58 protein-coding genes, 2 tRNA genes and 1 other RNA gene (1 of these 61 cut by a window edge) are annotated in these 55,089 nt (G+C 65.6%); 34 read left to right on the top strand and 27 right to left on the bottom strand.

The annotated features are described in order from the left end of the window. A protein-coding gene (gene rpoH / locus C8J47_RS08410) for an RNA polymerase sigma factor RpoH (RefSeq protein WP_056048373.1) crosses the window boundary here: on the bottom strand, positions 1-42 show its start. Its footprint begins 861 nt before the window's first position; 42 of the gene's 903 nt are visible here — the first part of the coding sequence; the start codon lies at positions 40-42; its stop codon lies beyond the left edge, outside the window. A gap of 57 nt (positions 43-99) precedes the next feature. Beyond that, positions 100-1,047, bottom strand: coding sequence for an RluA family pseudouridine synthase (locus C8J47_RS08405; protein WP_121885239.1), 948 nt, complete (start codon positions 1,045-1,047; stop codon positions 100-102). 17 nt (positions 1,048-1,064) lie between these two features. Here C8J47_RS08405 and C8J47_RS08400 point away from each other — a divergent pair, with 17 nt between their 5' ends. The 10 genes from C8J47_RS08400 (at position 1,065) to C8J47_RS08355 (ending at position 11,106) form a co-directional block, all read left to right on the top strand. Continuing rightward, positions 1,065-1,460, top strand: coding sequence for a M67 family metallopeptidase (locus C8J47_RS08400; RefSeq protein WP_121885238.1), 396 nt, complete (start codon positions 1,065-1,067; stop codon positions 1,458-1,460). Between the two features lie 137 nt (positions 1,461-1,597). Then, positions 1,598-2,242: a histidine phosphotransferase family protein gene (locus C8J47_RS08395; protein ID WP_121885237.1), complete on the top strand. Its 645-nt coding sequence runs from the start codon at positions 1,598-1,600 to the stop codon at positions 2,240-2,242. A 118-nt stretch (positions 2,243-2,360) separates the two neighbouring features. Further along, the gene (locus tag C8J47_RS08390) at positions 2,361-4,670 is read left to right on the top strand and encodes a chemotaxis protein CheA (RefSeq protein ID WP_121885236.1); all 2,310 of its coding nucleotides are present in this window, start codon (positions 2,361-2,363) and stop codon (positions 4,668-4,670) included. Beyond that, positions 4,667-5,095, top strand: a complete 429-nt coding sequence (locus C8J47_RS08385; RefSeq protein ID WP_121885235.1) for a chemotaxis protein CheW — start codon at positions 4,667-4,669, stop codon at positions 5,093-5,095. Before C8J47_RS08390 ends, C8J47_RS08385 begins: the two co-directional genes overlap by 4 nt. Positions 5,096-5,197: 102 nt before the next feature. Next, entirely contained in the window at positions 5,198-5,563 is a 366-nt protein-coding gene (locus tag C8J47_RS08380; protein WP_056048393.1) for a response regulator, read from the top strand. Positions 5,564-5,576: 13 nt separating this feature from the next. Continuing rightward, positions 5,577-6,737, top strand: coding sequence for a chemotaxis-specific protein-glutamate methyltransferase CheB (cheB, locus tag C8J47_RS08375; RefSeq protein WP_121885234.1), 1,161 nt, complete (start codon positions 5,577-5,579; stop codon positions 6,735-6,737). Then, on the top strand, positions 6,734-7,591 hold the full coding sequence (locus C8J47_RS08370) for a protein-glutamate O-methyltransferase CheR (protein WP_121885233.1): 858 nt from the start codon (positions 6,734-6,736) through the stop codon (positions 7,589-7,591). Before cheB ends, C8J47_RS08370 begins: the two co-directional genes overlap by 4 nt. 162 nt (positions 7,592-7,753) lie before the next feature. Next, entirely contained in the window at positions 7,754-8,443 is a 690-nt protein-coding gene (locus tag C8J47_RS08365) for an N-acetylmuramoyl-L-alanine amidase (protein WP_121885232.1), read from the top strand. 196 nt (positions 8,444-8,639) lie between these two features. Then, an RNA gene (rnpB, locus tag C8J47_RS08360) (RNase P RNA component class A) lies at positions 8,640-9,024 on the top strand. A 60-nt stretch (positions 9,025-9,084) separates the two neighbouring features. Beyond that, complete coding sequence (locus C8J47_RS08355) at positions 9,085-11,106, top strand: hypothetical protein (protein ID WP_121885231.1); 2,022 nt, start codon at positions 9,085-9,087, stop codon at positions 11,104-11,106. Positions 11,107-11,151: 45 nt separating this feature from the next. On the opposite strand, the gene C8J47_RS08350 is transcribed toward C8J47_RS08355, so the two are convergent. Together C8J47_RS08350 and C8J47_RS08345 are read right to left on the bottom strand one after the other, a co-directional pair. Further along, positions 11,152-11,790, bottom strand: coding sequence for a carbonic anhydrase (locus C8J47_RS08350; protein WP_056048405.1), 639 nt, complete (start codon positions 11,788-11,790; stop codon positions 11,152-11,154). Then, complete coding sequence (locus C8J47_RS08345) at positions 11,787-13,367, bottom strand: SulP family inorganic anion transporter (protein ID WP_121885230.1); 1,581 nt, start codon at positions 13,365-13,367, stop codon at positions 11,787-11,789. Before C8J47_RS08345 ends, C8J47_RS08350 begins: the two co-directional genes overlap by 4 nt. A gap of 216 nt (positions 13,368-13,583) precedes the next feature. Between C8J47_RS08345 and C8J47_RS08340 the strand changes: the two genes are divergently transcribed. Next, complete coding sequence (locus C8J47_RS08340) at positions 13,584-14,123, top strand: J domain-containing protein (protein WP_121885229.1); 540 nt, start codon at positions 13,584-13,586, stop codon at positions 14,121-14,123. Continuing rightward, positions 14,120-14,467 (top strand): (2Fe-2S) ferredoxin domain-containing protein, encoded by a 348-nt coding sequence (locus C8J47_RS08335; protein ID WP_121885419.1) that lies wholly within the window; start codon positions 14,120-14,122, stop codon positions 14,465-14,467. Before C8J47_RS08340 ends, C8J47_RS08335 begins: the two co-directional genes overlap by 4 nt. A gap of 54 nt (positions 14,468-14,521) precedes the next feature. On the opposite strand, the gene C8J47_RS08330 is transcribed toward C8J47_RS08335, so the two are convergent. The 9 genes from C8J47_RS08330 to C8J47_RS19165 form a co-directional block, all read right to left on the bottom strand. Then, positions 14,522-14,929 carry a SufE family protein gene (locus C8J47_RS08330; RefSeq protein WP_121885228.1) on the bottom strand — a complete coding sequence of 136 codons (408 nt, stop codon included), beginning with the start codon at positions 14,927-14,929 and terminating at the stop codon, positions 14,522-14,524. A gap of 114 nt (positions 14,930-15,043) precedes the next feature. Then, positions 15,044-15,283: a hypothetical protein gene (locus tag C8J47_RS08325; protein ID WP_121885227.1), complete on the bottom strand. Its 240-nt coding sequence runs from the start codon at positions 15,281-15,283 to the stop codon at positions 15,044-15,046. A gap of 9 nt (positions 15,284-15,292) precedes the next feature. Beyond that, on the bottom strand, positions 15,293-15,541 hold the full coding sequence (locus C8J47_RS08320) for a hypothetical protein (protein WP_121885226.1): 249 nt from the start codon (positions 15,539-15,541) through the stop codon (positions 15,293-15,295). Positions 15,542-15,581: 40 nt separating this feature from the next. After that, positions 15,582-15,872, bottom strand: coding sequence for a hypothetical protein (locus C8J47_RS08315; RefSeq protein ID WP_121885225.1), 291 nt, complete (start codon positions 15,870-15,872; stop codon positions 15,582-15,584). 11 nt (positions 15,873-15,883) lie between these two features. Beyond that, positions 15,884-16,195: a hypothetical protein gene (locus C8J47_RS08310; protein WP_121885224.1), complete on the bottom strand. Its 312-nt coding sequence runs from the start codon at positions 16,193-16,195 to the stop codon at positions 15,884-15,886. Between the two features lie 27 nt (positions 16,196-16,222). Further along, entirely contained in the window at positions 16,223-16,606 is a 384-nt protein-coding gene (gene pspC / locus C8J47_RS08305) for an envelope stress response membrane protein PspC (protein WP_056048424.1), read from the bottom strand. Between the two features lies 1 nt (position 16,607). Beyond that, positions 16,608-16,907, bottom strand: a complete 300-nt coding sequence (gene pspB / locus C8J47_RS08300) for an envelope stress response membrane protein PspB (protein WP_056048427.1) — start codon at positions 16,905-16,907, stop codon at positions 16,608-16,610. A 1-nt stretch (position 16,908) separates the two neighbouring features. Further along, positions 16,909-17,574 carry a phage shock protein PspA gene (gene pspA / locus C8J47_RS08295; protein WP_055878009.1) on the bottom strand — a complete coding sequence of 222 codons (666 nt, stop codon included), beginning with the start codon at positions 17,572-17,574 and terminating at the stop codon, positions 16,909-16,911. A 48-nt stretch (positions 17,575-17,622) separates the two neighbouring features. Continuing rightward, the gene (locus C8J47_RS19165; RefSeq protein ID WP_183129052.1) at positions 17,623-17,766 is read right to left on the bottom strand and encodes a hypothetical protein; all 144 of its coding nucleotides are present in this window, start codon (positions 17,764-17,766) and stop codon (positions 17,623-17,625) included. A gap of 172 nt (positions 17,767-17,938) precedes the next feature. Between C8J47_RS19165 and pspF the strand changes: the two genes are divergently transcribed. Then, a complete protein-coding gene (gene pspF, locus C8J47_RS08290; protein WP_121885223.1) occupies positions 17,939-18,976 on the top strand; it encodes a phage shock protein operon transcriptional activator in 1,038 nt (345 codons plus the stop codon). A 103-nt stretch (positions 18,977-19,079) separates the two neighbouring features. On the opposite strand, the gene C8J47_RS08285 is transcribed toward pspF, so the two are convergent. Beyond that, positions 19,080-20,288: a cation:proton antiporter gene (locus C8J47_RS08285; RefSeq protein ID WP_121885222.1), complete on the bottom strand. Its 1,209-nt coding sequence runs from the start codon at positions 20,286-20,288 to the stop codon at positions 19,080-19,082. A gap of 226 nt (positions 20,289-20,514) precedes the next feature. Here C8J47_RS08285 and C8J47_RS08280 point away from each other — a divergent pair, with 226 nt between their 5' ends. After that, positions 20,515-21,447, top strand: a complete 933-nt coding sequence (locus tag C8J47_RS08280; RefSeq protein ID WP_121885221.1) for a right-handed parallel beta-helix repeat-containing protein — start codon at positions 20,515-20,517, stop codon at positions 21,445-21,447. A 131-nt stretch (positions 21,448-21,578) separates the two neighbouring features. On the opposite strand, the gene C8J47_RS08275 is transcribed toward C8J47_RS08280, so the two are convergent. Next, positions 21,579-23,207 (bottom strand): alkaline phosphatase family protein, encoded by a 1,629-nt coding sequence (locus tag C8J47_RS08275; protein WP_121885220.1) that lies wholly within the window; start codon positions 23,205-23,207, stop codon positions 21,579-21,581. A 108-nt stretch (positions 23,208-23,315) separates the two neighbouring features. On the opposite strand from C8J47_RS08275, the gene C8J47_RS08270 reads away from it, so the two are divergent. The 4 genes from C8J47_RS08270 to C8J47_RS08255 all read left to right on the top strand — a co-directional run bounded on the left by C8J47_RS08270 (position 23,316) and on the right by C8J47_RS08255 (position 28,834). After that, positions 23,316-25,364 (top strand): protein-disulfide reductase DsbD, encoded by a 2,049-nt coding sequence (locus tag C8J47_RS08270; RefSeq protein ID WP_183129051.1) that lies wholly within the window; start codon positions 23,316-23,318, stop codon positions 25,362-25,364. Positions 25,365-25,569: 205 nt separating this feature from the next. Continuing rightward, on the top strand, positions 25,570-27,090 hold the full coding sequence (locus C8J47_RS08265) for a circularly permuted type 2 ATP-grasp protein (RefSeq protein ID WP_121885218.1): 1,521 nt from the start codon (positions 25,570-25,572) through the stop codon (positions 27,088-27,090). After that, entirely contained in the window at positions 27,090-28,025 is a 936-nt protein-coding gene (locus C8J47_RS08260; protein WP_121885217.1) for an alpha-E domain-containing protein, read from the top strand. The genes C8J47_RS08265 and C8J47_RS08260 overlap by 1 nt, the downstream gene beginning before the upstream one ends. After that, entirely contained in the window at positions 28,025-28,834 is an 810-nt protein-coding gene (locus C8J47_RS08255) for a transglutaminase family protein (RefSeq protein WP_121885216.1), read from the top strand. The genes C8J47_RS08260 and C8J47_RS08255 overlap by 1 nt, the downstream gene beginning before the upstream one ends. A gap of 234 nt (positions 28,835-29,068) precedes the next feature. On the opposite strand, the gene C8J47_RS08250 is transcribed toward C8J47_RS08255, so the two are convergent. Next, positions 29,069-29,845, bottom strand: a complete 777-nt coding sequence (locus tag C8J47_RS08250; RefSeq protein WP_121885215.1) for an arginyltransferase — start codon at positions 29,843-29,845, stop codon at positions 29,069-29,071. 127 nt (positions 29,846-29,972) lie between these two features. Next, the gene (locus C8J47_RS08245) at positions 29,973-31,232 is read right to left on the bottom strand and encodes a threonine ammonia-lyase (protein WP_121885214.1); all 1,260 of its coding nucleotides are present in this window, start codon (positions 31,230-31,232) and stop codon (positions 29,973-29,975) included. 57 nt (positions 31,233-31,289) lie between these two features. On the opposite strand from C8J47_RS08245, the gene C8J47_RS08240 reads away from it, so the two are divergent. Both C8J47_RS08240 and C8J47_RS08235 read left to right on the top strand, forming a co-directional pair. Then, positions 31,290-32,144, top strand: a complete 855-nt coding sequence (locus C8J47_RS08240; protein WP_121885213.1) for an NAD(P)-dependent oxidoreductase — start codon at positions 31,290-31,292, stop codon at positions 32,142-32,144. An 8-nt stretch (positions 32,145-32,152) separates the two neighbouring features. Next, entirely contained in the window at positions 32,153-33,826 is a 1,674-nt protein-coding gene (locus tag C8J47_RS08235) for an amidohydrolase (protein WP_121885418.1), read from the top strand. A gap of 9 nt (positions 33,827-33,835) precedes the next feature. Here C8J47_RS08235 and C8J47_RS08230 read toward each other — a convergent pair whose 3' ends face one another. The 6 genes from C8J47_RS08230 to C8J47_RS08205 all read right to left on the bottom strand — a co-directional run bounded on the left by C8J47_RS08230 (position 33,836) and on the right by C8J47_RS08205 (position 41,950). After that, positions 33,836-34,723: an acyl-CoA thioesterase II gene (locus tag C8J47_RS08230; protein WP_121885212.1), complete on the bottom strand. Its 888-nt coding sequence runs from the start codon at positions 34,721-34,723 to the stop codon at positions 33,836-33,838. Between the two features lie 73 nt (positions 34,724-34,796). Then, the gene (locus C8J47_RS08225) at positions 34,797-35,924 is read right to left on the bottom strand and encodes an acyl-CoA dehydrogenase family protein (protein ID WP_121885211.1); all 1,128 of its coding nucleotides are present in this window, start codon (positions 35,922-35,924) and stop codon (positions 34,797-34,799) included. A 130-nt stretch (positions 35,925-36,054) separates the two neighbouring features. Then, the gene (locus C8J47_RS08220; RefSeq protein ID WP_121885210.1) at positions 36,055-37,236 is read right to left on the bottom strand and encodes an acyl-CoA dehydrogenase family protein; all 1,182 of its coding nucleotides are present in this window, start codon (positions 37,234-37,236) and stop codon (positions 36,055-36,057) included. A 4-nt stretch (positions 37,237-37,240) separates the two neighbouring features. After that, positions 37,241-38,545, bottom strand: coding sequence for an amidase family protein (locus C8J47_RS08215; protein ID WP_121885209.1), 1,305 nt, complete (start codon positions 38,543-38,545; stop codon positions 37,241-37,243). A gap of 37 nt (positions 38,546-38,582) precedes the next feature. Next, positions 38,583-40,613, bottom strand: a complete 2,031-nt coding sequence (locus C8J47_RS08210) for a 3-hydroxyacyl-CoA dehydrogenase NAD-binding domain-containing protein (protein WP_121885208.1) — start codon at positions 40,611-40,613, stop codon at positions 38,583-38,585. 116 nt (positions 40,614-40,729) lie between these two features. Next, a complete protein-coding gene (locus C8J47_RS08205) occupies positions 40,730-41,950 on the bottom strand; it encodes a serine hydrolase (RefSeq protein ID WP_121885207.1) in 1,221 nt (406 codons plus the stop codon). Positions 41,951-42,143: 193 nt separating this feature from the next. Between C8J47_RS08205 and C8J47_RS08200 the strand changes: the two genes are divergently transcribed. The 4 genes from C8J47_RS08200 to C8J47_RS08185 all read left to right on the top strand — a co-directional run bounded on the left by C8J47_RS08200 (position 42,144) and on the right by C8J47_RS08185 (position 45,595). Continuing rightward, complete coding sequence (locus C8J47_RS08200; RefSeq protein ID WP_121885417.1) at positions 42,144-43,850, top strand: class I adenylate-forming enzyme family protein; 1,707 nt, start codon at positions 42,144-42,146, stop codon at positions 43,848-43,850. 290 nt (positions 43,851-44,140) lie between these two features. After that, on the top strand, positions 44,141-45,289 hold the full coding sequence (locus C8J47_RS08195; RefSeq protein ID WP_107962265.1) for an AI-2E family transporter: 1,149 nt from the start codon (positions 44,141-44,143) through the stop codon (positions 45,287-45,289). A 54-nt stretch (positions 45,290-45,343) separates the two neighbouring features. Continuing rightward, positions 45,344-45,420: transfer RNA gene (locus C8J47_RS08190), tRNA-Asp, on the top strand. Between the two features lie 98 nt (positions 45,421-45,518). Then, positions 45,519-45,595 (top strand) — tRNA-Asp (locus tag C8J47_RS08185). A gap of 306 nt (positions 45,596-45,901) precedes the next feature. Here C8J47_RS08185 and C8J47_RS08180 read toward each other — a convergent pair. The 4 genes from C8J47_RS08180 to C8J47_RS08165 all read right to left on the bottom strand — a co-directional run bounded on the left by C8J47_RS08180 (position 45,902) and on the right by C8J47_RS08165 (position 47,327). Beyond that, positions 45,902-46,102, bottom strand: a complete 201-nt coding sequence (locus tag C8J47_RS08180; protein WP_056048481.1) for a DUF2842 domain-containing protein — start codon at positions 46,100-46,102, stop codon at positions 45,902-45,904. Continuing rightward, positions 46,099-46,632 carry a 5-formyltetrahydrofolate cyclo-ligase gene (locus C8J47_RS08175; RefSeq protein WP_121885206.1) on the bottom strand — a complete coding sequence of 178 codons (534 nt, stop codon included), beginning with the start codon at positions 46,630-46,632 and terminating at the stop codon, positions 46,099-46,101. The genes C8J47_RS08180 and C8J47_RS08175 overlap by 4 nt, the downstream gene beginning before the upstream one ends. Positions 46,633-46,824: 192 nt before the next feature. Then, positions 46,825-47,133, bottom strand: a complete 309-nt coding sequence (locus tag C8J47_RS08170) for a cell division protein ZapA (protein WP_056048487.1) — start codon at positions 47,131-47,133, stop codon at positions 46,825-46,827. Next, positions 47,133-47,327: a hypothetical protein gene (locus tag C8J47_RS08165; RefSeq protein ID WP_181321090.1), complete on the bottom strand. Its 195-nt coding sequence runs from the start codon at positions 47,325-47,327 to the stop codon at positions 47,133-47,135. Before C8J47_RS08165 ends, C8J47_RS08170 begins: the two co-directional genes overlap by 1 nt. A 144-nt stretch (positions 47,328-47,471) precedes the next feature. Between C8J47_RS08165 and gap the strand changes: the two genes are divergently transcribed. The 10 genes from gap to efp all read left to right on the top strand — a co-directional run bounded on the left by gap (position 47,472) and on the right by efp (position 54,955). Beyond that, on the top strand, positions 47,472-48,482 hold the full coding sequence (gene gap / locus C8J47_RS08160; RefSeq protein ID WP_056048489.1) for a type I glyceraldehyde-3-phosphate dehydrogenase: 1,011 nt from the start codon (positions 47,472-47,474) through the stop codon (positions 48,480-48,482). 133 nt (positions 48,483-48,615) lie between these two features. Continuing rightward, positions 48,616-49,077: an MOSC domain-containing protein gene (locus C8J47_RS08155; RefSeq protein WP_121885416.1), complete on the top strand. Its 462-nt coding sequence runs from the start codon at positions 48,616-48,618 to the stop codon at positions 49,075-49,077. Then, entirely contained in the window at positions 49,074-50,264 is a 1,191-nt protein-coding gene (locus tag C8J47_RS08150; RefSeq protein WP_121885205.1) for a phosphoglycerate kinase, read from the top strand. The genes C8J47_RS08155 and C8J47_RS08150 overlap by 4 nt, the downstream gene beginning before the upstream one ends. Before the next feature lie 48 nt (positions 50,265-50,312). Next, complete coding sequence (locus C8J47_RS08145; RefSeq protein ID WP_121885204.1) at positions 50,313-50,579, top strand: ribbon-helix-helix protein, CopG family; 267 nt, start codon at positions 50,313-50,315, stop codon at positions 50,577-50,579. Next, positions 50,576-50,908 carry a type II toxin-antitoxin system PemK/MazF family toxin gene (locus C8J47_RS08140; protein ID WP_121885203.1) on the top strand — a complete coding sequence of 111 codons (333 nt, stop codon included), beginning with the start codon at positions 50,576-50,578 and terminating at the stop codon, positions 50,906-50,908. Before C8J47_RS08145 ends, C8J47_RS08140 begins: the two co-directional genes overlap by 4 nt. Before the next feature lie 22 nt (positions 50,909-50,930). Next, a complete protein-coding gene (locus C8J47_RS08135) occupies positions 50,931-51,851 on the top strand; it encodes a class I fructose-bisphosphate aldolase (RefSeq protein WP_121885202.1) in 921 nt (306 codons plus the stop codon). Positions 51,852-51,926: 75 nt separating this feature from the next. Next, positions 51,927-52,616 (top strand): thiamine phosphate synthase, encoded by a 690-nt coding sequence (thiE, locus tag C8J47_RS08130; protein ID WP_121885201.1) that lies wholly within the window; start codon positions 51,927-51,929, stop codon positions 52,614-52,616. A gap of 65 nt (positions 52,617-52,681) precedes the next feature. Continuing rightward, on the top strand, positions 52,682-53,695 hold the full coding sequence (locus C8J47_RS08125) for a L,D-transpeptidase (RefSeq protein WP_259467437.1): 1,014 nt from the start codon (positions 52,682-52,684) through the stop codon (positions 53,693-53,695). 4 nt (positions 53,696-53,699) lie between these two features. Further along, positions 53,700-54,305 (top strand): M23 family metallopeptidase, encoded by a 606-nt coding sequence (locus C8J47_RS08120; protein ID WP_121885200.1) that lies wholly within the window; start codon positions 53,700-53,702, stop codon positions 54,303-54,305. An 86-nt stretch (positions 54,306-54,391) separates the two neighbouring features. Further along, positions 54,392-54,955: an elongation factor P gene (efp, locus tag C8J47_RS08115; RefSeq protein WP_121885199.1), complete on the top strand. Its 564-nt coding sequence runs from the start codon at positions 54,392-54,394 to the stop codon at positions 54,953-54,955. The last annotated feature ends 134 nt before the right edge of the window (positions 54,956-55,089 follow it).

Raw genomic sequence — 55,089 nt, 5'->3', positions numbered from 1 at the left:
GAGCGCAGGAATCGTCGCTGGAACGTTGGAGCGGGCTGCCATGGTCGTAATCCCTTTCTGCTGACCCCGATTGCCGCGTTGCGGCATAGTGTCGATTATCTATACGTGAAGCTGGGTGAACAGTTCCTGCATGTCTGCGGGCATTTCGCTTTCGAACGCTAAAGCGATGCTTTTCACCGGATGGATGAACCCCAGATGCGCCGCGTGCAAGGCCTGCCGGCGGAAACCGAGCGTTTCGAGCAGCGACTTCTGAGCTTGCTTTGTTCTACCATAGACCGGGTCCCCCAACAAGGCGTGGCCGATCGACGCCATGTGCACGCGCACCTGGTGCGTCCGGCCCGTCTCGAGCCGGCATTCGATCAGCGCCGCATCGCGCAGAGTCTTTATAGTCGAGAAATGCGTTACGGCGCGCTTGCCGCCTTCGACGATCGCGATCTTCTTGCGGTTCTGCGGACTCCGCGCGAGCGGTGCGTTGACCGTCCCGCTCGGCGGGCGCGGGATGCCGCCGACGATCGCCTTGTAGCGGCGGTCGATACTGTGGTCGTGGAACTGCTTGGCGAGCCCTTCGTGCGCGCGGTTCGTCTTGGCCGCGATCATCAGCCCCGACGTGTCCTTGTCGATGCGGTGGACGATGCCCGGTCGCGCGACGCCGCCGATACCCGACAGATTGCCGGCACAGTGGTGGAGCAGCGCGTTGACCAGCGTCCCGTCGAAGTTCCCCGCGGCAGGGTGGACGACGAGCCCGGCGGGCTTGTCGATCACGATGAGGTCGTCATCCTCGTAGGCGACGACGAGCGGGATATCCTGCGCTTCGTTGTGCAGCGGCGTCGGCGGCGGGATCGCAACCGCGAAAACCTGTCCGGCGGCGGCCTTCTTCGCCGAATCGCGCCACTCGCGGCCGTTGAGCGACACCTGGCCCGCGGCGATCAGCGCCTTCAACCGCTCGCGCGACATGTCGGGAAGCACTTCGGCAAGCGCACGATCGAGCCTCCAGCCATCGGTGGCCGGCGTGATCGATGCTTCGACGATGGAAACCCCCCGGTCCATGTCCTACCGATGTGGCGATGAGCGTGACGATTTCAAGCGAATTGCTGCGGCGGTTGGTCGCAGAGGCGGCTGTGTCGCCGGATGCAGAGGTCTGTGGGCTGCTGTTTGGGGCGGCGGAGCGGATCGAAGCGACGGCTGCGTGCGCGAACGTGGCGGCGAACCCTGCGCGGACGTTCGAGATCGATCCGGCCGCGCTGTTTGCCGCGCATCGGCGTGCTCGGGCCGGGGGGCTGGCGGTGGTCGGGCACTACCATTCGCATCCGTCCGGTTTGCCGGTTCCGTCTCCTCGGGATGCGGCGCAGGCTATGGGGGACGGGGCCATTTGGGTGATCCTCGGCGGTGGTGCGGCTCGGGCGTGGCGATCGATAGAAGTGGGTGCGTTTGTCGAGGAGGCGATCAAGGTCATTGGCTAGTGACGCCGACCTTCCTCCCTCCCTATCTAGGGAGGGGGAAGTAGGGATGGCGCGTCCTTCCACGTAAGGCATGCGAAGTTGGCATTGCGCACTTGCCGCCCGGTCGCCACAAGACGCTCCAGAATTAGGGGATTTTCATGACGGTCAGCCCGGTCGATTTCGCGAGCCTGCTCTGTTCGCGCCTGTGCCACGATCTGCTGTCGCCGGTCGGGGCGCTCAACAACGGGCTCGAGCTGCTCGCCGATGAAACCGATCCCGCGATGCGCGATCGGTGCATGGAACTGCTTCACGACAGCGCGCGGGTGTCGGCTAGCAAGCTGAAATTCTTTCGCCTGGCCTTTGGCGCGGCCGGCGGGTTTGGCGAGGCCGTCGACACACGCGAAGCGCGTTCGGCGATCGAGGGGCTGGTCGCGGAGAACAAGCGGATCACGTTCGTCTGGGCGGTCGAGACGTCGGCGATGCCCAAGTCGGCGGTGAAGGTACTGCTCAATCTCGTGCTGGTCGCCACCGAAGCGCTGGTGCGCGGCGGGACGATGGAGGTCGGCGGCGAACACAACGAGGGCCAGCTCGAGATCGTCGTGAAGATCGAAGGCGCCAAGATCGTGCTCGATCCGGAAATTCGCCGGACGCTGGTCGAAGGCGAAGGCCAGCACAGCGTCACGCCGCGCGCGGCGGCGGCCTATCTGATCAACACGCTCGTTCAGGAGGCCGGCGGCACGGTGATCGTGTCCGAACCGGCTGACGGTATCATGATCTTCGGCGCCGTCTTCGACGCGCGCTGACCCGTTCCGCGACGAAACCGGTCCCACCGGCGCGGGCGTCGCGGCCGAAGACCCGCATCGACACTAACGCGCCCTTAACCTCCGCTAGGCATGACCGTGTCTGAAACGCGGGGCGCGCATGGACGATTTGCTAGAGGACTTCATTGCCGAGACGCGCGAAACGCTGGAGGCGATCTCCGGCGAAATCGTCGCGTGGGAATCGGACCCCGCCGATCGCGCCCGGCTCGATTCGATCTTTCGCTTCGTCCACACGGTCAAGGGCAGCTGCGGGTTCCTCGATCTGCCGCGGCTCGGTCGCCTCAGCCACGCGGCGGAGGACGTGCTGGCGGCGGTGCGCGATGGATCGCGCGTTCCCGACACGGCCATGGTCAACGCGGTACTTGCGATCGTCGACCGGATCGGCGAACTGGTCGAGGCGATAGATGCCGGCGCGTCGCTCGACGATACCAGCGAAAGCCTGCTGATCGCCGCGCTCGCACCGGACGCCAAACCGCTGGTGCATGTGGCCAGCGCACCGCAAAGCCGCGCCGCGAGCCGGAGCGTTCGCCTGAACGTCGATCTGCTCGATCACATGATGAGCGGCATGTCCGAGATGGTGCTGGCACGCAACGAGCTTGCCCGGCGGTTGCGCGACAGCGAGAGCAGCGTCGATCCGCAGGTCGAGGCCGCGCTCGAACGCCTGTCGCTGACGGTGGCCGACATGCGTGATACGGTCACCCGGACGCGCATGCAGAAGGTCGACGCGCTGTTCTCCGCCTTGCCGCGCATGGTCCGCGACACGAGCGCGGAGCTGGGCAAGGCGGTCCATCTCGTCATTGAAGGCGCTGACGTCGAGCTCGACCGTGAGATGATCGAATTGATGCGCGATCCGCTCGTCCACATCGTCCGTAATGCGATCGACCACGGCATCGAGGTGCCGGCGATGCGCCGCGCCGCGGGCAAGCCGGAAACCGGCCGTCTGGTGGTGTCGGCACGTCAGTCCGGCAACCAGATCCTGATCGAGATCGCCGACGACGGACGCGGCATCGACGTCGCGCGGATCGTCGCGAAGGCCGAGCAGCAGAAGCTGTACTCGGCGGCCGAACTCGCGGCGATGAGCGACGCCGCCAAGCTCGACCTGATTTTTGCGGCCGGGCTATCGAGCCGCGACGAAGTGACCGCCATCTCGGGCCGCGGCGTGGGCATGGACGTGGTCCGCGCGAACATCGACCAGATCGGCGGCCGCATCGCCTTGACCAACGATCCCGGCCATGGGCTGCGCATCGTCGTCCACGTGCCGCTGACGTTGTCCATCCTGTCGACGATCGTCATCGGCGTCGGCACGCAGCGGTTCGCGATTCCGCGCCAGTCGATCGAGGAGATCGTGACGGTGCGCGGGGACCAGGTTCGGATCGAGACGATCGGCGACGCGGCGGCCGTCACCGTGCGCGGACGTCGCATGCCGATGGTGGCGCTCGCATCGCTGTTCGGACTGGGGGCGGGCCCGCCGCCGACGCTGGTCATCGTTTCGACCCGTGAGGGGGAGTATGCGCTCGGGGTCGACAGCGTCGTCGATACCGAAGAACTGGTGGTGAAGCCGGCGTCGCCCGCGGTGATGGCGACCGGCGTCTATGCTGGCAAGACGCTTCCCGACAACGGTCTGCCGATGCTGCTGCTCGACACGTCGGGAATTGCCGCGGTCGCAGGGCTGCGGTTCGCGCCGACGTTGGCAAACCATGCGGCGGCGGAAGAAGCGGTCGTACCGGGCATTCCCGCATTGTTGTTCGACGATCTGGACGGTCAGCGGCGCGCGATCGCGCTTGCTGTGATCGACCGGGTCGAAGTCGTTCCGACCGACGCGATCCGGTGGAGCGGCGGCGCCATGCGACTGTCGGTCGGCGGCGCCCTCGTCCCGCTCTACGCGGTCGGCGAGTTCGGCGGCCGTGCCGACGTGTCCGTATTGCGGCTTACCGATGGCGAGAGCGAAATGGCGTACGCGATCACCGACGCTATCGAGATCGTCGAATTGCCGGCGGAAGTCGCCCCGGCGCGCCAGGCGATTCCTGGGGGTGGCGGACCGATCGCGGGGGTCGTGCTGATCGACGGCGAGCCGGTCGAACTGGTCGACCCGCATGCGTTGTTCGCCGGCGAACCGATGAAGGCCGCGGCGCCGCCGGTTTGCCTGTTGCAGGTCGACGGGTCGGGCTGGATGGAGACGTTCCTCAAACCCGCGCTGGAGGCGTCCGGCTATCGTTGCGTCACGGCACTCGCAGCGGGAGAAACCGCAGCGGTCGCGTTGGCGATGGAGGATGCGCCGATCCGCGAGACCGCCGCGCCGGTGGTTATGCTCCGGCGCTTCCGCACCGCCGAAGGCGACGATGATGGCAGCATCTACCGCTACGATCGGCCCGCGCTGATCGCGGCGATCGCGGCACGGAGAGCGCAATGAGCGATCTGTTTCTGGTCGCGCATATCGCGGGGCGCGGAGTCGCGATCGATGCGGCGCAGGTCGATTCGGTGGTCGATATCGGCGATATCGTCGCGGTGCCGCGGGCTGGCACATTCGTTCGCGGCCTGGCTGCGCTGCGTAGCCGGGTCGTCACGGTGATCGACACCGGGACCGCACTCGGGCTGGCACCCACGCCCGATACGGCGCGACGCGCGGTCATCACGATGGTCGAGGGGCATCATTACGCGATCCTGGTCGACTCGGTCGAAGACGTTGCACCGTTCCAGCGACTCGCTCTGTCGCCGGGTCTGGCGTTGCAGCACGGCTGGGCCACGGCGGGGACGGGGATCGTCGAGCGCGATGGCGAACCGTTGCTGATCGTCGATCTTGCCGCTCTCATCCCCGCGTCCACGCTGGTGGTGTGAGCCGGCGGCGTGGCGGGAAAAGCGGTTGATCCGCTACCCTTAACCCGCCGCTTACGGTTTGCGGGCTATGACGATCCCAACGATTTCCCCGGAAGGCTTTTGATGAAGACCTGTCTTGTCGTCGACGATTCGAAGGTGATCCGAAAGGTCGCCCGTCACATCCTGGAGACGCTCGAGTTCACCGTCACCGAAGCGTGCGACGGACGCGAGGCGCTGCAGGCCTGCATGGCATCGGTGCCCGACGTGATCCTGCTCGACTGGAACATGCCGGTGATGAACGGCATGGATTTTCTGCGTGCATTGCGCGAAGCGGATGTCCCGCGTCGTCCTAAGGTCGTGTTCTGCACCACTGAAAACGGCATGGCCTATATCCGCGCCGCGATCGAAGCCGGCGCGGACGAGTACGTCATGAAGCCGTTCGACCGTGACACGCTCGAATCGAAGCTTCAGATCGTCGGCATGGCCTGATCCGGACGGTTCGATGACGGCCCGGCCTCATTCCTCCGCACGGCGCATCGCGGACGCCGCCGCCGATACGACACGCGTGTTGATCGTCGACGATTCGGTCGTCGCGCGCGCCGTGATCGCGCGGCTGATCGATGCGAGCGATCGGTTTTCGGTGGTCGGCGCGGTCGGCAATGTCGCCGCCGCGCTGGAGTTCCTCGCGCGGGCGACGGTCGACTTCATCCTGCTGGATATCGAGATGCCGGGCATCGACGGACTGACGGCGTTGCCCGATCTGATCGCGGCGGGGGACGGCGCGAAGGTCATCATCGTGTCGTCGTCGGTCGATAATGGCGGCGCGGCGACCGTTCAGGCGCTCGCGATGGGGGCCGCGGAGACGCTCGTCAAACCGACCGCGAGCGAATTGTCGGCGCGGTTCGGCGCGGCGCTTGTCGCCAAGCTGGAAAAGCTTTGCGAGCATCCGGGACAGCTGCCGCCGGCGCTCGTGGTTCGATCGACGCCATCGCCGCTTCCCGGATCGTATTCCCCCATCACCCAGCCTGCTGTCTCGCGATCTATAGGCATGCCGACGACGCCATCGGCTCGCTGCGCGACCGGCGACGATTACGACATCGTCGCGATCGGTGCGTCGACCGGCGGCATTCACGCCTTGAGCCGGATGTTTCGCGAACTGCCGAGCAGCTTCCGTTTGCCGATCGTCATCACCCAGCATCTGCCGGCATCGTTCATGCCGTATTTCGCCGCACAGATGGCGCTGTTGTCGGGGCGGGTCTGCGAAGTCGCGGTCGACCGGTTGCGGATACGCCCGGGCCGCATCGTCGTCGCGCCCGGCGACGCGCATCTCAAATGCGTCAGGCTCAGCGATGGCGGGGCGGCGTTTCGCCTGACGCACGAGGCCGTCGCCAGCGGGTGCATGCCGTCGGTCGACCCGATGCTGGCGTCGCTGGCCGATGTCTATGGCGCACGGGTCCTGGCGGTCGTGTTGAGCGGCATGGGCCGCGACGGCGCCGAAGGCGCGCGCCGGGTCCACGACGCTGGCGGTTGCGTCGTCGCGCAGGATCAGGAGACGTCGGTGGTGTGGGGCATGCCCGGCGCCGTGGTGGGATCGGGCGTTGCCGACGCGGTATTGGCGCCCGACGCGATCGGTCGTCTCGTCGCATCGCGACGGCGCGCATGACTCATGCGGCACTCCCCGCGTCGCTCCCCATGTCGGTCGCCTCGCCGACCGCGGTCAGCGTTCTCACCGCATTGCTGGAGGCGCGGACCGGGCAGCAGATCGCGGCCTATCGATCATGGCGCCTCGATACGGCGTTGAAACCGCTGTTGCGCGACCAGAAGCTGGATACGCTCGATCAGTTGGTGACCCAGTTGCTCAAGGGAAGCGACCGGCTGATCGGCGACCGGATCGTCGATGCGCTGGTCAATCAGGAAACCTCGTTCTTTCGCGATGCGCACATTTTCGAGACGATCTTCGAGGCGATCGCCGCTGCCGAAAACACCGGTCAGCGTGCGCGAATCTGGTGCGCGGGCTGTTCGACCGGTCAGGAACCGCTGTCGCTGGCAATGCTGTTTGCGGAACGGCAGGAAACCACCGGCGCCGCGATGCCGGAAATCATCGCCACCGACGTCTCCGATGCGGCCATCGTCCGGGCGCGGACGGGGCGCTTCTCGCAGTTCGAAATCCAGCGCGGGTTGCCGGTTCGCCGGATGGTCCGCTGGTTCGATACCACCGGGAGCGATTGGGTCGCCAAGCCGGAACTGGCCAAGGCGATCGCGTTTCGCCGGATGAACCTGGTCTCGGATCAGCCGCCCCCGGGTCGGTTCGATATCGTTCTGTGCCGCAATGTCCTGCTGTATTTGTCGAGCGAGACCAAGCTGCACGTCTTTCCGAAGATCGCCGCGGCGATGCGGCCGGGCGGACTTCTGGTCATGGGCGCCGGCGAGACCGTGATCGGCCAGACCCGCGTGTTCGAGCCCAGCAAGCGCTTTCGCGGCTGTTACGAGACGCAAGGACACCCAGGCCGAAGCTGACGGTATCGTCTAGGCGCTGGCGGCACCGATCAGTATCTGCCGCAGCCTATTACTTCGGCAACCCGTTGACGCTATTGATCTCGTTGGGCAGTGGTCGGGTGGTACACGGCGTCGCGGCGCCCTCTGTGCCACGCGTGCAGAACGGCTCGAAGGGAAGCTGGCTTGAAGTTCATCGAGACGCCGTCACCCAATTTCGACGATCGCACGCTGCCCATCACCATGATCGTGCTTCATTATACCGGCATGAAGGACGGCGCATCGGCGATCGCCCGGCTGCGCGATCCCGAGGCGAAGGTGTCGTCGCATTACCTGGTCGAAGAGGATGGCACGGTCCTGCGGATGGTCGCCGAGGACCAGCGCGCCTGGCATGCGGGGAAATCACACTGGCGCGGGATCGAGGACGTCAATTCCGCGAGCATCGGCATCGAGATCGTCAATCCCGGTCACGAGTTCGGCTATCGCCCGTTCCCACCCGAGCAAATCGCATCGGTCGTGGCGCTGGTCGGCGAGATCAAGGATCGCCACGAGATCACCCGCGGCAACATCGTCGGCCACTCCGATATCGCGCCGACGCGTAAACGTGACCCGGGCGAGCTGTTCCCGTGGCACGAACTGGCACGGCGGCGACTGGCATTGCCACGGCCAACCAAGAATTTGATGGATCCTGGCTGGATCGAGGGCGGCTTCTGTCTCGCGCTCGAACGCTTCGGCTACGACGTCGAGAACCGGATGGCGGCGACGATGGCGTTTCAGCGGCGGTTTCGCCCGGAACTGGTCGATGGCGAGGTCGATGCGGAGTGCCGCTGCATTCTGCTGGCGTTGTTGCTGCCGAAACCGATTGGCGACGACTGACGTCTTTCTCCCTTCCCTGAAAGGGAGGGGCAGGGGTTGGGTCGGTTTCCACATCGTGCCAGGGTTGCTACCAAAACCGGCCAACCCACCCCCGACCCCTCCCTTTCAGGGAGGGGAGAGCGTCGCGCGTGTCGGAGAGCTTTTTGGCCACGAAAACGGTGGTGCATCGCCCGCACTCACGCTAGGGCTCGCGTCGCCAGAGGGTCGGGCGGCCGCGGGTGTTTTCGGACACGCGAGGAAAGTCCGGGCTCCGCGAAACGACGGTGCCGGGTAACGCCCGGCGAGGGTGACCTCAGGGAAAGTGCCACAGAGAGCAGACGGCCAACCCTCGGCTTCGGTCGGGGCGGTCAGAGTGAAAGGGTGCGGTAAGAGCGCACCGCGCGCCTGGTAACAGGGGCGGCACGGCAAACCCCACCGGGAGCAAGATCGAATAGGGGTGGCACATGGGCTTCGTTTCAGCTCGTCACCCGGGTTGATTGCTTGAGGCGGCGGGTAACCGTCGTCCTAGAGGAATGGTCGCCTAACTTCCGTATCGAAGGATCGGAAATGGACAGAACCCGGCTTACAGACCCTCTGGCATCCTTCCCCGAACCGTAGCAGACTGCGCGCAAATGATGCGGGGTTGCGACGTGGGGGATGTGATGCGGATCAAGACGATCGCGCTGTTGAGTGCCGGCGTGTTGGCGATGGCGGGCGGGCTTGTGCCTGTAGGCGCGCAGACGCCGCCGCCGTCGACGACGGTCCAGCAAGATTTCGATGCAGCAACCGCGCTGGATGCCAAGCCCGATCGCACGGCGTCACTGGCGGCCTGGGAAAAGCTGGAAACACGGACCAAGGCCGGGTCGCGCAGCCGCGGCATCGTACTGGTCCGCAAGGCGCCGACGCTGTTCGCGCTGAACCGCGCCGACGAATCGGTGAAGGCCGCACGGGCAGGGCTCGCCTTGCTTCCGGCGGACGACGCCAGTCTCGCGGAGGATCGGACGCGCGCGTTCCTGATCCTGGGCCAGGTCGCGACCGATACGCTCGATTACGCAGGCGCCGTGACCGCGCTGCAGCAGGCGGAGGCGAGCGCCCTCACCACGGGGGACAAGCTGGGCGCGATGCTGGCGTTGGCGACCGCGCAGGTTTTCATAGATCCCACTGCAGCCGCCGCTACTTTGGCACGAAGCGACACGTTGATCGCTAAGTCGAAGCTCGAAAACAGCGTAGCCGCGCGGTTCGCGCGCGAGCGGACGCTCCTGAAACTCAATACTGGCGATATCGCCGGCGCCCGTGCGAGCGCGTTGCAGGCGATCAGGCTTCTCGGCGGCCTCGAAACGGACAAGGTCGATATCATGGACGCCTCGGCACGGTCCGACGCCGCGATTGCGTTCCTGCTGGGGGGCAACGCGGAAGAGGCACGGCGGTACATGGCCTATACCGGTGCAGGGCGCATGGTGAAAGGTTCGTTCGATCCCGCCGCGGAGATGCGCTCGCCCGATTGTGGCGGCGATGCCGGTCTCAAGCCGCAGGACGTCGCGGTGGTCGAGTTCAACATCGCATCCGACGGCACGATCGACCAAGCGGTGCCGATCTATGCCGCGGGTGGCGGTCAGGTCGCGCTGGAGTTCGCGCGCGCCGTCAAGGGATGGTCGTGGCCTGCCGAAAAGGTCCAGGCGATTCCGGCGTTTTATCGCTATCACGTGCGGGTCGAGATGCGCTGTTCGACCGCGTTCCAGCGGCCGTCGATCGGCGACGGGTTGGACGGTGTGCTGGAGCAATGGCTCTCCAGCAAGGGCGTCACGGTAGCGCCCGAACCGGTGGGGCCGCAGGCGGCAGCGCTCGCAGGGCAGCGGGCCGAACTCGCTTCGGCGGCGGCCCAGTCGCCTGACGGTTTGCGCACGCTCGCCGCCATTTACCGCCTGACGAGCAATCCGACCGTCGCGCGCGAAGAGCGGGCTGCACTGTACGCACGCGCTCTGGCGATCGCGAAGGCCAACGATGCGCCCCCCAGTGCGCGACTCACCTTCGATTTGCCAGGACGCGTCGATGCGGTCACCGATATCTGGAAGCCGGGTGTCTTTGAGCGCACGCTGACGCCGATGGTATCGGAACCCGTCTATGCGAACGATCCTCAGGCGCGAGCGGCGATCCGGCTGATCATGGTCGATGGCGCCGTTGCACGGACGCGAAAGTCCGAAAAGAACGACACGGCGATCGTCACGCTTCGGCAAGTGGCGGACGACAAGGCGTTGCGGCCGAACGATCCGCTCCGCGTCGGCGCGCTGATCCGGATCGCGTCGATCGAGGAACGCAACGGTCAGATCGATGCGGCGCGCGCGACGTTCGCCTCCAGTGGCCTGACGGCGAACCAGTGTGCGATCATGGATGCACCGCCCAAGATGGTATCCAAGCCCGGATCGGAAGCGTTCCCGATGGAAGCTCAGCGATGGGGTTTCGAAGGCTGGACCCAGGTTCAGTACGACATCGGCGCGGATGGCAACGTTGTCAACCAGCGCGCACTGTTGAGCTATCCGCCGTTCATCTTCTCCGAAGCGGGGACCAAATTCTTCACGATGGCGAAATATGCCAAGACTTATCGGCCCGACGGAGGCCTCGGTTGTGGTGCCACGACGAGCCGCATCAAGTTTCTGCTGCCAGAATCGGCGCGGCGCGGATCGTGACTTTTAGCTAACTCCCTCTCAACGACCGTTGGGAGGGAGCAAGCCCTACACCAGCACCTTGTCCGGCCGGCCGACCTCTTCAAGCACGGTCGTCGAATCGATCTCCATCATCGGTTTGATCAGCCCGTCGCGGATGTCGTAGACCCAGCCGTGGAGCAGCACTTCCTGCCCGCGCGCGAACGCGCCCTGGATCGTCTTGGTACGCGCAAGGCGGAGGAGTTGGTCGCGGACGTTGACCTCGACCAGTCGGTTGACCTTTTGCTCGCGGTCAGGCTGCGCGTCGATCTCGTCGGCATGGTCGTGCAGGACGCAGCGCGCGGTCGAGAGCCAGTCGTCGACCGGCCCCGTCGTGCCGCCGTCGAGCGTCGCGCGGATCCCGCCGCACGCATAATGCCCGCAGATGATGATGTGCCGGACGCCGAGCACGTCGACCGCATATTGCAGCACCGACATCAGGTTCATGTCGTCGTCGTTGACGAGGTTGGCGATATTGCGGTGGATGAACATGTTGCCCGGCGGCGTCATCGTCATCTGTTCCGGGCTGACCCGGCTGTCCGAACAGCCGATCCACAGGAACTCCGGGTTCTGCCCGACCAGCTGACGCTGGAAGAAATCCGCGCTTTCCTCGATGATCTCGGCCGACCACGCCTTGTTGGCGAGCAGGAGCTGTTTGTACTGCCTCATGCGAAACGGACCTCGGTCTGGGGGGCGTTGATCAGCTTGACCGTGCGCAGCGCGAGATCGCCGCGGATGAGCACGGTGATGCCGCGATACGCGGCGCCCTTGATGAACGCGTTGATGATGTCGACATTGTCGAGATCGACATAGCTGGTCGACGACAGGTCGATCAGCAGGTTCGCGTTGTCGGGCACCTTGGCGAGCGACTTCTGCAACTCGTATTTATGGATGAAATACAGATTGCGTCGCGCCCGGACGAGGCAGTCCTCGTCGTCGCAGGCAAAGGTGATCGCGGTGCGGAAGTTACGCGCAACGACGAACACGAAGCCGACGGCCAGGCCGATGACGATGCCTTCGAGAAGGTCGGTGAACAGGATCGCAGCCACGGTGACGACGAACGGAATGAACTGCGTCCAGCCCTGCTTGAAGCGTTCGGTGTACAGCTTGGGCTTGGTCAGCTTGTAGCCGGTCGCGATCAACACCGCGGCGAGTGCGGACAGCGGGATCAGGTTCAACACCGCGGGTATCAGCGCGACGCTGACCAGCAGCCAGAAGCCGTGCAGGATCGTCGACAGCTTGCTCTCGGCCTTCGCATCGACGTTCGCCGACGAGCGCACGATCACCGAGGTGACGGGGAGGCCGCCGATCAGGCCGGACAGGATGTTGCCGCCGCCCTGCGCCATCAGCTCCCAGTTCTTGTCGGTCGAGCGACGGCGCGGATCGATCTCGTCAACCGCCTTGACGCTCAGCAGCGATTCGAGGCTGGCGACGATCGCGAGCGTGACCGCGCTGCTCCAGACGATGCCCATCGTGATCCCCGAGAAGTCGGGGAAGGTGAACAGCGACGGGAATTGCGACAGTGTCTGCGTGATCGGCACCTGGACGAGGTGCGTTGCCTGGAGTTGCCAGTCGGGCTTCACCAAACCGAGCAGCATATTACCGAAGATGCCGATCAGCACGACGACCAGCGGACCGGGGACGAAGCGCAGGGGGCCGTCCTTCGGCTTGGCGCCATCCCACCAGAACAGGAAGGCGAGGCTGACGCCGGCGATCAGGATCGCGCCGGGCGTCACGCTGGCCGAAAGGCTGTCGAGGATCCTCGAGAAGGTGTTGACGCCGTTGGCGGTGGTGAATTCGAAGATGCCCACCGCCTCGCGGTCGAAGCCGACGGCGTGCGGGATCTGCTTCAGGATCAGGATCAGACCGATCGCGGCGAGCATGCCGGTGATGACCGATGACGGCACGAACTCGCTGAGGATACCGGCGCGGGTCAGCGAGAAGCAGATCTGCAGAACGCCCGACAGCACGACCGCCATCAGGAACATCTGGTAGCTCGGCATGCTCTCGATCGCGGTCAGCACGATGACGGTCAGGCCGGCGGCAGGGCCGCTGACCGACAGCGGCGACTTCGAGAACAGGCCGACCGCGATGCCGCCGACGATGCCGGAAATGATGCCAGCGAACAGCGGCGCGCCGGACGCGAGCGCAACGCCGAGACAGAGGGGCAGCGCAACGAGCGCGACGACGACGGAGGCGGGAAGATCCGCGCGCCATGTGGTAAGCTTTGGAATGAGAGTCGGCACCAGTGCTCCTGTCGCTAAGGTGTCGGCTGGGAATACGTCCGCACCGGACGCATCTATCCATGCCACATGACAAATAGTTCATGTTCATTAATCGATGAACGGTGGCTGACTCAAGGCGGAATGTTGCGACGCGGAAGATAGTTGGAACGGACGAGTTTGACGGGGCTTCGTCACGCGCGGTTGCGTTGTCCGTGGGGACGCCTATCTCGGGCCGCTATGGCTCGAAGCACGACACGATCTTCCGACTGGGGTTTTCCGCGCTGGCGCGAATATGGCGCGAGCAGCGAGGCGGTGACCGTCCGGCTATGCGATCGGCATGGCTGCAACGAGCCCGGTAATTGTCCGGCACCGAAATCGCCCAACAGCCCGGACCGTTGGTATTTCTGCATGAACCACGCCGGCGAATATAATCGCGGCTGGAATTACTTCGAAGGCTTGAGCGCGGAGGAAGCGGCCGAGCGCGAGGCGGCGGAGACGCGCACGGCTGACGGCTACACCGATCCCAAGCATTATACCTGGGCTGGCTCGGGCGACGGCAGCCGGTCGCGTGACGAGATGCGTGCGTTGGAGGTGCTGGACCTGGAGCCGGACGCCACGTTCGAGGACGTGCGCGCGGCGTGGCGGCGGATGGCAAAGGCGAATCACCCGGACGTGCGGCCGAACGACAAGGACGCTGCGAAGCGGTTTCAGGGCGTGCAGGCAGCATACGAGGTTCTGAAGGTGGCCGAAGACCAGCGGACGTGGAAACCGGCGTGATCCGTGTCCTCGCCAGTCGCTGGCAGGGTAGCGTTCTGGTCTGCGGGAAATGCTCGAAGAAGCTGGATGGCGGGTTTGGCGAAAAGGGCCGGACGCCACTCGTTAAGCTGTTGCGTCAGGCGCTCGGCGTGAAGAAGGGCCGCAAGGCGGATCGCGGCGTGGTCGAGGTCAAGTGCCTCGGCGTGTGTCCGAAGAACGCGGTCGTGATGGTCGACGGCGCTCGGCCTGACCGGTGGATGCTGGTGCCGGCGGGTGCCGATGCCGACGAGGTCGTCGCGACGCTTAGCGAACCCGCTAGCGTGCCCTCACCCTCGCCGCTTACGGCGTCTCTCCCTTTCCTCTGAGGGGAGAGGGAAGGGGCCCGCGGCCGCTTGGCCGTGGGAGGTGTGGGCATGGCCTCACCCCGCGTATCGCTCGGCCGTCTCGCGGATCAACGCGATCATGTTCGGTATCCCCTGCGTGCGGTTCGAGCTCAGCTGCTTGCTCAGGTCGAACGGTTCGAGCTCAGCCTTGATATCGGTCGCGACGATTTCACTCGGTGCCTGATCCTGCACCGTCAGCAAAACCAGCGCGATGATCCCCTTGGTGATCGCCGCATTCGAGTCCGCGAGGAAGTGCAGCCGGCCATCGTCGGTCGTAGTCGGATACACCCAAACCGACGCCGAACAGCCACGCACCAACGTCGCATCGGTCTTGAGCGCATCCGGCATCGGTTCGAGCTCTTTGCCGAGGTCGATCAGAAGACGGTAGCGGTCGTCGGGTTCGAGGAAGTCGTATTCCTCGCGAATGTCGGTGAGAGTGGGCATGTGCCGGTTGGTAGCGGGTCGAGTGTTGCGCCACAACTACAGTGTTCCCCCGCGAAGGCGGGGGTCCAGACTGGGCCGCCGCCTTCGCGGCGGAACAAGTCTTCGGGTCGGGGCCTAAAGATCCACCCCGGCAGCGATCGCCTCGAGCTTCTTGATCCGCTCCTTCAAGTCGGCGATCTCGATCCGCGACCCCGTCGACACTGCGACCGGCATGCGGCCGTCTTGTGTATGATCCAGCTCCAGCCGCCGCAGCGAGAGCCATCCGCGCCATCCGGCCAAGCCACCGGCCACGATCATCGCCAGCCCCGCAAGGCTCGCCAGCGCCAAGGTGATATAGACGTTAGGGTCGATCATGTCCGCCTCCTAGCGGTCGCGGAGCCGCTCGATCTCTCGGTCGAGATCGACGCTCTTGTGGTTGTCGGTGATCACGCGCTCCAGCACCTGGATGCGCTCCTTCATCTGCTGCACCTCATCACGCAGACGCGCGGCCTCGGGATCGTTCATTAACGAGTTTCCCTCGGCATGCCGCCCGCTCTTGTGCCGAGATTTGACGATCCCGGCGATCATCACGATCAGCACGATCATCACGACCATCACTTGTCCACCATTCATGACCTAATCTCCTGTGATCTTTGGTTCGGTTAAGCGGCGCTCAGTTGAGCGGGATTCTGTCGAGCGGGCGGTCGTCGCGGAGTTGCTCGATCTCGGTCGACAGCGCGATGCCCCGGTCGGTGACGATCCGTTCCAATACCCGCACCCGTTGTTCCAGGCGCTCGGTGTGCGCTGCATATTGCGCGGACTTCTCGGCGGTCTGCGCATTGAGCGCGGTCGCCATGCGCTCCTTGTGCTTGATCCAGTCCTTGAAGACGCTGCTACCGATCCCGAGGATGACCGGCAGGCCGATCACGATGAAGACGAGCAGGAAGATCGTGAAGTTGTTCATGATCCTCGTCCTCAGTGATCGCGAAGGGCTTCGATCTCGCGAGCGGTGCGCTCGGCGGGATCGGTGGCGATGCGTTCGAGGACCGCGATCCGCTCTTCGAGGCGCGATACCTGCCCGGTCAGACGCTCGTTCTCGGTGCTAAGCAGTTCGACCTTCCGGTCGGCGGCCGGATCTTGCTTCTGCGCGCCGCCCCAGTTCATCGTGCTTCCCCAGTCGTCGCTCGGCGGATAGCCGTGCTTGGTACGGATCCAGTTGTTGACGATCCAGCCGAAGGTCGTGATCGCGATGATGGCGATAATGAAACCTGGTCCACCCCAAGCCATAGTCTGTCTCCCTGTAGACGCCGCGTCTCAGCGCAGGCTGTCGATCTCTGCCGCGAGGCTGTTGCTGGAGCGGCTGGTATAGTGCGTTTCGATGTCGGCAAGTCGGCGGTCGATGTCGCGGAACTTGCTGCGGACCTCGGCGGTCGACCGCTTCGGGTTCGAGCGGACGCCCTGCCAGAACTTCGCGTCGTCGGGCGTCTCGTAAAGGCCGATCGGCTTGGCGTGCCCCATCCACGCGACCATCCAATAGGCCAGCAGCGTCCAGGGAAAGCCGCCGGCGAGCGTGAGGACGACCATCCCGACCCGGACGAAGAGCGCATCGATGCCGGTATAGTCGGCGATCCCGGCGCAGACGCCCTTCCACTTGGCATTCTGTTTATCGAGGTAAAACTGTGTGCGGCTGGCAGACATTTCAGTTCCTCCGATCGAGGGGGCGATCCAATGGGCGTTCGGACTGACGATCCGAAAGATACGGCGACTGCGTTGTGCCGAGGCCCGGCTTCCAGTCGGGGTTGTCGGCGGCGATGATCCGTTCGACGGTCATCACGCGGTCTTCGAGGCGACGTGCGAGCGCCTGCATCTCGTCGAGCAGTCGTTCGTCCTCTTCAGTGATCCGCGGCGCCTGCTTCCACTTGGTGATGTAGTGCAGGATCACCCAGGGCAGCCCGATGAAGAGAATGCCGCAGACCAGAACTGGCATGAAATCATCCATCTCAATCGTCCTTCTTCATGCGCGCTTTGAGCGCGGCGAGCTGGGCGTCGACCTTGTCGTTGCTGCGCAGCTCGGCGATTTCCTCTTCGAGCGTCTTGACGACCCCAAGCCCCATCGCATCCGCGCGGCCCTCGGCCTCGTCGACGCGGCGGTCGAGGATGTCGAAGCGGCTGAACGCCTCGTGCGTCTTCGGCCCGTTGTACATCTCACGCAGCCGGGTGCGGTTGTTCGCGCTCTCGAGCCGGGTCTGCACCGCGTTCTGCTTAGTGCGCGCCTCGCGAAGCTTGGTCTGAAGTTTGGCGATGTCTTCCTCGGAAGCCCGAAGCGCATCGTCGAGCACGCCGACCTCGGCCTTCAACTGCTCGGCCATATCGAATGCCTTCTGGCGCTCGACCAAGGCTGCCTTGGCGAGGTCCTCGCGGTCCTTGCTCAGCGCCAGTTCGGCCTTCTCGGTCCAGTTGTCCTGGAGCTGCTCCAGCTTCGAGATATGGCGGCGCATCTCCTTCTGGTCGGCGATGGTGCGCGCGGCGGAGGCGCGAACCTCGACGAGCGTTTCCTCCATCTCGAGGATGATCATGCGGATCATCTTCGACGGATCTTCGGCCTTCTCGATGAGATCGGCGAAGTTGGCGGCGACGATGTCGCGGGTGCGGGAAAAGATGCCCATGTAAATCCTACTCCAGGGGTCGGCCCGAGGCTCTAAGCCTTCGGGGTCTTAGGCCACGATTGCGGTATGAACTGCAACGGGCGTTGCGTTGGTTGCGATCGCGGGGCCGACTGCGCCGAGGACGCAGGTTGCGCTGACGACGATGGTGCAGAGGGTGGCAGCGACGGTGCGGGCGATGTTGGTGTTGAACATGGTGGGTCCCCTTTAAGGATGGTTGGTTGCGCTATTCGGCGGGCTGCCTGAAGCATTGCATCTCTCGTGCCAGTTTTGAAAATGGCGGATTTGCAGGGGTTTGTGCGATTTCGACTGCCGGGGTGGCACCGTAAGCTTGCCAAGAGTTGGGAATTCGCGCCACATCTTCGCTATGGAGCGAACAACCCAGGTCATCGGCGAGTCCGGCACGTTCATGGCGGCGCTCGAACGCGCATCGCGGGCGGCGGCGCTGGACCGTCCGGTGCTGGTGATCGGCGAGCGCGGAACGGGCAAGGAACTGGTCGCCGAGCGCCTCCACCGCCTGTCTCCCCGGTGGGATCAGCCGCTGGTGATCATGAACTGCGCGGCGTTGCCCGAGACGCTGATCGAGGCGGAATTGTTCGGGCATGAGGCTGGCGCGTTCACCGGCGCGACCAAGGCGCGGGTAGGGCGGTTCGAGGAGGCCGATGGCGGCACGCTGTTCCTCGACGAACTCGGCACGCTGTCGATGGCGGCGCAGGACCGGCTGTTGCGCGCGGTCGAGTATGGCGAGATCACGCGGATCGGCTCGTCGCGACCGATGCGCGTCGACGTGCGGATCGTGGCCGCGACCAACGAGCATCTGCCCGACAAGGTCGACCGCCACGAGTTCCGCGCCGATTTGCTCGACCGCTTGTCGTTCGAGGTGGTGACTCTGCCGCCTCTGCGCGCGCGGACTGGGGACGTGGTGGTGCTCGCCGAGCATTTCGGGCGGCGCATGGCGTCGGAGCTGGGGCGCGAACGCTGGGAGGGATTCGGCCCTGCGGCGATGGATGCACTGATCGCGTATCGCTGGCCCGGCAACGTGCGTGAGTTGCGGAATGTCGTCGAGCGCGCGGTGTACCGCTGGGAACAGGCGGGGCCGATCGATGCGATCGAGATCGACCCGTTCCAGTCGCCACACCGGCCGGGCGCTTCGAGCGCGCCGAAGCCTATGGTTGTGGCGCCGCGTCCCGCCGAACCGGATGAAGGCGAGGACCCGGTCGTCGCGTGCGAAGAAGGCCCTTCGGACTTCAAGTCCCGCGTATCGCGCTTCGAGCGCGACTTGCTCTCTCGCGCGTTGTCGGAACACCGCTTCAACCAGCGCGCCACCGCCGAGGCGTTAGGCCTGAGCTACGACCAACTCCGCCACGCCCTCAAACGCCACGACCTCCTCAACGCAGGCGGTTGAACCGCTGCCACCCGTCATCCTGACGAAAGTCAGGATCCAGAGCCAAGCAGGACGGCGTTCGTAACCCTGGATCCTGACTTTCGTCAGGATGACGAGGAGAGCGTCAGCCGCTCTTCCCCACCAACCCCGCCAGCTTCTTCAACTTCGGCGCGACGATCGGCACTGTCAGCATCGTGCTCGCCAGCGCCATCAGCAACAACGCCGTGAACGTCTCATTCGTAATGATCTTCTTATCCAGCAGGATGTTGACGAAGATGATCATGATCAGCGCCTTGGTCTGAAGCAGCCAGCCGATCGCCGACGCCTCGCCCGGCCGCCACTTCAGGATCCGCCCGGCCGCGTGAACGCCGGCCAGCTTGCCGCCGACCGACGCGACCAGCAGCAACGCCGCCGCGCCGAACACCGCATAGCCGCCGACCGCCCACTGCGTCTTCAAGCCCGTCGACAGGAAGAACACCGGCATCACCGCAAGCAGAACGAAGTGACGGAACTGGTCCATCTTCGCCGTCGTGAACCATTTCGAATCGAGCACCGCGCCCGACAGGAACGCGCCGACCATGAAGTGCAGACCCGCCCAGTCGGCCGCGAACCCGCACCCGGCGAGCCAGATCAGGCTGACATACCAGCGATCGCTCTCCTCGATCCGCGCCATCAGTTTCCGCACGATCAACGTGGCCACGGCGAACCCAACGAGGAAGCCGCCCTGCCGACCGACGCGCTCCCAATCGAGCAGGATCAGCGCGAGCACGCCCCAGATCGCGATGTCGTCGAGGCTGGCATAGCGCAGGATCCGTTGGCCGATCGGCTGACGCAGCACGTCGAGCTTTTCTAGGAACAGCACGAGGATGGGCAGCGCGGTGACCGCACATGCCATGCCGATGCCGAGCACCACCTGCCACGTCGCGCCGTCCGGCCCCCGCCAGCCCGGATAGCGCAGCATCAGCATCGCGGCGATGCTGCCCGTGATCAGCGGCACCGCTAGCGCCAGCCCCGCCGTCACTCCGGTCTCGCCGCGCCGCTTCCAGGCCTCGCCGAGGTCGAGTTCGATGCCGGCGACCCACACGAACATCATCACCGCCCACCAGGCGATCCCGTTCAGCGAGCCGAGCGTCGCGGGCGTGAAGACCGTCGCGTAATAATCGGGATAGGCCGCGCCGAGTACGCCCGGCCCTAGCAGGATGCCGCCGAAGATCTGCACCACCACCAGTGGCGCCCAGTAATCGGTACGCCCGAGCCGCCACACCAGATACGGCACGGTAAAGATGATGAGTATCGCGAGGAGGAAGACCTCCGTCGGCGTCATGGCGTGCATGCAGATCCCCCGGCGCCGATCGGTTCCCCCGCCGGCTTCGTTTCGGGCGCACACTATCCGCGGGTCGGTGCGGCGGCAATCGGCTGATGGTCGCGGTCCACCACGCGGGGCCTGCGCCATTGCGGGACACCTAAAGCGGCTGACATGGAGCGGTGCGACCTGATACGCCGTGCGTCACCGTCGGTGCCGTGCGCCGGGCGGGCCGGTACCCGCGAAAGGATTTCCCATGAGACGATCGTTGTTTGCGCTGGCGTTGCTGGCGGCGCCGGCTTGGGCGCCCGCCTTTGCTCAGGGCACCGCGCCGTTCACCGTCAACGGACAGGGATTCGCGACGTTGCAGGAGGCGGTGACGTCGATCCGGATGGGGACCGCGACGATCCTGATCGCCCCCGGCACCTATCGGCAGTGCGCTATCCAGCAGGGCGGCCACATCACCTTCAAGGCGGTTCAGCCCGGCAAGGCGATCTTCGACAGCGTTGCCTGCGAGGACAAGGCGGCGCTGGTGCTGCGCGGCAACGGGTCGGTGGTCGATGGCCTCGTCTTCCGCGGCTACCGCGTGTCGGACGGCAACGGCGCCGGCATCCGTACAGAGTCGGGCGACCTCACCGTCACGAACTCCATGTTCCTCAACAGCCAGGAGGGAATTCTGGGCGGCCAGCCGACCAACCAGCGGATCACGATCGACCGGTCGACCTTCTCGGGGCTTGGCCAGTGCGACCAGTCGCCAAGCTGTGCGCACTCGATCTATCTCGACAACAAGGGCAGCATCTCCGTCACCAATTCTCGGTTCGAGCGTGGCAACGGCGGGCATTACGTCAAGCTGCGTAGCCCCACGGTCACGATCACCGACAACAGCTTCGACGATACGGCGGGGCACAAGACCAATTACATGATCGATCTCCCCGAAGGCGCGACCGGCCTGATCGCGCGCAACACCTTCGTCCAGGGCAAGGACAAGGAAAACCATTCGGGGATGATCGTCGTCGCGGCGGAGGCGCGGACCTATCCGTCGACCGGCCTGCGTGTCGAGAACAACGACGCGCGGCTGTCGCCGGGTGACACCACCAACCCGGCGTTCCTGATCGACTTCAGCCACGACAAGCTCGCGATCGGCGCGAACCGGTTGGGTGCGGGGCTTCGGGCGTTCGAGACGCGGTGACGAGCGGCGGGGGTGGCGTGCTGGGTGCGTCACCACTGCTCCAACCCAGAAGCGTGTTCTCCCGCGAAGGCGGGAGCCCAGACTGGACTCCCGCCTTCGCGGGAGAACACGCTTTTACCCGGGCTCCGCGCTCAGTTAGAGCAAGTGCTCGCCGCGCCCGGATCGAGATCCAGACACCGCCCGTCCAGCCCGCTGACCGGCAACCCGATCGTCGCCGCTAACGTCGGCACGATATCCACCGTCTCCACCGACAGCGGCTGTTCGAACCCGGTCATCCCCTTGCGCCAGAACAGGATCGGCACGCGGCGGTCGTAATCCCACGGCGACCCGTGCGTCTCGACATAGCCACCCGCCGGCGAGACGATCGTCGTCACGCGCGGCTTGAGCAGCACCACCATTTGCCCCGACCGCTCGGGATAGAACGACGCCCGCGCCCGCTCGATCAGCGTCCACGTCTCGGGCGGGGACTTCGCCATCGGCGTCGCCATGATCTCGGCGGCGGAGTACGCGCCCGCGATCTGCGGCATCGCGCGATAGCGGCGCAGCGCCTCGGCAAGCACCTTCGCCTGCGTCTTCGCTGGCAGCGTGTCGTCGATATACACGTCGCCTTCGGTCCCGAGTAGCACACTACCCGGCAGCCCCATGTCCTTGGCGATCGCGGTGCCGACCTGCTTGGCCAGCACGTTCTCGTCCATGTGCGCTTCCATCGGCATCGCGCGCTGCTGCTGGCGCTCGGTTGCGTCGTGCGCGCCGTGATCCGCGGTCAGCACGACCTCGTAATCGACGCCGGTCTCATCCATCACCGCGAAGAAATCACCGAGCGTCTTGTCGAGCTGCGCCATCTGGATGCACATCTCCGACCCCTGCGTGCCGTAGGTATGGCCGATGTAATCGGTTGCCGATGCGCCGATATCGATGATGTCGGTCTGCGGGCCCTTGCCGAGCTTCATGTCCTGCACCAGCGCCGCCGCCATCGCGAACACCGCAGCGTCCGAAGCCGGCGACACGCGGAACCCCTTCGCATCGCCCGCCTCGCGCTCGAAGCGTCCCTGGCCGTAGGTCTTGCCCGCGATCACGATCGGATGGTTCACGCCTGCGCAATAGCCGGGCAGCGGCAGCGCCGCCTGCGGCTTGGCGATCAGCGCGGCGACCGCGTCGCGCGTGCGCTGCACCGCCGGGGGCACCGCGCGACCGGCGTAGGAGACATAGGTCTTGCCGTCCCACCACCAAAGTTCGTCGACCTTGTGGCCGCCCATCATTACCGCCGCGCGATCCTTCCCCGCGACCGATACCGAGCGCGTCCGCGGATCGCGCGCCTTCATCATTTCGCCGAGCGTCGGCACCTTCAGGTGCATGTCGGACACGGTATAGCTGTCATGCGTGCTGCCCGTGACGCGCTCATCCTCCGAGCAGTAGACGACCTTGTCGGGCCGCCCGGCGCGCTGGTCGATCCAGTTGTTCGCGATGATCCCGGTATGCGCGGGCCGCATGCCGGTCAGGATCGTCGAGTGGCCCGGGCACGTCTCGGTCGCGGCGTGGCTCTGATACCCGCTCGGAAACACTGCGCCGTTCAGCAGCCGCGTGAAGCCGCCGGTATAGTGATTGCGATATTGCTGGAACAGGTCGGCGGCGAACTGGTCGACGGAGATCGCGACGATCAGTTTTGGCGGGGTCGTCGGGGTCGCCGCGGGAGGCGCCGCCGTCTGGGCAGAGACCGAAGCGGCCGAAGTCAGCAGTAGCGCGGCGATAAGTGCTTTCACGAACAGTCCTTTAGCCAGCGGCGACCATCAAGCGCGGCCGTCGCTTTGAAGTGCAATACGAGATCGTCACCGCTATGGCTTTGCGCGATGAACGAAACAAGGATGGCCATGCGCGGATTACGTTGCGTCCTCATGACGGTCTTGCTGGCCGTCTGCGGGCTGGCGAGTGCGTCCGCGCTTGCGGAATCGCTGAACGGCTCCAGCCAGCATCTGATGATGAAACTGGTCGCCGAAAGCGATCACCCGAAAGCCGGCGCGCCGCTGACGATCGCGCTCGCGACGACGCCCGAGACAGGCTGGCACGGCTATTGGCGCAACCCCGGCGATGCGGGCTTTCCGGCAACCTTCGACTGGACCTTGCCGACGGGCGCGAAGGCGGGCGAGCCCGAATGGCCGGTGCCGACGACGCTGCTGATCGCTGGCCTGATGAACTATGTCTACGAGGCGCCCTATGCGCCGCTCGTGACGATCCAGGTTCCGGCGGGGCTGGCGGCGGGGTCGAGATTCTCCATCCGCCTGAAGACGAGCTACCTCGTCTGCTCGGCGACGATCTGCGTACCCGAAGATAAGGCGCTCTCGCTCGACCTTACGATCGGTGATGGCGCGCCATCTCAGGCCGCCGCGTTCGCGGGCTGGCGTCAGGCGATCCCCAAGCCGCTTGATGCCGGCGGGACCTACGCCGTGAGCAACGGGACGATGCGGATCGCGGTGCCGTTCCCCGCAGGCGCGAAGATCGACAAGGCGTATTTCTTCCCGGTCACCACCGGCGCGATCGAGAATGGCGCGGCGCAGACGGTCACGCGCGATGGCGACCGACTGACGATCAGCACCAAGGTCGCCGCGAACGCCAAGGTTGGCGGACCGATCGAGGGCGTGCTCCGGATCGGCGACGGGCAGGGGCTCGGCGTCAAGGCTACGCCCGGCGTGGTGGCCGAAGCGGCCGGCGGCGACGCTACGAGCGCGAACGGCGAGAGCCTCTGGCTGACCGCGCTGATCGCATTCGCCGGCGCAGTGCTCGGCGGGCTGATCCTCAACATCATGCCGTGCGTGTTCCCGATCCTGAGCCTGAAGGCGCTGAGCCTCGCCCGCGGCGGCGCGAGCGAGAAGGACGCGCGCGGCGAGGCCTTGGCCTATACCGCGGGCGTCGTGCTGGTGTGCCTCGGTCTCGGCGGCGCGATCCTGGCTCTGCGCGCAGGCGGGTCCGCGGTCGGCTGGGCGTTCCAGTTGCAGCACCCCGGTGCGATCGTCGCATTGCTGCTGCTGAGCACCGCGATCGCGTTCAATCTCGCCGGCCTGTTCGAGGTCCCCACCCCCCGCTTTGCCGGCGAGAGTGGTGCGAGCGGCGCATTCGCGACCGGAGCACTTGCCGCGTTCATTGCGACGCCGTGCACAGGGCCGTTCATGGGCGCAGCACTCGGTGCGGCGCTGGTGCTGCCATGGCCGGCGGCGCTCGCCGTGTTCGGCGGGCTCGGGATCGGCTTGTCGCTCCCGTTCCTCGCGATCGGGTTCATTCCTTCGTGGCGGCGGTGGTTGCCTAAGCCCGGCGCGTGGATGGAGACGTTTCGTCACATCCTGTCGGTGCCGATGTTCCTCACCGCGATCGCGCTCGGCTGGGTGCTCGGGCGCCAGACCGGCGTGGATACGCTGACGCTAGCGCTGGTCGCGGTGCTGGCGATCGGCGCGGTGCTGTGGATCGGTGGCTCCCGCCAGCGCAAGGGCAAGTCGTTCGGCGTGGTGGCGCAGGTTCTGCTGCTGGTCGTGTTCATCGGCAGCGCAGTGCTGATCTCGCGCGCGCCGCCAGTGTCCGCCAAAGTAGCGACCGCTGGCGACGAGGCATTCACCGAGGCCAAGCTCGCCTCGCTGCGCGCCGAGAAGCGTCCGGTGTTCGTGTACTTCACCGCCGACTGGTGCCTGACGTGCAAGGTCAACGAGAAGGCGGCGATCGACACCACCGGCGTCCGCGACGCTTTCGCCAAGCACAAGGTGGCGGCCTTGATCGGCGACTGGACCGACGGCGACCCGGTAATGGGTCGCTTCATCCAGGCGCATAACCGCGCGGGCGTGCCGCTGTATCTCTATTACGCACCAGGCGCAGCCGAGCCCACGGTCCTCCCACAGGTTCTGACCCCCGGCCTACTGAAAGGCTTGGGAGCCTAAGAGGATTCCCCTCCCTGACAGGGAGGGGTTAGGGGTGGGTCGGCCCATTGGCTAACGCAGCGCCCGCCTCAAGCCGACCCACCCCCAGCCCCTCCCTTCCAGGGAGGGGAGCAATACGCCGAAGACCCGTTGTTTCGCACTTGTGCAGCGCAGCGATGCGTTGCAGCATGGAACCGCAACGCTTGATGGGGAATTGACCGTTTCGATGGGGAAACAAGCGTTCGACGAGATTATGGGCACACCGGGCGACACGACCGCCCGGCCCGAACTGGCGGCTCTCGGCAAGTGGATCGAGGACACGCCCGACGCCGAACTGCGACGCCGGCAGGAAGCCGCCGAGACGACGTTCCGGCAGCTCGGTATCACCTTTGCGGTCTACGGCGAGAACGAGGCGGCCGAGCGGATCATCCCGTTCGACATCGTTCCTCGCGTGTTCTTGCACGACGAGTGGACGCGACTTTCCGAGGGCCTGATCCAGCGCGTCGAGGCGATCAACGCGTTCCTCGACGACATCTACGGCGAGCGCCGGATTCTGAAAGAGGGCATCCTCCCCGAGGACCTCGTGCTTGGCAACGCGCAGTTTCGGCCGGAGATCGCCGGGATCCGCCCGCCGCACGGCGTATGGGCGCATATCTGTGGGATCGATCTTGTCCGCACAGGCCCCGACGATTTCTTCGTCCTGGAGGATAACGCACGCACGCCGTCGGGCGTCAGCTACATGCTGGAGAACCGCGAGGCGATGCTCCGGCTCTGCCCCGAACTGTTCCGCGAGTTCCGCGTCGCGGCGGTCGACAGCTATCCCGATCTGCTGCTCGAAACGATGAAGTCGGTTGCGCCGCACGGCACGGGCTCCAACCCGACGTGCGTGCTGCTGACCCCGGGCCACTATAACTCGGCCTATTACGAGCACAGCTTCCTCGCGGATTCGATGGGTATCGAACTCGTCGAGGCTGCCGATCTTGTCGTGGACGACGACGTGGTTTGGATGCGGACGATCGCGGGGCGGGTGAAGGTCGACGTGATCTATCGCCGGATCGACGACGATTATCTTGATCCGCTAGTGTTCCGTCCCGACTCCGCGCTCGGCGTCCCAGGCCTGATCGCAGCCTACGCCGCCGGCAACGTCGCGATCATGAATGCGCCGGGCAACGGCATCGCCGACGACAAGGCGATCTACAGCTACATGCCTGACATCGTGAAGTTCTACTCCGGCGGCGAGTGCAAGTTGCGCAACGTCGAGACGTGGCGCTGCCGCGAACCACGGGCGCTGAAGTTCGTCCTCGACAATCTCGAAGACGTCGTCGTCAAGCTGGTCGACGGATCGGGTGGCTACGGCATGCTCGTCGGCCCGACCGCATCGAAGCAGGAGATCGAGGATTTCCGCGCCGCGCTCATTGCCGAGCCGCATCGCTACATCGCGCAGCCGACGCTTGCTCTGTCGACCGTCCCGACGATGGCGAAAGGTGGCCTCAGCCCACGCCATGTCGACTTTCGCCCCTTCGTGCTGAGCGGTTCAAAGGGCGTCCAGGTCGTGCCCGGCGGCCTCACCCGCGTCGCGCTCAAGGAAGGTTCGCTCGTGGTCAATTCCAGCCAGGGCGGCGGCACCAAGGACAGTTTCGTGCTCATGGCCGACCAGTCGCAGCGGATGAACGCCGGCGGCATGACCCAGACGATGGGCGGTATGACGCAGACCCTCGGTGCACAGACGTCCGGCGGGAATTCCTGATGCTGTCGCGCACCGCATCCTCGCTCTACTGGCTCGGCCGCTATTTCGAACGCGCCGACTTCATCGCGCGGCTAGTCGAAGCCACCGTCCGCCTCGATGTGCTTTCGTCGCAACCCTCGGGCGACGCCGCCTGGGCGTCTGCGCTGGCCGTCACCGAAACCGACGAAGCGTTCGCCACGACCGGCGTGGAGATCGGGCAACGCGACGTCGTGCGGTTCCTGACGCTCGATTCGAGCCATCCGGGATCGATCGTCCGATGCCTCGACATGGCACGCAACAATGCCAAGGCGGTCCGCACCGCGCTAACCCGCGAAGCCTGGACCGCGATCAACCGCGCCTGGCTGTTGTTCGAGAACCGTGCCACGCCGGGAAGCACGACCTCGCAGCTCAACCTCGTCGAGGCGGTCAAGAACGAGACGCGCGGGTTCGAGGGCGCGGTCCACCGCATGCTCCGCAACCAGACGACGTGGTTCATCCGGCTCGGCCAGGCGGTAGAGCGCGCGGACAACACCGCGCGGTTGCTCGACGTCAAATATCACATCCTGCTGCCCGAGGGCGAAAGGCTCGGCGGTGCGATCGATCGCGATCAGTGGACGACGATCCTTCAGACCGTGTCCGCCGTCACCGCCTATCGCTGGCTTTACAATGACGGGCTGCGGCCTGCCGACGTCATCGACCTGCTCCTTGCACGGTCCGAACTGCCGCGCAGCCTGGCCGCATCGGTCGAGGAGACCGTCGACGTGCTCAACCTGCTCGCCAAGCGCACCGGCAACCACGGCGAGGCGGACCGGATGGCGCGTATGCGCGCGTCGCGGATGGCTAAGACGCGATCGGGCGAGGTCATCGCCTCCGGGCTGCACCAGTATCTCCAGGCGTTCATCGCCGAGAACGCGCTGCTGCACGGCGCGATCGGCCGTCAGTTCAAGTTCCTCTGATGCGGTTGTCGATCGACCATCACACGATCTACCGCTTCGCGCAGCCGCAGGGGCGGCTGGTGCAGATGCTCCGGCTGACGCCCGAGAACACGCATGACCAGACGGTGGCGTCGTGGCGGATCGACGTCGATTGCGACGCGCGGCTGCGGCCGGGGCGTGACGGCTTCGGCAATGCGGTGACGATGCTGTACGCCGAAGGGCCGGTCGACGGGATCGAAATCACCGTCAAAGGTGAGGTGCTGACCAGCCATTCCGACGGCGTCCTGCACGGCGTGCACGAGACGCTCCCGCCTGCGCTGTTCCTCCGGTCCACCGAGGCGACCGTTCTCGATACAGCTATCGGCAAGTTCGCCGCCAATGCGGCCGAAGGCGCTCGCGATCGCATCGGCGCGTTACATCGGTTGAACCGAGCATTTCACGCGAGGTTCTCGTTCGATGCTGGACGTCCCGAACCCGGTCGGACGGCCGCCGCCGCGTTTCGCATGGACAGCGCCACGCCGCGCGACATGGCGCAGATGTTCGCCGTTGCCGCGCGGTCGCTAGGGGCGCCGGCGCGGTATGTTTCGGGCTATCACCATAACGATCACGAGGTCGTGCATCTGCCGACCCCACACGGCTGGGCGGAGGCGTTCGTCGACGGGCTTGGATGGGTCGGGTTCGATCCGTGCACGGGGATGTCCCCCGAGGAGCACTACGTCCGTGTCGCAATGGCGCTCGATGCGGCGGGAGCAGCGCCGGTGGCGGGGTCGCGACTGGGTGAGGGTGGCGAGGAACTCGACGTTGACGTCGTGGTGCAGCGCGAGGACTAAATTTGGTTCCTCGCAAAGGCAGCGACCCAGACTAGGCTCCCGTCTTAGCGAGAGAACAAGGGGGCGACGGATTTTCTGCCAGTGTACTACCCCGGCGAAGGCCGGGGCCCAATGGCAAGGTGGTCTTAACGGAGGGCCGCACTCAATTAGCAGCGTTTCCCAATTGGACCCCGGCCTTCGCCGGGGTGGTGGTTCTTGGGATCCGCAAGTGGACTAAAAATGAGTCCCACGTCTTCAGACCAGTGCCGTAACCCGCGCTGGCGTCGTCGCCACATCAGCATCCTCCAGCCGTCGCCACCCCGCCGGCCCCAGCACTTCCAGTGGTCGATACCGCGTCTTGTACTCCATCCGCGGCGAGCCCTTCACCCAGTATCCAAGATACACGTACGGCAGCCCGGCATCGCGCGCGCGCAGGATGTGGTCCATGATGATGAAGTTGCCGAGCCCCGGCCGCGCCGCGTCGTCCGCCGCAAAGAAGCTGTAGACCATCGACAGCCCATCCGCCTGCCGATCGGTCAAGCAGGCGCCAATCAGCGCGCCCTGCACCCCATCGACCGACGGCTCGCGGTACTCGACGATCACCGAATTGACTGGCGAATGCTCGATCATGTCGGCATAGTCGTCCTCGTCCATCCCCGCCATGCCGCCGCCCGGATGCCGCGTCCCGAGGTAACGACGCAGCAACTGGAACTGCTCATCGGTCGCCCACGCCTTACATGCGGTCACTTCGATATCGCCGAGCCGCTTGAGCAGTTTGCGCTGCGTCGCGTTGGGCACGAACTCGTCGGTCACTACGCGGACCGAGACGCACGCCGTGCACCCCGCGCAGGACGGTCGGTAAGCAACTCCCTGGCTGCGACGAAAGCCGATCCGCCCGAGCGCATCGTTCAGCTCGTTCGCATGCGGACCGGTCAGCTCGGTGAACACCTTTCGCTCCTGCCGATCCGGCAGATACGGGCACGGCGCAGGGCTGGTGACGAAAAAGCGCGGGAAACGGAAAGGCGCAGTCACCGAACGCTAAGTCCTTCAGGCAGGCGCGATCAGCCGCGTCGCCTCGTATATGGCCGCCCAGCGCAAACGTGCAATTGGTTTACCACGAATGTCGGTTAACGCGGTAAATCACCGTATCAGAATGGGATCATGCCAGCTCGACGGTCGACGTCTCGTAACCGCCAGCCCGCAACGCCCCCACTAGCCGATCGAGATGTGCACGGTCGCGGAGCTCGCATTCGATGTCTGTAATCAGGCCCTTCGCCGGCAACGTCGTGAAGACGCGCTGGTGATAGATCTCGATGATGTTGACGCGCTCCTGATCGAAGATCCGCGCGACATGGAACAGCGCGCCGGGCTTGTCCTGCAACCGGATCCGGAGCCTTGCGAGGCGACCCGACCGCGCCAGATCGCGCAACAGCACGTTCGCGAGCAGCCGCGTATCGATGTTGCCGCCGCACAGCACGATGCCGACGGTCTTCCCCGCGAACCGCTCGGGATGCGACAGCAGCGCGGCGAGTCCGGCAGCACCAGCCCCCTCGACCACCGTCTTCTCGATCTGGAGCAGCAGGCTGACCGACTCTTCCAGGCTGCGTTCGCTGACGAGGACGATGTCATCGACCAGTTCGGCGACGATTTTCGAGGTGATCGCGCCCGGCTCCTTGACCGCGATGCCCTCCGCCAGCGTATCGCCGGCACACGCCATGTCGGTGCCGTTGATCCGGTTATACATCGATGGGAACAGCTCGGCCTGCACGCCGACGACCTCGATCGGGTGACCGCCTGGCGCTTCGCTCAAAGCCCGCGCGACCGTCGACATGCCCGAGATCAGCCCGCCGCCACCGATCGGGATGACCAGAGTATCGAGCTGTGGCACGTCCTCGAGCATCTCGATCGCGACGGTGCCTTGGCCGGCGATGACGCGGGGATCGTCGAACGGATGGACGAAGGTGAAGCCGCATTCGCCCTCCAGGATACGCGCGTGCGCATAGGCCGCGTCGAACGTCTCGGCGTGCAGCACGACGTTGGCGCCGTGCCCTTCGGTCTGCATGACCTTCACGGTCGGCGTGTTGGTCGGCATCACGATCGTCGTCGGAATGCCGAGCCGGTTGGCGTGATAGGCGAGGCCCTGCGCGTGATTGCCCGCCGACGCGGCGATGACGCCCTTCGCGCGCGCTTCCGCCGACAGCTGCAACAGCGTGTTGAGCGCGCCGCGCTCCTTGTACGCCGCGGTGAACTGGAGGTTCTCGAACTTCAGATACACCGTCGCGCCGGTCATCTTGCTCAGCGTCTTGCTGATCAGCGTCGGCGTGCGGACGATCGAGTCGCGGATCCGGTCATGCGCGACGCGGACGTCGTCGATCGAGACGGGGAGGGTGGGTGCCGCTACGGCAGCGTGGGTAGCCATGCCCGACCCGCTAGACCATCTGGCGCGCGTGGGAAACACCGCTTATGCGCGAAGGCTATGGCAAAACTGGCATTCATCGGAACCGGCGTCATGGGCGCGCCGATGGCGGGGCACCTCGCCGCGGCAGGACACGACGTCACCGTCTATAATCGGACTCAGGCCAAGGCGTTGGCATGGGCCGATAAATATGGCGGCAAGGTCGCCGACACGCCCGCGGCAGCGGTGAAGGACGCCGAGGCCGTGTTCGCCTGCGTCGGCAACGACGACGATCTGGCCTCGGTCACTTTAGGCGACGACGGCGCGTTCGCGGCGATGCGCGACGATGCGGTATTCGTCGATCACACTACCGTTTCCGCCTCGATCGCGCGACGCCTCGCGGGTGAGCGCACGCTGGTAGTCGACGCACCCGTATCGGGCGGACAGGCTGGCGCGGAGAACGGCAAGCTCTCGATCATGTGCGGCGGTTCGGCCGAGGCGATGGCGAAGGCAGAACCCTTCATGCAGGCCTATGCCGCACGCATCGTCCATGTCGGCGAGGCAGGCGCGGGCCAGACGACCAAGATGTGCAATCAGATCGCGATCGCCGGCGTCATCCAGGGCGTCGCCGAATCGCTGCGGTTCGCCCAAAACTCCGGGCTCGATCTCGACAAGGTGTTCGAGGCGATCTCGGGCGGCGCGGCGCAGAGCTGGCAGATGGTCAATCGCTGGCCGACGATGGCGAAGGACGAGTTCGACTTCGGCTTCGCGGTCGACTGGATGCGCAAGGATCTGGGCCTCGCGCTGGACGAAGCGCGACGCAACGGCGCGGTGCTGCCGGTCGCGGCGCTGGTCGATCAATTCTACGCGGACGTGCAGAATATGGGCGGCGCGCGTCAGGATACGAGCGCGCTGGTACGGAGATTGCCGAAGTGATGCGTCTGATGGTTTCCGCAGCCGCGATCGCGCTGCTCTCGCCCCCCGCCCTGGCCGATGGGATCGTCGACAACGTCAACGGGATCACGGTCGCCGACGGTGGCCGCGTGATCCACTTCAAGGCGATTCTGATCGACAAGGACGGGCGCGTGACGCGGCTCGTGCCACCCGGCGAGGAGGCCCCCAAGCTGAGCCGCAAGGAACTCAAGAAGAACGCCGGCAAGCCGCTGTACGACTGGCGAGTCGACATGGGCGGCAAGACCGTGCTGCCGGGCTTCGTCGATGCGCACGGTCACGTCCTCGAACTGGGCTTCGGCGCGTTGTCGCTCGATCTTTCGATGACCAAATCGCTCGACGAGGCGAAGGCGCGGATCGCGGCGTACATCGCGGGCAATCCCGATCGCAAATGGATCCTCGGGCGCGGCTGGAACCAGGAGGTCTGGGGGCTGGGGCGCTTCCCGACCGCCGCCGATCTCGAATCCGTCTCGGGCGGGCATCCGATCTGGCTGTCGCGCGCCGACGGCCATGCCGGCTGGGCGAACCGCGAGGCCATGCGTGAGGCCGGCGTTACGAATGCGACGGTCTCACCATCTGGCGGCAGGATCGAGAAGACCGGCGCCGCCCCCGCGGGTGTGTTCGTCGATGGCGCGCAAGCGTTGATCGAGAAGGTCGTGCCGCAACCGCTGCCCAAGGAGCGCGACGCAGCGTTCCTCACCGCGCAAAGCATCCTGCTCGGCTACGGCGTCACCGCTGTCGCCGACATGGGCACCACGCTCGACGACTGGCTCACCTTTCGCCGGATGGCGGATATCGGCGGGCTTCGCGTGCGGATCATGAGCTACGCGCTCGGGATCGACACCGCGAGCCGGATCGGCGGCAAGGGGCCGACACCGTGGCTCTACAACGATCGCCTGCGGATGGGCGGCGTGAAGCTGTATGCGGACGGTGCGCTTGGATCGCGCGGCGCGTGGCTGCTGAAACCGTATTCCGATGCGCCGGGTCAGTCGGGCCTCGGCTTCCTGACCGATGCGCAACTTCAGAACCAGATGAGCCGCGCGGCGATGGACGGCTATCAGGTCGCGGTCCACGCGATCGGCGACAAGGCCAACCAGGAAGTGCTCGACGCGATCCAGGTCGAGAGCGACACCTATACCGGCGATCGCCGCTGGCGGATCGAGCATGCACAGATCGTCGATCCGAGCGACCTGCCGCGGTTCGGCAAATACGGCACCATCGCGTCGATGCAGCCGACCCACGCGACCAGCGACTGGAAGATGGCGGAGGCGCGGCTCGGGCCGAACCGGCTCGTCGGCGCCTATGCGTGGAAATCGATGCTGACCAACGGCGCCAAGCTTGCGTTCGGCACCGACTTCCCGGTCGAGAAGCCCGATCCGTTCGCGACCTGGGCTGCTGCGTTCACGCGGCAGGATGCCGATGGCCAACCCCAGGGCGGCTGGCAGCCGCAGGAGCTCGTCACCCGCGAACAGGCGTGGTGGGCGATGACGGGCGCAGCGGCGTATGCCGGGTTCGCCGAGAAGCAGTTCGGTGCTTTGGCGCCGGGCCAGCGCGCGGACTTCATCGTCGTCGACAAGGACCCTACGCTCGCCTCGCCGACCGACCTGCGCGCGACCAAGGTCAGCGAGACATGGATCGGTGGCGAGAAGGTCTGGGTACGCAAGTAACCGCGCAGGTTACTGGCGCATCCGGATCAGGCCTTCCTGCGCGACGCTGGCGACGAGCCGGCCGTCTCTTGCGTAGATCTTGCCGCGGTTGAAGCCGCGCGCGTGGCCCGACCATGGGCTGTCGCACGCGTAGAGCAACCAGTCGTCGGCGCGAAAATCCTCGTGCAGCCACAGCGAATGGTCGAGACTGGCGGTCTGTAGGCCCGGCGTGATCCAGTTCTTGCCATGCGGCAGTAGCGCGGTGCCGAGCAGCGCCATGTCCGATGCGTAGGCGAGGATCGCGCGGTGCATGGCCGGATCGTCGCCGATCGGTGCGACCAGGCGGAACCAGTTGGCATAATGCGGCTCCTGCGGTTCGGGATCGATCCAGCTGCGAGGGTTGACCGGGCGCACCTCGATCGGCCGCCAACGCAACATGTGCGCGCGGAATTTCTCGGGAATGCCGTCGATATTCTCCAGCCGCAGGTCGCGGTCGGAGCGCAGGGTTTCAGGCGCAGGCACGTCGGGCATCGCATCCTGATGGTGCAGCCCCTCTTCCGGCATCTGGAAAGACGCCGCCATGTTGAGGATCGGCTGCCCCTTCTGCATCGCGATCACGCGCCGGGTGGCGAAGCTGCGGCCTTCGAAGTCGCGGACGACGCGGAAGACGATCGGATAGTCCTCGTTGCCCGGCCGCATGAAATACGCGTGCAGCGAGTGCGCGGCCTTGGGGCCTTCGGTCGAGCGTTGCGCCGCCTGCAAGGCCTGCGCGATGACCTGCCCGCCGAATACGCGACCGACGCCGCCTGGCTGGCGCTTGCCGACGTAAAGATCGGTATCGACCTCCTCGATCTCGAGCAGGTCGACGAGGCCCTGCGCGAGTGCTTCGGGCGACGTATCGGCAGTTTCCGCGGTCATCTGACTTCCTTGTTCTCCTGCAAATGCAGGAGCCCAGATTGGGCCCCCGCCTTCGCGGGGGGACAGGTTCGGGTCAATACCCCGCCGCTACCGCCAGTCGGTCCGCATGGAAGTTGGCATCACCGAACATCTCCGCCAGCACGCGCGCGCGCTTCATGTAGAAGCCGATGTCGTACTCGTCGGTCATGCCGATGCCGCCATGCATCTGGATGCCTTCCTGTACGCTAAGCGTGGTCGCCAGCGCGGTCATCGCCTTGGCCACCGACACCGCCTCGTCCGCGCGGTCGCTGCCCTCGTCGAGCAGTTGCTGTGCCTTCAACACGGCCGCCCGCGCGACTTCCATTTCCGAATACAGATGCGCGGCCCGGTGCTGGAGCGCCTGGAAACTGCCGATCAGCGCCCCGAACTGCTTGCGCTCCTTCATGTAGCCGATCGTCATGTCCATCGCGCCGCCGCCGACGCCGAGCAGCTCCGCCGATGCGCCGGTGCGGCCCGCGCGCAGGAGTCGGTCGAGTGGGGTACGACCTGCATCGACCTCGCCGATCACCGCGTCCGCATCGACCTCGACGCCCTCGAACTCCAGTCGTGCAGCCAAGCTCGAATCCGCAAGGCGCTCGGCGTTCGCCGTCAGCCCCGCAGCGTCCTTCGGCACAGCAAACAACGTGATCCCATCATTGTCGTCGGCACTACCGCCGGTACGTGCGGCGACGATGATCAAGTCGGCGGTGTGGCCATGCGTGACGAACCGTTTGGCGCCGGTCAGTTTGAAGCCGTTGCCTGAACGTTCGGCGGCCATCGCCACCGTATCGCGGTGCTTGGCGCCCTCGTCGATCGCCAATGCCGCGACGGTCTCACCAGCGATGATGCCGGGGAACCAGCGTTCGCCCTGCGCCGTGCCCTTCAAGGCCTCGACCGCCGCGACCGCGGTGGAGAGGAACGGGGAGGGGGAGAGGTTGCGCCCGATTTCCTCCAGCACCACGCCCGCCTCGACATGCCCGAGCCCGAGCCCGCCCTGGTCCTCGCCGATCAGGATGCCGGTAAAGCCCATCTCCGCGAACTGCTTCCACAGGTCGCGCGAGAAACCGGTCTTGTCGTCGGCATCGCGCAACGCGCGCATGTGGCTGACCGGCGCGTGCTCCGCGACGAAATCGCGGATGGTGTCCTGAAGGACGGTCTGGTCGTCGTCTAGATACAGTGGCATTTTAGATTACTCCGTCGCCCCGAAGACCTCCGTCACCCCAGCGGAAGCTGGGGTATCGTGCGGCTAGGGGGCGTTTCGTTACGGGGAGACCCCAGCTTTCGCTGGGGTGACGTGCGCGGTCAGGCGCGCGTCAGGCCGGCAATTCCAGGATCCGCTTGGCGATGATGTTGAGCTGGATCTCACTCGTCCCGCCCTCGATCGAGTTCGCCTTGGTGCGCAGCCACGATCGCGGGATCGCACCGCCGCGCGACCGCTCGCTGTCCCATTCGAGCGCATCCGACCCGCCCGCCGCCATCATCAATTCGTACCGGCCCTTGTTCAGCTCGGTCCCGTAATATTTCATCATGCTCGGCTGGGCAGGGTGCGCCTTGCCCGCCTTCAACTCGTCGATGAACCGCTCGGACATCGCCCCGAATGCCTTCGCCCGCACCTCGAACAGCGCGATCGACGCGCGCAGCAGCGGGTCGGCCAGCCGCCCGTCATGCCCAAGCCCGACGGTCGCGATCGCCCCGTCGATCAGCGGATTGCCGCCGCTCGACGCCAGCCCCATCCCCGAGATCATCTCGCGCTCATGCCCGAGCAGGTATTTCGCGACGTCCCAGCCCTTGTTCTCCTCGTAGACGCGGTTGACCTTGGGCACCTCGACATTGTCGAAGAACGTTTCGCAGAACGGCGAATTGCCGCTGATCAGCAGGATCGGCTTGGTCGAGACGCCCGGCGACGCCATGTCGAACAGCACGAAGCTGATCCCGCCCTGCTTCGACGTCTTGTCGGTGCGGACGAGGCAGAAGATCCAGTCGGCCTTGTCGGCATAGGACGTCCACACCTTCTGCCCGTTGACGAGATAATGGTCGCCCTTGTCCTCCGCGGAGGTCGCAAGCCCGGCAAGATCGGAGCCCGCATTCGGCTCCGAATACCCCTGGCACCAGCGGATCTCGCCGCGCGCGATCTTGGTCAGGTGATCGAGCTTCTGCTCCTCGGTCCCGTATTTGAGCAACGCCGGCCCGAGCATCGAGATACCGAACGAATTGAGTGGGTTGCGCGCCTTTATTGCCGCCATCTCTTCGCGCAGGATCTTCGTCTCCGCGGGCGACAATCCACCGCCGCCATACGCCTTGGGCCAGTCGGGCACGGTCCAGCCCTTCGCCGCCATCTTGTCGAGCCACTCCTTTTGCGCAGGGCTGGAAGGCTTGAACTGGCGCCCGCCCCAGCAGACGTCGTCCTCCGAGCGCACCGGCTTGCGCATCTCGGGCGGGCAATTCTCCGCGAGCCACGCACGCGTTTCGGACCGGAAAGTATCGAGGTCGGACATCGGATCAGCTCCTGCTTAGTCGATTGCACAGCGCGGCGACGGCGATCGCGTCGTGGTCGCGGTAACGGTTGGTGATGACCTGCACGCCGATCGGCAGGCCGCGCGGGTCGATCCCGACGGGCACGCTGGTCGCGGGCAGATTGGGGAAGGTGGCGAGGCCCGCCCAGGCGAACTGGACGCCGAACGGGGTATCCTCGCCGTCGATCGATAGCGTGCGTCGCGCGACGTTGCGCTCGGCGATGTGCGCGAAAGCGTTCACGCCGCTCGCCGGCGCGATCACCGCGTCGAACTGCTCGAACAGCGCACCCCAGGCGCGTTGCAACCGCGCCTGCGAATCGAGCAGGTCGAACCAGTGCGACAGCGTTGCGACCTTGCCGTCGCGTGCAGGTCCGCCGCGGGTCATCGCGATGCCGAGCATCCGCATATAGTCGGCGTGCTGCGCGGCGAGGTCGATCGGTGGGGGTGCGCTTGAAATGGTGGCGCCGGACGCGGCGAGGGCTTCACCGACGCAATCGATCGCGCCGACGATCGACGAATCGACGCGTGCCGAGGGATGCGCGGTGAGCAGCAGGATGCGTGGTCGGGCTAAGTCGACGGTCGCGCGCGGCAAGGGGACGTCGGCGAGGATGTCCAGCGCAACGGCCAAATCCTCTGAATTGCGCGCCAACGGACCAATGACGCCGAGAACCGCGCTCGCCCCATCGGTGCCGGGCACGCGGTGGCGGATATCGGACAAGGCGCCATAGGTCGGCTTGTGCCCCCAAACGCCGCAGAACGCGGCCGGCACACGGATCGAGCCGCCGATATCGGAGCCGAGTTCGAGCGGTACCATTCCCGACGCGAGCGCCGCCGCGGCACCACCCGACGATCCGCCGGGCGTCAGCGTCGGGTCGAGGGGATGATTCGTCCGGCCATGGATCGGGTTGTCCGCCTGCCAGTCACTCAACCGCACCGGCACGTTGGTCTTGCCGAGGATCACCGCGCCCGCCGCCTTCAGCCGGGTTACGGCCACGGCATCGCGGTCGACGATGTTATCGCGGTGGATCCCGACGCCCCAACTGGTCGGCAGGCCGGCAACGTCGAAAGATTCCTTCACGGTCATCGGCACACCGAACAGCGGCCGATCATCCGGCCCTTCCGCATCGAGCGCCCGCGCCGCCTCTCGCGCCCGCACGAAATCGCGCACGACGACGGCGTTGATCGCACCGTCGCGTGCCTCGATCCGCGCGATCGCCGCATCGCACTCGGCGAGCGCGGTCGTCTCGCCCGCACGGATCGCAGCCGCCGTCTGAAGCGCGGAACGCTCCATCAGCGATCGACTACCGGCAAGAAACGACCGCGACCGATCACTTTAGCCGACCGCCCGATGCCGCCGCGTCCTTTAGCGACTTCGCCACCGGGAACCCGTATTTCTCCAAGCCCGCGACGACCTTCGGCAACCCCTCGGACTGCGCCCAGAACATCGGTCCGCCGCGGTAGACCGGCCAGCCATACCCGTAGATCCAGACCACATCGACGTCCGACGCGCGCTGCGCCTTGCCCTCCTCAAGGATCAGCGCGCCTTCGTTGACCATCGTGTAGAGCGTCCGCACGACGATCTCCTCGTCGCTGATCTCGCGCGGCGTCACGCCTGACTTCTTGCGGAAATCGTCGATGATCTCGGTCACGCGTGCCGAGTTCGAGGGCGTGCGCTTCTCGTCGTAATCGTAGAAGCCGGCCTTGGTCTTCTGGCCCCAGCGGTTCTCTGCCGCCAGCGCATCGCGGATGTTCTCGATCCGGCTCGGATCGCGGTGCCAGCCGATGTCGACGCCCGCCAGGTCGCTCATCTGGAACGGCCCCATCGGCATCCCGAACGCAACATGGACCTTGTCGATCTGCTCCGGGCTCGCGCCTTCGAGCAGCAGCTTGGTCGCCTCGACCTGCCGCGGCATCAGCATGCGGTTGCCGATGAAGCCGTAAGTGACGCCCGCCACCACGGCGACCTTCTTGATCTTCTTGGCGAGTGCCATGACCGTCGCCAGCACGTCGTCCGCGGTCTTGTCGCCGCGCACGACCTCAAGCAATTTCATCACGTTGGCGGGCGAGAAGAAGTGCATCCCGACCACGTCCTCGGGCCGCTTCGTGCACGCGGCGATCTCGTCGATGTTCAGATACGAGGTGTTCGACGCGAGGATCGCGCCCGGCTTGGCGATCGCGTCGAGCTTGGTGAAGATTTCCTTCTTCACCTCCATCGTCTCGTACACCGCCTCGATGATCAGGTCGCATTCCGCCAGATCGGCGAAGTCCAGAGTCGGCTTCAGCGCGCCCATCGCCTGCTCGACCTGTTCGGGCTTCATCCGGCCCTTCGCGGCGGTCGCCTCGTAGTTCTTGCGCACGACGCCGGTGCCATGGTCGAGCGCCTCCTGCTGCATCTCGACGATCGTGACCGGGATGCCCGCGGACAGGAAGTTCATCGAGATGCCGCCGCCCATCGTGCCCGCGCCGATCACGCCGACGCGCTTGATCTCGCGCAGCTTGGTGTCGGAGGGGACGTCGTCGATCTTGGCGGCCTGGCGCTCGGCGAAGAAGATGTGGCGCTGTGCGGCCGACTGCACGCCCATCATGAGCTTCATGAATTCCTGGCGCTCGAACGCGATGCCCTCTTCGAAGCTCGAACCGTCGGCGGCCTTTTCGATGCAAGCAATGTTGGCAAGAGGCGCCTCGAAGCCACGGAAACGGCGCGCGTTTTCCTTCTTGAACGCGGCGACCGCATCGGGATCGGCCTGCGCGGTCTTTTCGGACGCGCGGGGCAGGGGGCGCTTGGTCGCGATCTCGCGCGCGAATGCGACGGCGTCGGCCTCGAGCGAGTCCTCGCCGACGACCTTGTCGATCAGGCCGGCGTCGAGCGCTTTCTTCGCCGAGATCGGATCACCCTTGGCGGTCATCTCCAGTGCGAGCTTCACGCCGGCGATGCGCGGGATACGCTGCGTGCCGCCTGCGCCGGGGAGCAGGCCAAGCTTCACTTCGGGCGTGCCGATCTTCGCCGAGGGGACGGCGACGCGGTAATGACAGCCGAGCGTGACTTCGCAGCCGCCGCCGAGCGCGGTGCCGTGAACCGCCGCGACGACGGGTTTCGACGACGCTTCGATCATGTCGACGACGGTCGGCAGGCCGGGCTCGACCATCTCCTTGCCGAACTCGGTGATGTCGGCGCCCGCAAAGAACGTGCGGCCGTCGCAGCGGATCACCATCGCGGTGATGCTGGCGTCGGCCACGCCCTCCTTGATCGCCGCTTCGAGGCCCTGCCGGACCGCAGCGCCGAGTGCGTTGACCGGCGGATTGTTCGAGATGATGACGAGCACGTCGTCATGGCGTTCGGTGCGGATCGGGCTGGTCATAAGGTCTTCTCCTGTGCCGGCCCCGTCATCCCGGCGAACGCCGGGACCCAGAGCCAAATTCATTGTGCGTGCGGCCCTGGGTCCCGGCGTCCGCCGGGATGACGGCCGTTGGGGGATCAGGTCATCGCCGCGTAAATCATCGTCTTCAGCTCGCGGCGGATGGGATAGAAACTGCTCGGCGAAAGTTGCGTCATGAACACCATCGACAGCCGCTCGACGGGGTCGACGAAGAACGCGGTCGAGAACATTCCGCCCCAGTAGAACTCGCCCTTCGACCCCGGCACCATCGTCTTCGCGACGTCGTCGGTGATCGCGAACCCGAGCCCGAAGCCGGTACCGGCGTTCGATGCCTCGCTGAACAGCGACTTCGACATCGCTGCGAGATCCGATTTTCCGGGCAGGTGGTTCTGCGTCATCAGGTCGAGCGTCTTGCGTCCGAGGATGCGCGCGCCGTCGAGTTCGCCACCGTTGAGCAGCATTGTGTTGAAACGGTGGTAATCGAGCGCGGTCGAGACGAGCCCACCGCCGCCGGACACGAGCTTGGGCTGCCGACTCCACGCACTCTCCGCCCCGCGATCGTACATCACGCGGCCCTTGCCCGGCGCGAGCGTGTAGCAGTCCGTCAGGCGATCGAGCTTGTCGGCGGGGACCTGGAAGAAGGTGTCGTCCATCTTCAGCGGTGCGAAAATGCGCTCCTGGAAGAACTGGTCGAGCGGCAGGCCCGAGACACGCTGCACGACCGCGCCAAGCACATCGGTCGCGACCGAATAATTCCACGCGGTGCCGGGCGAGAATTCGAGCGGGATCTTCGCCAGCGCGCCAATGAAGCCGTCGAGGTCATACCCGCCATGCCAGCCCTCGATCTTGCCCTCGCGGTAAGCCGCATCGACGTTCGAACGGTTCTGGAAGCTGTACGTCAGCCCGGACGTGTGGCGGAGAAGGTCGACCATCCGCATCGGATCGGCGGCCGGCTTGGTCACGAACGGCACGCCGCCACCGCCGCCGTCATAGACGCCGATATCCTTGAACTCGGGCAGCACGTGGTGGACCGGCGCATCGATCGCGACGAGGCCCTGTTCGACCAGCATCATGAACGCGACCGAGGTGATCGGCTTGGTCATCGACGCGATCCGGAACAGCGATCCTTCGTCGACGCTCTTGCTGCCCTCACGCGCCGCGCCCGCGTTCGAGAAATGGACGATCTCGCCGTCACGCGCGATCAGCAATTGCGCGTTCGGCAGCTTGCCCGAATCGATGTAGCGCGTCCGGAGCAGCGTATCGATCGCCGCCAACCGGCTCGCATCGAAGCCCTGCGCGGCAGCTTCAGCGATTTTCATGATTCGACCATCCGTGCCATCACTCGCTCCATACCCCTAGTTCGAACTTGGTGCCTCTATTGCCTTGAGTGCGGCAGGAATCAACTATAACCTGTCTTCGAACAGGCGATAAGCCAAACCCGAAATTCAACTCTGGAGTCAACCGGTCTTGGCAAGCGAACCGATCATCGCACTCGATCCCTCTTGGCCGGCGATGTCGCTCGCCGACGCCGAGCGAATGCTGACCGCGCCCGGCGCGAAGTTCGAGATGGACACGCTGACGATCGATGGCATCGAGACGCGGATCTGGAAGAATGCGCCGCCGTCGTTGCGCTGGTTGGCCGAGGCCGCGCGGGCGCATGGCGAGCGGGTCTTCACCGCGTATGAGGACGAGCGCGTCACCTACGAGGCGAACTTCCGTGCGATCGCGGTGCTGGCGCACCGGTTGCGCGAGATGGGGATCGGCCCCGGCGACCGTGTCGCGCTGGCGATGCGCAACCTGCCCGAATGGCCGGTCGCGTTCTTCGCGGGCGCAAGCATCGGCGCGATCATGGTGCCGCTCAACGCGTGGTGGACCGGCGCGGAGATGGAATACGGCCTAGCCGACTCGGGCGCGCGCGTGCTGATCACTGACGACGAGCGGCATCACCGGCTGGAGGCGGCGTATGCGACGCTGCCGGCGCTGGAGCACGTGTTCGTCGCGCGCGCCGCGGAGCCGCTGACGGGGATCGTAACGCGGCTGGAGGACATGATCGGCACCCCGCACGACTGGGCTGCGCTACCCGATGTAGGCCTCCCCGAAGCGACGATCGCACCCGACGACGGCGCGACGATCTTCTACACCAGCGGCACCACCGGCGCGCCCAAGGGGGCACTCGGCACGCACCGCAACATGATGTCGAACATCATGTCCGGCGGCTATTCCTCCGCCCGCTCGTTCCTGCGCCGCGGCGAGGCGCCGCCCGAGCCGACGCCGCGCGTAGCGCTCACGGTGATCCCGCTGTTCCACGTCACCGCCTGCTCGGCGGGTATGATGGGGGTGATCGCGACCGGGAGCACGATGATATTCATGCGGAAATGGGACACGATCCGCGCGATGGAGATCATCGAGCGCGAGAAGGTCAACATCACCGGGGGCGTGCCGACCATTGCCTGGCAGCTTCTGGAGCATCCCGACCGTGGCCGCTACGATCTCTCCTCGCTCGAATCGATCGCCTATGGCGGCGCGCCTGCGGCACCGGAACTGGTAAAGCGCATCCATGCCGAGTTCGGCGCGATGCCCGGTAACGGCTGGGGCATGACCGAGACGATGGCGACCGTGACGCATCACGGGGCCGAGGATTATCTGAACCGGCCCGACAGCGCGGGGCCGGCGGTGGCCGCCGCCGACCTGAAGATCGTCGCGGACGACGGGGTGACAGAGCTGCCGACGGGCGAGGTCGGTGAATTATGGGCGCGCGGGCCGATGATCGTGAAGGGCTATTGGAACAAGCCGGATGCGACCGCCGCGACGTTTGTCGACGGCTGGGTGCGGACCGGCGATCTTGCCCGCCTCGACGACGAGGGATTCTGCTACATCGTCGACCGGGCCAAGGACATGATCATCCGCGGCGGCGAGAACATCTATTCGAGCGAGGTCGAGAACGTCCTTTACGCGCACCCCGCGGTGACTGACGCGGCGCTGATCGGCATTCCGCACCGGATCCTCGGCGAGGAGCCGGCGGCTGTGGTGCACCTTGCGCCGGGGGCGGTGACGACGGAAGCGGAGTTGCAGAGTTGGGTGCGGCAACATCTGGCGGCGTTCAAGACGCCGGTCGCGGTGCGCTTCGTGCATGAGACTTTGCCGCGGAACGCGAACGGTAAGATCCTGAAGAAGGACCTGCAGGTGCTGTTCGAGGACCGGGCGGGGGTGTCGGCGTAGGAGGCCATACCTGATACTGCTCTGTCAGCTTGACGAAGAGCGGGGGGCTTGGGATCAAGACATGATCGGACATGCCGCGGTCTTTTCGAGGAATTCCATCGCGCTGGCACCGCGCGCCGCTTGAATGCCGGCCGCGATTACGGGATGGGAGTGGCAAAGGAATTGCCATGACGGACGAGGGTCTTCGCCAGGAAACGCACCAGCCGCAGGGCGGGGACGGCGTCGTTGCGGAAGGGCCGCCCGCCGAGAGTGCGTTCGGGTTGCCGATAGCGGTCGGGGTCGAGGATGCGATGCGGATTGCGCAGCGTCGCGACCGTTTGCTCGCGGCGCTGACGCTGACCGCTGGCGTCGGGCTGATCCTCGCTACGCCGTTCGCGTTGAAGTCGGGGGCGGAGTTCTTTCTGCCGCTGACCATCGCGCTCGTGATCTCGGTCGCGCTCGTGCCGGTGCTGGAATGGCTCGAACGGCGTCACGTACCGTCGCCGCTGGCCGCGATATTGTGTCTGCTGGTGTTCCTGATTGCGGCGAACATCGCGATCGCCGCGATCCTCGTGCCTGCGACCGATTTCTTCCGCCTGCTGCCGACGCGGCTCGACCGAATCCAGAGCAATCTCGCACCGCTGCTCGACCTCTACTCGAGCCTCGAGAAATACGTGAACAAGACGCTGCGGCAGGTCGCATCGACACCGATCAAGCAGCCGGCGACCGCGGGAGTTGCTGCACCGGGGTCGATCCTCGAACTCGCGGCGACGTCGGCGCCGGCGGTTATCGTACAGTTCCTGTTCGGTGTCCTGATCGTGTTCTTTTTCCTCTCGGGTTGGACGCGGATGCGACGGCAGACGATCACGGGGCGGACCAGCTTCGACGGGGCGATGGCGACCGCTCGCGTGATCCAGGACATCGTCGACGACGTGTCGGCGTATCTCGGGACGATCACGCTCATCAACATCGTGCTGGGGATCGTCACGGGCACCGCGCTGTGGTTCATCGGCATGCCGTATCCGGCGATGTGGGGCGGGATCGTCGCGCTGCTCAATTACATCCCGTATTTCGGGCCGGTGATCGGCGCGTTCCTGCTCGCGCTGGGCGGGCTGATGACGTTCTCGGATATCTGGATGGCGATGCTGCCGCCGGCGCTGATGTACGGGCTGCACCTGGTCGAGGCGAACGCGATCACGCCGTTCGTGGTGGGGCACCGGCTGACGATCAGCCCGTTGCTGATCCTGATCTCGCTCAGCTTCTGGGGATGGGTGTGGGGCACGTCGGGCGCGTTGCTCGCGGTGCCGCTGCTGATCATCATCCAGACGATCGTGAAGGCCGCTGGCAAGCCCGACATCGCCGGGTTCCTGTTCGAGCACGGGACGCTGGTGCAGCCCAAGACCGGGCGAAATCGCCGTCGTGGCGACCCGCCCGAGGCACAACGTGAAACTGGCGGATAATTTGGGTTGACGGTATCCGAACCCTCGCCTAGTTGCCGCCTCCACGCTGTTTCAGCGGGTGTAGCTCAGTTGGTTAGAGCGCCGGCCTGTCACGCCGGAGGTCGCGGGTTCGAGTCCCGTCACTCGCGCCATCGTTTGCCCTGACCGGGTAGATGGTTCGAGATAGTGTCGAGGTTTTGACGAGCCTTACCGCGTGTCCCTTGGGGCGCTAGGGTTCGTCATTGGGAATGCGGGTGTAGCTCAGTTGGTTAGAGCGCCGGCCTGTCACGCCGGAGGTCGCGGGTTCGAGTCCCGTCACTCGCGCCACCCTATGGGGTGGCCGAGACCCTTCAAAGTTTCGCATGCTGCGAGCATTCAGTCCTCCAACCGGGTTAGGACCATCATCCCCCACACCGTTCGTGCTGAGTAGAGACCGAGTAGCTTCGTAAGAAGCGTATCGAGGGCTCGTATCGAAGCATGTGTTCCGCGCGACAACTTATCCTTCGATACGCCCTCTCGATACGCCGCTGCGCGGCTACTCGACGGCTACTCGGGACGAACGGGGGTGGGGGCGTGTTCCGCGACGCCCGGAGGGCCGAAGAGCGTGTCGAGCAGAGCGGAAGCTGGCAGGCGTTAGCGCCCGAGCTCCATCCAGCGCAGGACCGGCTTCAGCGGTGCTATCCAGATCAGGCCGGTGAACAGGTAGAACACCAGTTGCCCCAGCCAGTGCCAGCTGCCGACGATGTTGGACAGGCTGACGATAGCCACGCACCACACCAGGATCAGTAGCAAGATGCCGAGCATCCCGACGGGTTTGCGCCAGGTTGGCGTCATGGCGTGATCCAGTCTGATTCGGTGGCGATGGCGTGGAGCGGGACGTCCCACGGGTCTGGGGTCAGCGTGTCGACTTCCTGCACCGACAACGCAACCCCGACGCGCCACGCGTTCGGGTGCGCAAGGAAGGCGCGGTCGTAATAGCCTGCGCCCTGGCCGATCCGGTTGCCGCTGCGATCGAAGCCGACGAGCGGCGTCAGGATGATGTCGGGTTCGAGTTCGGCGGCGTCTTCGGCGGGCTGGTGCAGCCCGAACGGTCCGGCGATTAGTGCGGCCTCGGTCGCCCAGGACAGAAATCGCATCGGCAGCGAGCGGCGGACGACATGGGGCAGGGCGATGACGCATCCGGCTTCGACGGCGGCGCGCGCGAAGGGCGAGGGGTCCGCTTCGCCCCCGAACGGGACATAGGACGCGACCGTCAGTCCGGGTTTCAGCCGGTCAAGGAACGCCGACGGCACCGGAAGCTCGACCGGCGGGCGCGCTTCCCGCGCGGCGCGGAGCAAAGCTCGGAGCGCGCTCTTGTCGGTCATGCCAAGGCCTTGGGAGGTGGTGGTGTGGCGGGCCCACCATGGCCGTGTGCCGGGTTATCCACTGACGCACGGTACGTCAGGTGGGGACCATGTGCTTCGGACCAGGATCCTAACAGGGACAGCCCCCTATGGATGATGAATAGCCTCAGGGATAATAAAGGCTCGTACCGGGCAGAACCCGCCACAGCCAATCTAGGCGTTGGGCGGGCTAAGCTCAAGGGCTTGTGCGAGGCCCTCGAGACGATCTGCGATCCGTGTGAGTGCGATCTCGCTGACCGCCGAACCTTCGGGTGGGCGATGCGCGGCTTCGTCGAGGTCGTCGGCGAGCATCAGCGCGACGAACAGCATCGCGCGCTCGGCGCTGAGGCCACCCGCCGCGCGGTCCGCGGTCGCCCAGCGCTCGGCAACCATCGCGCCCAGCAGGCGGACGCGCGACTCTTCGCCGTCACGGCAGGCGACGGCGTGGGGACGACCGCCGATATCGAGCATGACCTGGGCCATCAGTTGGGGCTCCCGCGCGTAATGACGTCGTCGAGCGCGGCGACGGCTTCGGCCATCCGCGCCTTGAGGGCGGCGTGGCGCTTGGCGAGCGCGTCGCCGGCTTCGGTGCGGGCTGCAATGGCGGATTCGATCCGTGCGATCGCGGCGTCGATCCGTTCGACGGCAGTTGGTCCGTCGGGAAGTGTTTCTGACATGCCATGCGAGATAGCATGGACGGGGGGTGCGACAAGTCGGTTTAGGCGAAACCCATCACCATCCACGGTGTTGACAGGGCGCCCCACCGCCCCGCAAAGGCTGCGCGCCCGGAACGGACTCGCGGGCGTAGCGGAGATACAGCAATGACGGTCAAGGTTGCGATCAACGGTTTCGGGCGCATCGGCCGTCTCGTCGCCCGTGCGGTACTCGAACAGTCGAACGGCGCACTCGAACTCGTCGCGATCAACGATCTCGGCGATGCGAAGTCGAACGCCTGGCTGTTCAAGCGCGACAGCGTGCACGGCAAGTATCCGGGCGAGGTTTCGGCCGAGGGCAACGAACTGGTCGTCGACGGCAAGCGCATTCGCGTTACCGCCGAGCGCGATCCCGCCAATCTGCCGCACGCCGAGCTGGGCGTCGACATCGTGCTGGAATGCACGGGCTTCTTCACCGACAAGGCGAGCTGCCAGAAGCATCTCGATGCGGGTGCCAAGAAGGTGCTGATCTCGGCGCCTGGCAAGAACGTCGACCTGACCGTCGTTTACGGCGTCAACCACGACAAGCTGACCGCCGAGCATACGATCGTCTCGAACGCGTCGTGCACCACCAACTGCCTCGCGCCCGTCGCCAAGGTGCTGAACGATGCGATCGGCATCGAGCGCGGCCTGATGACGACCGTCCACGCCTACACCAACGACCAGAAGATCCTCGACCAGATCCACCCGGACCTGCGTCGCGCGCGTGCTGCGGCGATGTCGATGATCCCGACGACGACGGGTGCCGCGCGTGCGGTTGCCGAAGTGCTGCCGGAGCTGAAGGGCAAGCTCGACGGTTCGGCGATCCGCGTGCCGGTGCCGGACGTTTCGCTGATCGACCTGACCTTCACGCCGTCGCGCGATACGACGCGCGAAGAGGTGAATGCGGTGCTGAAGGCAGCCTCCGAGAGCGGCCCGCTGGTCGGCGTGCTCGACTGGTCGGACGAGCCTCTCGTTTCGATCGATCTCCAGCATACCCCGGCATCGTCGACGATCGACAGCCTGGAGACCGCGGTGATCGACGGCAAGCTGGTTCGCGTCGTCAGCTGGTACGACAACGAGTGGGGTTTCTCGAACCGGATGGTCGATACGGCGACCGCGATGGCGAAGTTCATCTAAGCTCGCGATCTATGCGTCCCCTGTTCCGTTCGCTTCGAGCGCAGTCGAGAAGTCGTCTCCCGTGACAGATGGTGTCTCGACTGCGCTCGACACGAACGGGGAGGGAGCGGTGGCCCGGGCCCAGGCCTCGACGATGGTTGGCACGATCGCCGGCATCGCGCGCCACGCCCGCGCAAAAGCCCCGATGGAGGTCATCGACGATGTCGAGATCACCATCGAGGCCGGCCTGCACGGCGACTTCCGCGGCTATGTGAAGTCCGGTGGCAAGGGCCGGCGGCAGGTCACGTTGCTCGAACGCGGCGACTGGGACGCGGCGATGGTCGAAGTCGGGCGCGATATTCCTTGGTACGAGCGGCGTGCCAATCTGCTCGTCGACGGCTTCGACCTTCCCCAGATACCCGGCACCCGGCTCCGCATCGGCGCGGACGTCGTGCTGGAGGTGACGCGCCACACCGATCCGTGCGAACGGATGGAAGCCTTGGCGCCAGGACTGTTCGCCGCGCTGACGCCCAACTGGCGAGGCGGGGCCTGTACCCGAGTTTTGATGGGCGGCAAGATTGCCGTCGGTGATGAGATCAGGATCGAAGAACCATGACCAAGCCATTCAAGACGCTCGACGATATGGGCGATATCCAGGGCAAGCGCGTGCTCGTCCGTGAAGACCTCAACGTGCCGATGGCCGAGGGTCGCGTCACCGACGACACCCGCCTGCGCGCCACCGTCGCGACGGTTGGCGAACTCGCCGACAGGGGCGCGATCGTCCTCGTCCTCGCGCATTTCGGTCGTCCCAAGGGCGTGCCGAGCCCCGAATTCTCGCTGTCGCAGGTCGTGAAGCCGTATAGCGAAGTGCTCGGTCGCGAAGTCCGCTACATCGACTGGGAAGGGGCGGATGATGCCGTCGCGACGCTCGAGCCCGGCGACATCGCGGTGCTGGAGAACACGCGCTTCTTCGGCGGCGAGGAGACCAACGACGCGGCGGTGGTGACCCGGTTCGCGAGCCTCGGTGACCTGTACGTCAATGACGCCTTCTCCGCCGCACACCGCGCACATGCTTCGACCGAAGGCCTTGCCCACGTTCTTCCCGCCTTTGCCGGACGCGCGATGGAAGCCGAACTCGACGCGCTCCAGAAGGCACTCGGCGAGCCCGAGCATCCGGTCGCGGCGGTCGTCGGCGGCGCGAAGGTTTCGTCGAAGCTCGACGTGCTGCGCCACCTCGTCACCAAGGTAGATCATCTGATCATCGGGGGCGGCATGGCGAACACCTTCCTTGCGGCACGCGGCGTCGATGTCGGTAAAAGCCTTTGCGAGCATGAGCTTGCGAGCGTTTGCGAACAGATCATGGAAGCGGCGGACAAGGCCAACTGCACGGTCCACCTGCCGTACGACGTGGTGGTCGCCAAGGAGTTCAAGCCGAACCCCGCCACGCGCACCGTCAACGTCCACGAAGTCGCCGCCGACGAGATGATTCTCGACGTCGGCCCGGCCGCAGTCGAGTCGCTTGGCGACGTGCTGAAGAACTGCCGCACGCTGGTGTGGAATGGTCCGCTCGGTGCGTTCGAGACGGTGCCGTTCGACAAGGCGACCGTCGCGCTTGCCAAGACCGCCGCAGCGCTCACCGAAGGCGGCTCGCTCGTCTCGGTCGCGGGTGGCGGTGATACGGTCGCTGCGCTCAACCATGCCGGTGTCGCGGATGCGTTCACGTTCGTCTCGACCGCAGGTGGCGCTTTCCTGGAATGGATGGAAGGCAAGACGCTTCCAGGGGTCGCCGCGCTTCACGGTTGAAATACGCGCGCATCCGAGCTATGTTTAACATGTTAAACGGAGACTCGGATGCTTGGCGTCAGGCTCGATAACGAACTCGAAGAGCGACTCGCGGCGGTTGCGCGCACCCAAGGGCGCAGCAAAAGCGATATCGCGCGCGAAGCCGTGCGGCGTTATGTCGAGCGCCACGACGAGGCTTTCCTGGCCGAGGCCAAGCGGCAGTCGCTCGCGGCGGCGGCACTTGGCTGGACCGAAGAAGACGACGCATGGGAGCGGTTGGGTGTTGCCTGGGATGATCCAGAGCTTACCAGCAATCGCCGTGATGCCGCCGAATGAAACGCGGTGATATCGTTACTATTGCCGATGCCGACGCGGGGGATTTTGCCAGAAAGCCGCGTCCGGCGCTCGTCGTTCAGACAGACGCGTTCCTGCGGGACCATGACAGCGTTACGGTGTGTTTGATCACCAGCCAGCTTGCCGGCCTCGGCATGTTCCGCATTCCGATCGCTGCAAACCCCGACACGGGGCTCTTTAAGCCGAGCGAGGTCAGTATCGACAAGGTGCAGTCAGTCTGGCGGCATCGGATCGGTCGACGGGTCGGTGCTGCTTCCAACGAAACCATGTTTGCGGTCGATCAGGCACTGCGCCGATGGCTGGAACTCTAAAATACTGAAAGAGGATTTACCCATGACATCCACGATCACGCCCCAAGTCAAAACCATCCTCGACAAGTACGAAGCCACCAGTTCGGCGGTGAAGGCGAACCTCGCGCGCATCCTCATGCAGGGCAAGCTTGGCGGCACCGGCAAGCTGGTGATCCTGCCAGTCGACCAGGGCTTCGAGCATGGCCCGGCGCGCAGCTTCTCGGTGAATCCGGCGGCGTATGACCCGCACTACCACTATCAGCTCGCGATCGACGCCGGGCTCAGTGCCTATGCCGCGCCGCTCGGCATGCTCGAAGCGGGAGCGGATACGTTTGCCGGGCAGATTCCGACGATCCTGAAGTGCAATAGCTCGAACAGCTGGGCGACGACGATCGACCAGGCGGTGACGGCGACGGTGTCGGACGCGGTGCGGCTCGGGTCGGCGGCGATCGGCTTCACGATCTACCCAGGCGCGGACCAGTTCTTCGACCTCGTCGAGGAAATTCGCGAGCTTAGCGAAGAGGCCAAGTCGGTCGGCATCGCTACGGTGATCTGGTCGTATCCGCGCGGTGGCGAGCTGACCAAGGACGGCGAGCTCGCCTTGGACGTCGGCGCCTATGCCGCGCACATCGCGGCGCTGCTCGGCGCGCACATCATCAAGACCAAGCTGCCGACCGCGCATATCGAGCAGAAGGAAGCCAAGCCGCTGTACGCGAACACCGATTGGTCGAAGCAGTCGGACCGCGTGAAGCACGTCGTCCAGTCTAGCTTTGCCGGGCGTCGCATCAATGTCTTCTCGGGCGGCGCGTCGAAGGGCGAGGACGCGATCTTCCAGGATGCGCGCGACATTCGCGACGGCGGCGGCAACGGCTCGATCATCGGCCGCAACACCTTCCAGCGCCCGCGTGACGAAGCGCTGGCGATGCTCGATCGGATCATCCGAATCTACAAGAACGAGGAATAAGCCGCGGTTTGTCCGCGCGTCACTCCGGTCCTGCGCCGGGGTGACGTGGCGGGCATGAGCGGCTAGGGGGCGGACATGACCGAATTCGAAGATCCGCTGGGCCCTCTCGATCCCAATTTCGCCGAGAATTTCCGCCGCGATATGCGCCGGCCGGCTTGCCAGCTTTACCTGGTGTCGCCGCTGGATGTCGGGGGCGAATTTCCGGAGCGTCTTGCTCGGGCGCTTGATGCTGGCCCGGTGGCGGCGTTCCAGTTCCGCGTGAAGGATATCGACCAGCATGCGGCCGCCGCGCTGGGCGAACCTTTGCGGGCGATCTGTGCCGAGCGTGATGTCGCGTTCATCGTCAACGACGATATCGGGCTGGCCAAGCGGCTCGACGCCGATGGCGTGCATCTCGGGCAGGACGACGGCGATCCGCGTGAAGCGCGGGCGCAGCTTGGGCCTAATGCGCAGATCGGCGTGAGCTGTCATGGCAGCCGTCATCTGGCGATGGAAGCGGGCGAGGCTGGGGCTGACTACGTGGCGTTCGGGGCGTTCTATCCTACGACGACGAAGGTCGCGACGCATACCGCCGAGCCGGTGATCCTGTCGTGGTGGTCGACGCTGTTCGAGATGCCGTGTGTCGCGATCGGCGGTATTACGCCGGAGAATGCTGGTCCGCTGGTTGCAGCGGGGGCGGACTTCATTGCGGTGTCGAGCGCCGTCTGGGGTGGCGACGAGGTCGCTGCGATAAAGGCGTTCGGCGAGGTTCTTGCGAAGCGCTGAGCCGTTGGAAACAACCGTCGTCCCGACCGTTTGATGCAGCAGCGTAACGGTTTGGGATGATGGGTATGACGGCATTTGCGATGAAGGCTTCGGTTCTTGCGGCCTGCCTGCTGGGTGCCGCGTCGCCCGCATCGGCGCAGACACCGCCGGCCAAGCCCGTACCGATCGATCGCAACATCCTGCACGTGCAGGTGATTCTCGATCATCTTGGCTTCGGGCCGGGGGTGCTTGACGGACGTGGCGGACAGTCGCTGGTCGCCGCGCTGAAGGGGTTTCAGGAGGCGAAGGGGCTGCCGATCACCGGCAAGGCTGACGCGCGGACGTTGCAGGCGCTGTATCGGTACCGCGCTGCTCGGCCGACCGTCACGGTCGCGCTGACGCCGGAGATGCTGGCCGGGCCGTTCGTCAATCCGTTCCCCAAGGATCCTGCCAAGCAGGCCGAACTGCCGTCGCTTGGCTACAAGAACGTCATGGAGAAGCTCGGTGAGATGTTCCACACGACGCCGGCGGTGATCGTCGCGTTGAACTCGCCGACGACGAAGCTGACGCCGGGCACCAAGGTGGTGTTCCCCAACGCATTGCCTACGTCGCGCGCGTATGATCCGAAACTGAAACCGGACTGGATCGCGACACTCACGATGCTGAACGTCGACGCGAACCAGCCAAAGGCGGATCATGTCGTCGTCGACAAGTCGGACGGTGTGCTGCGCGTGCTCGATGCGAACGACAAGCTGATCGCGCAATTCTCCGCGACGATGGGGTCGAGCCACGATCCGCTGCCGCTCGGCACGTGGACGATCAAGGGCTCCGATTACAATCCGAAGTTCCACTTCAACCCGGCACTGTTCTGGGATGCGAAGAAGGGGCAGCAGAAGGAGATGTTGCCGCCGGGGCCGAACGGTCCGGTCGGCGTCGTCTGGATGGACCTGTCGAAGGAGCATTACGGCATCCACGGCACGCCGAACCCCGAGACGATCGGGCGTGCGGAGAGCCATGGCTGCATCCGCCTGACCAACTGGGATGCGGCGCGATTGTCGATGATGATCAAGCCGGGGACCAAGGCCGTATTCCAAGCCTGAGGCGATGACGCGGACGTTCTGGATCATTCTCGGGCTTATCGTGGTCGTGGTCGGCGGCTTTGCGTCGATGATGTCGTTCGGGAGCAGCGGTAGCGGCATCGAGCGACGGGTGCCTTGGCGCAAGCCGGCGCCTCCCACCGAGATCGCTGCCGTTGCCGTGACGCCAGGCATGCTTGCCGTCCCGGTGGCGGGCGTCCCACGCAAGGCGATTGCGGACAGCTGGAACGATGCGCGGGGCGGCGGGCTGCGCGGCCATCATGGGACCGACATCATGGCACCGGGTGGCACGCCCGTCGTCGCGGCTGCGCCGGGGCGGATCGAAAAGCTGTTTCAGAGCGGGCTTGGCGGGATCACGCTGTACGTGCGTTCGCCCGACCGCCACTGGACCTATTATTACGCACACCTTGCCGGGTACGCGGCGGGCATCCGCGAGGGGATGGTGGTCAAGGCAGGCGATACGCTCGGCTATGTCGGCGATACCGGCGATGCCGGGGCGGGCAATTATCATTTGCATTTCGGGCTGACCAAGATGCAGCCGGGTGAGCGCTGGTGGCAGGGCGAGAACGTGAACCCGTACCCGCTGCTTGCCGGACGCGAGCGCGCCCGCTAAAGCCCGCCGCTTCGGGTTTCCGCAGAGCCGCGCCTCAGGGTCATGCTTCGCGGACGGCCCCTAGCTCTTTCCAGCAGGAATCGGTCATGAAGATCAACGCGGTCGAGATTCGTCCCGGCAACATTCTTGAATATGAGGGCGGCATCTGGCGCGCCGTCAAGATTCAGCACACCCAGCCCGGCAAGGGCGGTGCCTATATGCAGGTCGAGATGAAGAACCTCATCGACGGCCGCAAGAACAACACCCGCTTCCGCTCCGCCGAGAGCGTCGAGAAGGTGCGGCTCGAGACCGTCGACTTCCAGTTCCTGTTTCGCGAAGGCGACATGCTCACCTTCATGGACAAGATCAATTACGAGCAGATCTCGCTCGACGCGGACATCCTGGGCGACGCCGCGGCGTTCCTGCAGGACGGCATGGACGTGGTGATGGAGCTCTGGGAAGAGCGGCCGATCTCGGTCCAGCTGCCCGACACGATCGAGGCGCTGATCGTCGAGGCGGATGCCGTCGTGAAGGGGCAGACCGCTTCGTCGAGCTACAAGCCGGCGGTGCTGGAGAACGGCGTGCGCGTGATGGTGCCGCCGCATGTCGGCGCGGGTACGCGGATCGTCGTCGATGTTTACGAGCAGACGTACGTGCGTCGCGCGGACTGAATCCATCTCCCTCTCCCCTCCGGGGAGAGGGTCGGGGTGAGGGGCGGCCCCAAACGATACCGCCCGGAACAGGCCCCCCCCCCCCCCCCCCCCCCCCGGGGGGGGGGGGTTAAGGAAAAAAAAAAACCCCCCCC

Source organism: Sphingomonas sp. PP-F2F-G114-C0414 (assembly GCF_003688595.1).
In the GTDB taxonomy this organism is placed as follows: Bacteria; Pseudomonadota; Alphaproteobacteria; order Sphingomonadales; family Sphingomonadaceae; genus Sphingomonas.
The sequence above is the reverse complement of the archived record's forward strand: the minus strand, read 5'-3'. Positions and strand labels throughout refer to the sequence as shown.

Excerpts from the sequence above, each read along its gene's own strand:
- C8J47_RS08405 (WP_121885239.1), bottom strand. The coding sequence starts at position 1,047 with ATGGACCGGGGGGTTTCCATCGTCGAAGCATCGATCACGCCGGCCACC.
- C8J47_RS08400 (WP_121885238.1), top strand. The coding sequence starts at position 1,065 with ATGAGCGTGACGATTTCAAGCGAATTGCTGCGGCGGTTGGTCGCAGAG.
- C8J47_RS08395 (WP_121885237.1), top strand. The coding sequence starts at position 1,598 with ATGACGGTCAGCCCGGTCGATTTCGCGAGCCTGCTCTGTTCGCGCCTG.
- C8J47_RS08390 (WP_121885236.1), top strand. The coding sequence starts at position 2,361 with ATGGACGATTTGCTAGAGGACTTCATTGCCGAGACGCGCGAAACGCTG.
- C8J47_RS08385 (WP_121885235.1), top strand. The coding sequence starts at position 4,667 with ATGAGCGATCTGTTTCTGGTCGCGCATATCGCGGGGCGCGGAGTCGCG.
- C8J47_RS08380 (WP_056048393.1), top strand. The coding sequence starts at position 5,198 with ATGAAGACCTGTCTTGTCGTCGACGATTCGAAGGTGATCCGAAAGGTC.
- cheB (WP_121885234.1), top strand. The coding sequence starts at position 5,577 with ATGACGGCCCGGCCTCATTCCTCCGCACGGCGCATCGCGGACGCCGCC.
- C8J47_RS08370 (WP_121885233.1), top strand. The coding sequence starts at position 6,734 with ATGACTCATGCGGCACTCCCCGCGTCGCTCCCCATGTCGGTCGCCTCG.
- C8J47_RS08355 (WP_121885231.1), top strand. The coding sequence starts at position 9,085 with ATGCGGATCAAGACGATCGCGCTGTTGAGTGCCGGCGTGTTGGCGATG.
- C8J47_RS08350 (WP_056048405.1), bottom strand. The coding sequence starts at position 11,790 with ATGAGGCAGTACAAACAGCTCCTGCTCGCCAACAAGGCGTGGTCGGCC.
- C8J47_RS08340 (WP_121885229.1), top strand. The coding sequence starts at position 13,584 with ATGGCTCGAAGCACGACACGATCTTCCGACTGGGGTTTTCCGCGCTGG.
- C8J47_RS08330 (WP_121885228.1), bottom strand. The coding sequence starts at position 14,929 with ATGCCCACTCTCACCGACATTCGCGAGGAATACGACTTCCTCGAACCC.
- C8J47_RS08325 (WP_121885227.1), bottom strand. The coding sequence starts at position 15,283 with ATGATCGACCCTAACGTCTATATCACCTTGGCGCTGGCGAGCCTTGCG.
- C8J47_RS08320 (WP_121885226.1), bottom strand. The coding sequence starts at position 15,541 with ATGAATGGTGGACAAGTGATGGTCGTGATGATCGTGCTGATCGTGATG.
- C8J47_RS08315 (WP_121885225.1), bottom strand. The coding sequence starts at position 15,872 with ATGAACAACTTCACGATCTTCCTGCTCGTCTTCATCGTGATCGGCCTG.
- C8J47_RS08310 (WP_121885224.1), bottom strand. The coding sequence starts at position 16,195 with ATGGCTTGGGGTGGACCAGGTTTCATTATCGCCATCATCGCGATCACG.
- pspC (WP_056048424.1), bottom strand. The coding sequence starts at position 16,606 with ATGTCTGCCAGCCGCACACAGTTTTACCTCGATAAACAGAATGCCAAG.
- pspB (WP_056048427.1), bottom strand. The coding sequence starts at position 16,907 with ATGGATGATTTCATGCCAGTTCTGGTCTGCGGCATTCTCTTCATCGGG.
- pspA (WP_055878009.1), bottom strand. The coding sequence starts at position 17,574 with ATGGGCATCTTTTCCCGCACCCGCGACATCGTCGCCGCCAACTTCGCC.
- C8J47_RS19165 (WP_183129052.1), bottom strand. The coding sequence starts at position 17,766 with ATGTTCAACACCAACATCGCCCGCACCGTCGCTGCCACCCTCTGCACC.
- pspF (WP_121885223.1), top strand. The coding sequence starts at position 17,939 with ATGGAGCGAACAACCCAGGTCATCGGCGAGTCCGGCACGTTCATGGCG.
- C8J47_RS08285 (WP_121885222.1), bottom strand. The coding sequence starts at position 20,288 with ATGCACGCCATGACGCCGACGGAGGTCTTCCTCCTCGCGATACTCATC.
- C8J47_RS08280 (WP_121885221.1), top strand. The coding sequence starts at position 20,515 with ATGAGACGATCGTTGTTTGCGCTGGCGTTGCTGGCGGCGCCGGCTTGG.
- C8J47_RS08270 (WP_183129051.1), top strand. The coding sequence starts at position 23,316 with ATGCGCGGATTACGTTGCGTCCTCATGACGGTCTTGCTGGCCGTCTGC.
- C8J47_RS08265 (WP_121885218.1), top strand. The coding sequence starts at position 25,570 with ATGGGGAAACAAGCGTTCGACGAGATTATGGGCACACCGGGCGACACG.
- C8J47_RS08260 (WP_121885217.1), top strand. The coding sequence starts at position 27,090 with ATGCTGTCGCGCACCGCATCCTCGCTCTACTGGCTCGGCCGCTATTTC.
- C8J47_RS08255 (WP_121885216.1), top strand. The coding sequence starts at position 28,025 with ATGCGGTTGTCGATCGACCATCACACGATCTACCGCTTCGCGCAGCCG.
- C8J47_RS08245 (WP_121885214.1), bottom strand. The coding sequence starts at position 31,232 with ATGGCTACCCACGCTGCCGTAGCGGCACCCACCCTCCCCGTCTCGATC.
- C8J47_RS08240 (WP_121885213.1), top strand. The coding sequence starts at position 31,290 with ATGGCAAAACTGGCATTCATCGGAACCGGCGTCATGGGCGCGCCGATG.
- C8J47_RS08235 (WP_121885418.1), top strand. The coding sequence starts at position 32,153 with ATGGTTTCCGCAGCCGCGATCGCGCTGCTCTCGCCCCCCGCCCTGGCC.
- C8J47_RS08230 (WP_121885212.1), bottom strand. The coding sequence starts at position 34,723 with ATGACCGCGGAAACTGCCGATACGTCGCCCGAAGCACTCGCGCAGGGC.
- C8J47_RS08225 (WP_121885211.1), bottom strand. The coding sequence starts at position 35,924 with ATGCCACTGTATCTAGACGACGACCAGACCGTCCTTCAGGACACCATC.
- C8J47_RS08220 (WP_121885210.1), bottom strand. The coding sequence starts at position 37,236 with ATGTCCGACCTCGATACTTTCCGGTCCGAAACGCGTGCGTGGCTCGCG.
- C8J47_RS08215 (WP_121885209.1), bottom strand. The coding sequence starts at position 38,545 with ATGGAGCGTTCCGCGCTTCAGACGGCGGCTGCGATCCGTGCGGGCGAG.
- C8J47_RS08210 (WP_121885208.1), bottom strand. The coding sequence starts at position 40,613 with ATGACCAGCCCGATCCGCACCGAACGCCATGACGACGTGCTCGTCATC.
- C8J47_RS08205 (WP_121885207.1), bottom strand. The coding sequence starts at position 41,950 with ATGAAAATCGCTGAAGCTGCCGCGCAGGGCTTCGATGCGAGCCGGTTG.
- C8J47_RS08200 (WP_121885417.1), top strand. The coding sequence starts at position 42,144 with ATGTCGCTCGCCGACGCCGAGCGAATGCTGACCGCGCCCGGCGCGAAG.
- C8J47_RS08195 (WP_107962265.1), top strand. The coding sequence starts at position 44,141 with ATGCGGATTGCGCAGCGTCGCGACCGTTTGCTCGCGGCGCTGACGCTG.
- C8J47_RS08180 (WP_056048481.1), bottom strand. The coding sequence starts at position 46,102 with ATGACGCCAACCTGGCGCAAACCCGTCGGGATGCTCGGCATCTTGCTA.
- C8J47_RS08175 (WP_121885206.1), bottom strand. The coding sequence starts at position 46,632 with ATGACCGACAAGAGCGCGCTCCGAGCTTTGCTCCGCGCCGCGCGGGAA.
- C8J47_RS08170 (WP_056048487.1), bottom strand. The coding sequence starts at position 47,133 with ATGGCCCAGGTCATGCTCGATATCGGCGGTCGTCCCCACGCCGTCGCC.
- C8J47_RS08165 (WP_181321090.1), bottom strand. The coding sequence starts at position 47,327 with ATGTCAGAAACACTTCCCGACGGACCAACTGCCGTCGAACGGATCGAC.
- gap (WP_056048489.1), top strand. The coding sequence starts at position 47,472 with ATGACGGTCAAGGTTGCGATCAACGGTTTCGGGCGCATCGGCCGTCTC.
- C8J47_RS08155 (WP_121885416.1), top strand. The coding sequence starts at position 48,616 with ATGGTTGGCACGATCGCCGGCATCGCGCGCCACGCCCGCGCAAAAGCC.
- C8J47_RS08150 (WP_121885205.1), top strand. The coding sequence starts at position 49,074 with ATGACCAAGCCATTCAAGACGCTCGACGATATGGGCGATATCCAGGGC.
- C8J47_RS08145 (WP_121885204.1), top strand. The coding sequence starts at position 50,313 with ATGCTTGGCGTCAGGCTCGATAACGAACTCGAAGAGCGACTCGCGGCG.
- C8J47_RS08140 (WP_121885203.1), top strand. The coding sequence starts at position 50,576 with ATGAAACGCGGTGATATCGTTACTATTGCCGATGCCGACGCGGGGGAT.
- C8J47_RS08135 (WP_121885202.1), top strand. The coding sequence starts at position 50,931 with ATGACATCCACGATCACGCCCCAAGTCAAAACCATCCTCGACAAGTAC.
- thiE (WP_121885201.1), top strand. The coding sequence starts at position 51,927 with ATGACCGAATTCGAAGATCCGCTGGGCCCTCTCGATCCCAATTTCGCC.
- C8J47_RS08125 (WP_259467437.1), top strand. The coding sequence starts at position 52,682 with ATGACGGCATTTGCGATGAAGGCTTCGGTTCTTGCGGCCTGCCTGCTG.
- C8J47_RS08120 (WP_121885200.1), top strand. The coding sequence starts at position 53,700 with ATGACGCGGACGTTCTGGATCATTCTCGGGCTTATCGTGGTCGTGGTC.
- efp (WP_121885199.1), top strand. The coding sequence starts at position 54,392 with ATGAAGATCAACGCGGTCGAGATTCGTCCCGGCAACATTCTTGAATAT.